The 55,510-nt window shown below is 66.0% G+C and carries 57 protein-coding genes (2 of these 57 only partly in view); 24 read left to right on the top strand and 33 right to left on the bottom strand.

Annotation, left to right across the window (positions count from 1 at the left end):
- The 10 genes from AC56LK_RS05825 to AC56LK_RS05780 all read left to right on the top strand — a co-directional run.
- A protein-coding gene (locus tag AC56LK_RS05825) for a glucokinase (RefSeq protein ID WP_497183626.1) crosses the window boundary here: on the top strand, window positions 1-502 show its 3' portion. It extends 509 nt beyond the left edge of the window; only the last 502 of its 1,011 coding nucleotides appear in the window; its start codon lies beyond the left edge, outside the window; it ends in the stop codon at window positions 500-502.
- 359 nt (window positions 503-861) lie between these two features.
- Window positions 862-1,608, top strand: coding sequence for an SMC-Scp complex subunit ScpB (scpB, locus tag AC56LK_RS05820; RefSeq protein ID WP_497183625.1), 747 nt, complete (start codon window positions 862-864; stop codon window positions 1,606-1,608).
- The gene (rluB, locus tag AC56LK_RS05815) at window positions 1,595-3,457 is read left to right on the top strand and encodes a 23S rRNA pseudouridine(2605) synthase RluB (RefSeq protein ID WP_497183624.1); all 1,863 of its coding nucleotides are present in this window, start codon (window positions 1,595-1,597) and stop codon (window positions 3,455-3,457) included. Before scpB ends, rluB begins: the two co-directional genes overlap by 14 nt.
- A 332-nt stretch (window positions 3,458-3,789) precedes the next feature.
- On the top strand, window positions 3,790-4,278 hold the full coding sequence (gene rimP, locus AC56LK_RS05810) for a ribosome maturation factor RimP (RefSeq protein ID WP_497183623.1): 489 nt from the start codon (window positions 3,790-3,792) through the stop codon (window positions 4,276-4,278).
- Window positions 4,275-5,840, top strand: a complete 1,566-nt coding sequence (gene nusA / locus AC56LK_RS05805) for a transcription termination factor NusA (protein ID WP_497183622.1) — start codon at window positions 4,275-4,277, stop codon at window positions 5,838-5,840. The genes rimP and nusA overlap by 4 nt, the downstream gene beginning before the upstream one ends.
- A 46-nt stretch (window positions 5,841-5,886) precedes the next feature.
- Window positions 5,887-8,739: a translation initiation factor IF-2 gene (gene infB / locus AC56LK_RS05800; protein WP_497183621.1), complete on the top strand. Its 2,853-nt coding sequence runs from the start codon at window positions 5,887-5,889 to the stop codon at window positions 8,737-8,739.
- 111 nt (window positions 8,740-8,850) lie between these two features.
- The gene (rbfA, locus tag AC56LK_RS05795) at window positions 8,851-9,258 is read left to right on the top strand and encodes a 30S ribosome-binding factor RbfA (RefSeq protein ID WP_436107223.1); all 408 of its coding nucleotides are present in this window, start codon (window positions 8,851-8,853) and stop codon (window positions 9,256-9,258) included.
- Window positions 9,255-10,175: a tRNA pseudouridine(55) synthase TruB gene (gene truB, locus AC56LK_RS05790; protein WP_497183620.1), complete on the top strand. Its 921-nt coding sequence runs from the start codon at window positions 9,255-9,257 to the stop codon at window positions 10,173-10,175. Before rbfA ends, truB begins: the two co-directional genes overlap by 4 nt.
- 285 nt (window positions 10,176-10,460) lie before the next feature.
- Complete coding sequence (typA, locus tag AC56LK_RS05785; protein WP_497183619.1) at window positions 10,461-12,293, top strand: translational GTPase TypA; 1,833 nt, start codon at window positions 10,461-10,463, stop codon at window positions 12,291-12,293.
- Window positions 12,294-12,548: 255 nt separating this feature from the next.
- Window positions 12,549-13,067 carry a porin family protein gene (locus AC56LK_RS05780; RefSeq protein ID WP_497183618.1) on the top strand — a complete coding sequence of 173 codons (519 nt, stop codon included), beginning with the start codon at window positions 12,549-12,551 and terminating at the stop codon, window positions 13,065-13,067.
- 65 nt (window positions 13,068-13,132) lie between these two features.
- Here AC56LK_RS05780 and AC56LK_RS05775 read toward each other — a convergent pair whose 3' ends face one another.
- From AC56LK_RS05775 to flgB, 12 genes are all read right to left on the bottom strand, one after another.
- Complete coding sequence (locus AC56LK_RS05775; RefSeq protein WP_497183617.1) at window positions 13,133-14,158, bottom strand: hypothetical protein; 1,026 nt, start codon at window positions 14,156-14,158, stop codon at window positions 13,133-13,135.
- A 6-nt stretch (window positions 14,159-14,164) separates the two neighbouring features.
- Window positions 14,165-15,076: a flagellar hook-associated protein FlgL gene (gene flgL, locus AC56LK_RS05770; RefSeq protein WP_497183616.1), complete on the bottom strand. Its 912-nt coding sequence runs from the start codon at window positions 15,074-15,076 to the stop codon at window positions 14,165-14,167.
- Between the two features lie 10 nt (window positions 15,077-15,086).
- Window positions 15,087-16,460, bottom strand: coding sequence for a flagellar hook-associated protein FlgK (gene flgK / locus AC56LK_RS05765; RefSeq protein ID WP_497183615.1), 1,374 nt, complete (start codon window positions 16,458-16,460; stop codon window positions 15,087-15,089).
- Between the two features lie 61 nt (window positions 16,461-16,521).
- Window positions 16,522-16,878, bottom strand: coding sequence for a rod-binding protein (locus AC56LK_RS05760; protein WP_497183614.1), 357 nt, complete (start codon window positions 16,876-16,878; stop codon window positions 16,522-16,524).
- On the bottom strand, window positions 16,878-18,002 hold the full coding sequence (locus AC56LK_RS05755) for a flagellar basal body P-ring protein FlgI (protein ID WP_497183613.1): 1,125 nt from the start codon (window positions 18,000-18,002) through the stop codon (window positions 16,878-16,880). The genes AC56LK_RS05760 and AC56LK_RS05755 overlap by 1 nt, the downstream gene beginning before the upstream one ends.
- A 7-nt stretch (window positions 18,003-18,009) precedes the next feature.
- A complete protein-coding gene (gene flgH / locus AC56LK_RS05750) occupies window positions 18,010-18,663 on the bottom strand; it encodes a flagellar basal body L-ring protein FlgH (protein WP_497183612.1) in 654 nt (217 codons plus the stop codon).
- A gap of 3 nt (window positions 18,664-18,666) precedes the next feature.
- Window positions 18,667-19,452, bottom strand: a complete 786-nt coding sequence (gene flgG, locus AC56LK_RS05745) for a flagellar basal-body rod protein FlgG (protein ID WP_436107213.1) — start codon at window positions 19,450-19,452, stop codon at window positions 18,667-18,669.
- Between the two features lie 27 nt (window positions 19,453-19,479).
- Window positions 19,480-20,208, bottom strand: coding sequence for a flagellar basal body rod protein FlgF (locus tag AC56LK_RS05740; RefSeq protein ID WP_497183611.1), 729 nt, complete (start codon window positions 20,206-20,208; stop codon window positions 19,480-19,482).
- An 8-nt stretch (window positions 20,209-20,216) separates the two neighbouring features.
- The gene (locus tag AC56LK_RS05735; protein ID WP_497183610.1) at window positions 20,217-21,404 is read right to left on the bottom strand and encodes a flagellar hook-basal body complex protein; all 1,188 of its coding nucleotides are present in this window, start codon (window positions 21,402-21,404) and stop codon (window positions 20,217-20,219) included.
- An 11-nt stretch (window positions 21,405-21,415) separates the two neighbouring features.
- Window positions 21,416-22,135, bottom strand: coding sequence for a flagellar hook capping FlgD N-terminal domain-containing protein (locus tag AC56LK_RS05730; RefSeq protein ID WP_497183609.1), 720 nt, complete (start codon window positions 22,133-22,135; stop codon window positions 21,416-21,418).
- Window positions 22,136-22,139: 4 nt separating this feature from the next.
- Entirely contained in the window at window positions 22,140-22,544 is a 405-nt protein-coding gene (gene flgC / locus AC56LK_RS05725; protein ID WP_497183608.1) for a flagellar basal body rod protein FlgC, read from the bottom strand.
- Between the two features lie 14 nt (window positions 22,545-22,558).
- Window positions 22,559-22,918, bottom strand: coding sequence for a flagellar basal body rod protein FlgB (gene flgB, locus AC56LK_RS05720; RefSeq protein ID WP_497183607.1), 360 nt, complete (start codon window positions 22,916-22,918; stop codon window positions 22,559-22,561).
- Window positions 22,919-23,136: 218 nt separating this feature from the next.
- Between flgB and flgA the strand changes: the two genes are divergently transcribed.
- Window positions 23,137-23,718: a flagellar basal body P-ring formation chaperone FlgA gene (gene flgA / locus AC56LK_RS05715; RefSeq protein WP_497183606.1), complete on the top strand. Its 582-nt coding sequence runs from the start codon at window positions 23,137-23,139 to the stop codon at window positions 23,716-23,718.
- Here flgA and AC56LK_RS05710 read toward each other — a convergent pair.
- The 17 genes from AC56LK_RS05710 to fliE are packed head-to-tail and all read right to left on the bottom strand — an operon-like array spanning window position 23,715 to window position 37,196.
- Window positions 23,715-24,470, bottom strand: coding sequence for a glycoside hydrolase family 73 protein (locus AC56LK_RS05710; protein ID WP_497183605.1), 756 nt, complete (start codon window positions 24,468-24,470; stop codon window positions 23,715-23,717). The two genes, flgA and AC56LK_RS05710, sit on opposite strands and share 4 nt — an antisense overlap.
- Window positions 24,457-24,885, bottom strand: coding sequence for a flagellar export chaperone FlgN (gene flgN / locus AC56LK_RS05705; RefSeq protein ID WP_497183604.1), 429 nt, complete (start codon window positions 24,883-24,885; stop codon window positions 24,457-24,459). Before flgN ends, AC56LK_RS05710 begins: the two co-directional genes overlap by 14 nt.
- A complete protein-coding gene (flgM, locus tag AC56LK_RS05700) occupies window positions 24,882-25,157 on the bottom strand; it encodes a flagellar biosynthesis anti-sigma factor FlgM (RefSeq protein WP_497183603.1) in 276 nt (91 codons plus the stop codon). The genes flgN and flgM overlap by 4 nt, the downstream gene beginning before the upstream one ends.
- A 40-nt stretch (window positions 25,158-25,197) precedes the next feature.
- A complete protein-coding gene (locus tag AC56LK_RS05695; protein ID WP_497183602.1) occupies window positions 25,198-26,139 on the bottom strand; it encodes a flagellar motor protein MotB in 942 nt (313 codons plus the stop codon).
- Between the two features lie 2 nt (window positions 26,140-26,141).
- The gene (motA, locus tag AC56LK_RS05690; protein WP_497183601.1) at window positions 26,142-27,053 is read right to left on the bottom strand and encodes a flagellar motor stator protein MotA; all 912 of its coding nucleotides are present in this window, start codon (window positions 27,051-27,053) and stop codon (window positions 26,142-26,144) included.
- Between the two features lie 35 nt (window positions 27,054-27,088).
- Entirely contained in the window at window positions 27,089-27,829 is a 741-nt protein-coding gene (locus AC56LK_RS05685; RefSeq protein ID WP_497183600.1) for a FliA/WhiG family RNA polymerase sigma factor, read from the bottom strand.
- A gap of 21 nt (window positions 27,830-27,850) precedes the next feature.
- A complete protein-coding gene (locus tag AC56LK_RS05680; RefSeq protein ID WP_497183599.1) occupies window positions 27,851-28,333 on the bottom strand; it encodes a flagellar basal body-associated FliL family protein in 483 nt (160 codons plus the stop codon).
- Window positions 28,334-28,343: 10 nt separating this feature from the next.
- Window positions 28,344-29,501 (bottom strand): flagellar hook-length control protein FliK, encoded by a 1,158-nt coding sequence (locus tag AC56LK_RS05675; RefSeq protein ID WP_497183598.1) that lies wholly within the window; start codon window positions 29,499-29,501, stop codon window positions 28,344-28,346.
- 8 nt (window positions 29,502-29,509) lie between these two features.
- Window positions 29,510-29,827: a hypothetical protein gene (locus AC56LK_RS05670; protein ID WP_497183597.1), complete on the bottom strand. Its 318-nt coding sequence runs from the start codon at window positions 29,825-29,827 to the stop codon at window positions 29,510-29,512.
- A complete protein-coding gene (gene fliS / locus AC56LK_RS05665) occupies window positions 29,820-30,209 on the bottom strand; it encodes a flagellar export chaperone FliS (protein ID WP_497183596.1) in 390 nt (129 codons plus the stop codon). Before fliS ends, AC56LK_RS05670 begins: the two co-directional genes overlap by 8 nt.
- 23 nt (window positions 30,210-30,232) lie before the next feature.
- On the bottom strand, window positions 30,233-31,633 hold the full coding sequence (gene fliD / locus AC56LK_RS05660; RefSeq protein WP_497183595.1) for a flagellar filament capping protein FliD: 1,401 nt from the start codon (window positions 31,631-31,633) through the stop codon (window positions 30,233-30,235).
- A 19-nt stretch (window positions 31,634-31,652) separates the two neighbouring features.
- Window positions 31,653-32,093 (bottom strand): flagellar FliJ family protein, encoded by a 441-nt coding sequence (locus tag AC56LK_RS05655; RefSeq protein WP_497183594.1) that lies wholly within the window; start codon window positions 32,091-32,093, stop codon window positions 31,653-31,655.
- Window positions 32,090-33,406, bottom strand: coding sequence for a flagellar protein export ATPase FliI (gene fliI, locus AC56LK_RS05650; protein ID WP_497183593.1), 1,317 nt, complete (start codon window positions 33,404-33,406; stop codon window positions 32,090-32,092). Before fliI ends, AC56LK_RS05655 begins: the two co-directional genes overlap by 4 nt.
- The gene (gene fliH / locus AC56LK_RS05645; RefSeq protein WP_497183592.1) at window positions 33,403-34,086 is read right to left on the bottom strand and encodes a flagellar assembly protein FliH; all 684 of its coding nucleotides are present in this window, start codon (window positions 34,084-34,086) and stop codon (window positions 33,403-33,405) included. Before fliH ends, fliI begins: the two co-directional genes overlap by 4 nt.
- A complete protein-coding gene (locus AC56LK_RS05640; RefSeq protein ID WP_497183591.1) occupies window positions 34,083-35,105 on the bottom strand; it encodes a FliG C-terminal domain-containing protein in 1,023 nt (340 codons plus the stop codon). Before AC56LK_RS05640 ends, fliH begins: the two co-directional genes overlap by 4 nt.
- The gene (fliF, locus tag AC56LK_RS05635) at window positions 35,089-36,816 is read right to left on the bottom strand and encodes a flagellar basal-body MS-ring/collar protein FliF (RefSeq protein ID WP_497183590.1); all 1,728 of its coding nucleotides are present in this window, start codon (window positions 36,814-36,816) and stop codon (window positions 35,089-35,091) included. Before fliF ends, AC56LK_RS05640 begins: the two co-directional genes overlap by 17 nt.
- Window positions 36,817-36,848: 32 nt before the next feature.
- On the bottom strand, window positions 36,849-37,196 hold the full coding sequence (gene fliE, locus AC56LK_RS05630) for a flagellar hook-basal body complex protein FliE (RefSeq protein WP_497183589.1): 348 nt from the start codon (window positions 37,194-37,196) through the stop codon (window positions 36,849-36,851).
- A 336-nt stretch (window positions 37,197-37,532) separates the two neighbouring features.
- Here fliE and AC56LK_RS05625 point away from each other — a divergent pair, with 336 nt between their 5' ends.
- From AC56LK_RS05625 to AC56LK_RS05585, 9 genes are read left to right on the top strand one after another with little or no spacing between them, the layout of a single operon-like run.
- Window positions 37,533-38,447 carry a hypothetical protein gene (locus AC56LK_RS05625; protein WP_497183588.1) on the top strand — a complete coding sequence of 305 codons (915 nt, stop codon included), beginning with the start codon at window positions 37,533-37,535 and terminating at the stop codon, window positions 38,445-38,447.
- 6 nt (window positions 38,448-38,453) lie between these two features.
- On the top strand, window positions 38,454-38,804 hold the full coding sequence (locus AC56LK_RS05620) for a FliM/FliN family flagellar motor switch protein (RefSeq protein ID WP_497183587.1): 351 nt from the start codon (window positions 38,454-38,456) through the stop codon (window positions 38,802-38,804).
- Window positions 38,801-39,559, top strand: coding sequence for a flagellar type III secretion system pore protein FliP (fliP, locus tag AC56LK_RS05615; protein WP_497183586.1), 759 nt, complete (start codon window positions 38,801-38,803; stop codon window positions 39,557-39,559). The genes AC56LK_RS05620 and fliP overlap by 4 nt, the downstream gene beginning before the upstream one ends.
- 20 nt (window positions 39,560-39,579) lie before the next feature.
- On the top strand, window positions 39,580-39,849 hold the full coding sequence (fliQ, locus tag AC56LK_RS05610; protein WP_497177666.1) for a flagellar biosynthesis protein FliQ: 270 nt from the start codon (window positions 39,580-39,582) through the stop codon (window positions 39,847-39,849).
- Window positions 39,850-39,865: 16 nt separating this feature from the next.
- On the top strand, window positions 39,866-40,651 hold the full coding sequence (gene fliR, locus AC56LK_RS05605; protein WP_497183585.1) for a flagellar biosynthetic protein FliR: 786 nt from the start codon (window positions 39,866-39,868) through the stop codon (window positions 40,649-40,651).
- On the top strand, window positions 40,641-41,780 hold the full coding sequence (flhB, locus tag AC56LK_RS05600) for a flagellar type III secretion system protein FlhB (RefSeq protein WP_497183584.1): 1,140 nt from the start codon (window positions 40,641-40,643) through the stop codon (window positions 41,778-41,780). The genes fliR and flhB overlap by 11 nt, the downstream gene beginning before the upstream one ends.
- Window positions 41,777-43,870 carry a flagellar biosynthesis protein FlhA gene (locus tag AC56LK_RS05595; RefSeq protein ID WP_497183583.1) on the top strand — a complete coding sequence of 698 codons (2,094 nt, stop codon included), beginning with the start codon at window positions 41,777-41,779 and terminating at the stop codon, window positions 43,868-43,870. Before flhB ends, AC56LK_RS05595 begins: the two co-directional genes overlap by 4 nt.
- A gap of 18 nt (window positions 43,871-43,888) precedes the next feature.
- Window positions 43,889-45,007 carry a DegT/DnrJ/EryC1/StrS family aminotransferase gene (locus AC56LK_RS05590; protein WP_497183582.1) on the top strand — a complete coding sequence of 373 codons (1,119 nt, stop codon included), beginning with the start codon at window positions 43,889-43,891 and terminating at the stop codon, window positions 45,005-45,007.
- Entirely contained in the window at window positions 45,004-45,669 is a 666-nt protein-coding gene (locus AC56LK_RS05585; RefSeq protein ID WP_497183581.1) for an acetyltransferase, read from the top strand. The genes AC56LK_RS05590 and AC56LK_RS05585 overlap by 4 nt, the downstream gene beginning before the upstream one ends.
- Here the strand turns inward: AC56LK_RS05585 and AC56LK_RS05580 are convergent.
- The 3 genes from AC56LK_RS05580 to AC56LK_RS05570 form a co-directional block, all read right to left on the bottom strand.
- Complete coding sequence (locus AC56LK_RS05580; protein WP_497183580.1) at window positions 45,666-46,562, bottom strand: hypothetical protein; 897 nt, start codon at window positions 46,560-46,562, stop codon at window positions 45,666-45,668. The two genes, AC56LK_RS05585 and AC56LK_RS05580, sit on opposite strands and share 4 nt — an antisense overlap.
- A gap of 98 nt (window positions 46,563-46,660) precedes the next feature.
- Window positions 46,661-47,530: a flagellin N-terminal helical domain-containing protein gene (locus AC56LK_RS05575; RefSeq protein WP_497183579.1), complete on the bottom strand. Its 870-nt coding sequence runs from the start codon at window positions 47,528-47,530 to the stop codon at window positions 46,661-46,663.
- Window positions 47,531-47,790: 260 nt separating this feature from the next.
- Entirely contained in the window at window positions 47,791-49,971 is a 2,181-nt protein-coding gene (locus AC56LK_RS05570) for an O-linked N-acetylglucosamine transferase, SPINDLY family protein (protein ID WP_497183578.1), read from the bottom strand.
- A 294-nt stretch (window positions 49,972-50,265) separates the two neighbouring features.
- Here AC56LK_RS05570 and dusA point away from each other — a divergent pair, with 294 nt between their 5' ends.
- The 4 genes from dusA (at window position 50,266) to AC56LK_RS05550 (ending at window position 54,469) form a co-directional block, all read left to right on the top strand.
- Window positions 50,266-51,288: a tRNA dihydrouridine(20/20a) synthase DusA gene (gene dusA, locus AC56LK_RS05565; RefSeq protein ID WP_497183577.1), complete on the top strand. Its 1,023-nt coding sequence runs from the start codon at window positions 50,266-50,268 to the stop codon at window positions 51,286-51,288.
- A 351-nt stretch (window positions 51,289-51,639) separates the two neighbouring features.
- Window positions 51,640-53,430 (top strand): methyl-accepting chemotaxis protein, encoded by a 1,791-nt coding sequence (locus tag AC56LK_RS05560; RefSeq protein WP_497183576.1) that lies wholly within the window; start codon window positions 51,640-51,642, stop codon window positions 53,428-53,430.
- Between the two features lie 75 nt (window positions 53,431-53,505).
- Window positions 53,506-53,850: an energy transducer TonB gene (locus tag AC56LK_RS05555; RefSeq protein WP_436107175.1), complete on the top strand. Its 345-nt coding sequence runs from the start codon at window positions 53,506-53,508 to the stop codon at window positions 53,848-53,850.
- A gap of 175 nt (window positions 53,851-54,025) precedes the next feature.
- Window positions 54,026-54,469, top strand: a complete 444-nt coding sequence (locus AC56LK_RS05550) for a YXWGXW repeat-containing protein (RefSeq protein ID WP_497183575.1) — start codon at window positions 54,026-54,028, stop codon at window positions 54,467-54,469.
- 33 nt (window positions 54,470-54,502) lie between these two features.
- Here AC56LK_RS05550 and AC56LK_RS05545 read toward each other — a convergent pair whose 3' ends face one another.
- Window positions 54,503-55,510 carry the 3' portion of a sensor domain-containing diguanylate cyclase gene (locus tag AC56LK_RS05545; protein ID WP_497183574.1) on the bottom strand. 582 nt of this gene lie beyond the right edge of the window, so the window shows 1,008 of its 1,590 coding nt (coding positions 583-1,590); its start codon lies off the right edge, out of view; the stop codon is at window positions 54,503-54,505.

Here is a 55,510-nt window from a genome sequence, read left to right as displayed (position 1 = left end):
GCTGCGCAGCGAAGGCGGGCACGTCAGCTTCTCGCCGGTCAACGATACCGAAATCGCCATCCTCCAGTACGCCTGGCGCGAATTCGAGCACGTCTCCAGCGAGCGCCTGTTGTCCGGCGCCGGCGTGGAACTGATCTACCGCGCATTGAGCGACCGTGCCGGCCGTCCCGGCAGCCTGACCGCGCCCGAGATCTCGCGCCGCGCGCTGGACGGCGAGTGCGCGCTCTGCGACGAGGTGCTGGAAGTCTTCTGCGGCATGCTCGGCACTGCCGCCGGCAACCTGGCCATCACCCTCGGCGCCCAGGGCGGCGTCTACATCGGCGGCGGCATCGTGCCGCGCCTGGGCGAACGTTTCGTCAACTCGTCGTTCCGCCGCCGCTTCGAGCAGAAGGGACGTTTCAGCGCCTACCTGGCCCAGGTCCCGACCTATGTGATCACGGCCGACTACCCGGCCTTCCTCGGCGTGTCGGCGATTCTGTCGGAAAAACTGTCCGCCGCTTGATCGAACCGGCCATTTGTGCGCGGCTGCTGCCGTCGCCTTGTCCGTTCCCGGGTTTTATCGGTTACAATGGCCCTTAGTTGTCAGGAACGCTGACCTTATTCGTTCGGCTCCCGTAGTCCACGAGCCCCGCGTTTCACCTGAAAGACCAACAGCTACCGCCCGCCTGGCACGCGGGCAGCCGTGACGGGCGCCTAGCCTGTCACCTTTGTCAGCCCGGCGCATTCCGGCCCGGGCCACGGATTCCAGAATCTTGCGCAGCATCTCGCACCGCGGCCGGTATCGGCTCCGTGGCTGGCATCCGCCAAATCGGTTTTGTTTTGATTTCTTGCATACGATTCGAAGCGTGACGACACCGCGACATGAATACTGACGAGGCCAAGCGCGTCCTCGAGACCGCCTTGCTGTGCGCGCGCGAGCCGATGACGATCCACGGCATGAAGAAACTCTTCGCCGAGGTCGACGCCAGCGGACGCCAGCTGAATGCCGGCGTCGGTAGCGACACGATCAAGATCTTGCTGGAAGAATTGCGCCAGGACTGGCAGGGGCGCGGCATCGAAATCGTCAGCCTGGCGTCCGGCTGGCGCTTCCAGAGCCGGCCCGAGATGAAGCCCTATCTCGACCGCCTGTCGCCCGAGAAGCCGCCGAAGTATTCGCGCGCGACGCTGGAAACGCTGGCCATCATCGCCTACCGCCAGCCGGTCACGCGTGGCGACATCGAGGAAATCCGCGGCGTCGCCGTGAACTCGCAGACGATCAAGCTGCTGGAAGACCGCGGCTGGATCGACGTGGTCGGCCACCGCGAAGTGGTGGGACGCCCGGCGCTGCTGGGCACCACCAAGCAATTCCTCGACGACCTGGGCCTGGCGTCGCTGTCGCAACTGCCGCCGCTGCAGGCGGTCAGCGACGGGCCGGACAGCCGCAGCCTCGAGGCGCTGGAAGCGGCGCTGAACGACAACTTTGACAGGGCGGACGCCGCGGCGCACGCCACCGAGACAGATACCGAGACGGACTTCACGTCCGTCGACGTCCCCATTCTTGACCAGGAGACGGCAATCGCCGCTGGGCCGGGTCAGCACAATAAAGATACGAACGATGAACCCAACTGAACCGAACGAGAAGCCCGTCGAGGCTGAAGGCGCTCCCGCCAAACCGAAGCGCACCCGCAAGCCGGCCGCCGCCGCAGCCGCACCGGATGCCGCGCCCGTGAGCGCGGAGCCGGCAGCCGCCGCCAAACCGAAGCGCACCCGCAAGCCTGCCGCCGCTGCCGCCGAGGCGCCGGCAGCCGCAGCCGAACCTGCAGCCAAGCCGGCGCGCAAGCCGCGCGCACCCAAGGCCGCCCCGGTGGAAGCCGCAGCAGCCGCCGCCGACGCGCCGGCCGCACAAGCCGCCGCGCCGGAAGCCGAGCAGCGCAAGCCGCGCGGCCCGCGCCAGATGCGCGAGAAGCGCCAGGTGCGTGAAGCCCTCCAGCAGGAGCAGGCGGCCGCCCAGGCACCCGCGGAGGCAGCGCCGGTCGAGGCTCCGGCCCAGGCCGGCGGCGAGCAGCCGCAGCCTGAAGCCAGGCGCGAAGGGCGTGGCCGCAACCAGCCGCGCAACAAGCAGAACCCGCACGGCCTGCAGAGCCAGCGTCCCCAGCAGGGCCAGCCGGTCAAGGGCGCCAAGCAGCAGGGCAAGCACGGCAAGCCTCAGCAGGGCAAGCAGCAGCAGGGCGGCAAGGGCAGCGACGCCGACGCCGTGTTCTCCTTCGTGACCTCGGACGACTACGACGCCAGCGAGGGCGGCCGCGGCAAGGCGCAAGCCAAGCCGGTGCGCCGCGACCTGACGGCCGACGACGACGCGCCGAAGCTGCACAAGGTGCTGGCCGAGGCCGGCCTGGGTTCGCGCCGCGACATGGAAGACCTGATCGTCGCCGGCCGCGTGTCGGTGAACGGCGAGCCGGCCCATATCGGCCAGCGCATCCTGCCGACCGATGCGGTGCGCATCAACGGCAAGCTGATCCAGCGTAGGGTGAACAACAGCAAGCCGCCGCGCGTGCTGGTGTACCACAAGCCGGCCGGCGAGATCGTCAGCCACGACGATCCCGAAGGCCGTCCGTCCGTGTTCGACCGCCTGCCGACCATGAAGACCGGCAAGTGGCTGGCCGTGGGCCGCCTCGACTTCAACACCGAGGGCCTGCTGCTGTTCACGACCTCGGGCGACCTGGCCAACCGCCTGATGCACCCGCGTTACAACATCGACCGCGAATACGCGGTGCGCACCCTGGGCGAGCTGGAAGAAGGCATGCGCCAGAAGCTGCTGGCCGGCGTCGAGCTGGACGACGGCCTGGCCTCGTTCTCGAAGGTCCAGGACGGCGGCGGCGAAGGCATCAACAAGTGGTACCGCGTGGTCATCGGCGAAGGCCGCAACCGCGAGGTGCGCCGCATGTTCGAGGCGGTCGGCCTGACCGTCTCGCGCCTGATCCGTACCCGCTACGGCGCCATGACCCTGCCGACCGGCCTCAAGCGCGGCCGCTGGGAAGAACTGGAAGAAAACGACGTGCGGTCCCTGATGGCCGCCTTCGGCGTCGAGAAGAAGGGCGGCGACGCACCCAAGGGCAAGGGCGGCAAGCCGCAGCGCGACGACAAGCTGCGCACCGACGGCAACCGCATCGACCGCGCCGACGCCAACCGCAATGTCAACCCCTACGGGCCGCCGGTGGTGCGTGCCGGCGTCCCGCGCCAGGGCGGCCAGGGCCAGGGCGGCTTCGCCGGCGGCCGTCCGCAGGGGCAGGGCGCCAAGGGTGCTGCGGGCGGCAAGGCGCGGGGCGGCAACAACGCCGGCGGCGGCAGCAGCCGTCCGAAGCAGCCTGACCCGCTGCAGACCACGTTCGGTTTCGCCGGCACTGGCGGCGGACGCCGCGGCGGCCAGGGACCGCGCGGTTCCGAGCACGGCCTGCCGCGCCGCGGACGTCGGGGCTGATCCTGCCTGGTGCAGTGGCCGGCACTGCCGGCCACTGCATCGACTAAAAATTCCGAGTCGCCGGGCACGGGATGCTGCAATACCGTAGAATGCAGCCCATGCCCCGTTATGGTCATCCTGCCAACTGTTGCTTTTTGCTCTAGTCACCGTCCATTTTTGGCCCGGTGATTGCGGGAGAAGCAGGATCACTGTATAATTTGCAGCCTAATCAAAGTTCTTCCCAGTATTTTCTTGGTGCAAGTGCTTTCATCTGGTTGGGTTGTGAATACAAAAAGATGGGCAGATGCCCATTTTTTTTTTGGTAAATCGATTTCGAGTCCTGGAGAAGTGCCGTGCAGCAGTTTGAACTCATCGCCAAAACAGTCAGTGGCCTCGGCTACGAACTCGTGGACGTCGAACGGGGCGAGCGCGGCATCCTGCGCGTGTATATCGATTTCCCCGCTGACGTCGTGGAAGAGAAGGGCCTGATCACGGTTGAAGACTGCGCCACGGTCAGCCACCAGTTGACGCACGTGTTCACCGTCGAGAATGTGGATTACGAACGGCTGGAAGTATCGTCGCCGGGCCTCGATCGCCCGGTGCGGACCCTGGCCGACTTTGCGCGTTTTGCCGGACATGAATGCACGGTGAAACTGCGGGTCGCCATGCCGGGCAGTGCGAACCGGAAAACCTTTACCGGTATCCTGCGCGGCGTCGAGGGCGACAAGGTCGGTCTGGAATTTGATAATAAAGATGGCGCAGCGTTGTTGGAATTTACGCTGGCCGAATTGGACAAGGCACGTTTGGTGCCACAGGTGGATTTTAGGAGTCGCAAAGCATGAGTCGCGAAATTTTATTGCTGGTGGATGCGCTCGCGCGCGAAAAGAACGTCGATAAGGAAGTGGTCTTCGGAGCGCTCGAGTTCGCGCTCGCGCAAGCCACCAAAAAACGCTATGAAGGCGAGGTCGACATTCGCGTGAGCATCGACCGCGACACCGGCGAGTTCGAGACCTTCCGCCGCTGGCACGTCGTTCCCGACGAAGCCGGCCTGCAGCTGCCCGACCAGGAAATCCTGCACTTCGAAGCCAAGGAACAGATCCCGGACATCGAAGTCGACGAATACATCGAAGACCCGATCGAATCGGTCGAATTCGGCCGTCGCTTCGCCCAGGACACCAAGCAGGTCGTGCTGCAGCGCGTGCGCGATGCCGAGCGCGAACAGATCCTGCAAGACTTCCTCGAGCGCGGCGATTCGCTGGTCACCGGCACCATCAAGCGCATGGAGCGCGGCGATGCCATCGTGGAATCGGGCAAGATCGAAGCGCGCCTGCCGCGCGACCAGATGATCCCGAAGGAAAACCTGCGCATCGGCGACCGCGTCCGTGCCTACATCCTGCGCGTGGACCGCAATATGCGCGGCCCGCAGGTGATCCTGTCGCGCACCGCGCCGGAGTTCATCATGAAGCTGTTTGAACTCGAAGTACCCGAGATCGAACAGGGCCTGCTGCAGATCAAATCGGCTGCCCGTGACGCCGGCGTGCGCGCCAAGATCGCGGTGTTCACCGCCGACAAGCGCATCGACCCGATCGGCACCTGCGTCGGCATGCGCGGTTCGCGCGTGCAGGCCGTGACCGGCGAGCTGGGCGGCGAGCGCGTCGACATCGTGCTGTGGTCGGACGATCCGGCCCAGTTCGTCATCGGCGCCCTGGCGCCGGCGAATGTCTCCTCGATCATGGTCGATGAAGACAAGCACGCCATGGACGTGGTGGTCGACGAAGAGAACCTGGCGATCGCGATCGGCCGTTCGGGCCAGAACGTGCGCCTGGCCTCGGAACTGACCGGCTGGAAGATCAACATCATGACGGCCGAAGAATCGGCCAACAAGGTGGCCCAGGAAACCGCCGCGATCCGCGTGCTGTTCATGGAAAAGCTGGACGTCGACCAGGAAGTGGCCGACATCCTGGTGGATGAAGGCTTCTCGAGCCTTGAAGAAATCGCCTACGTCCCGATCTCCGAAATGCTGGAAATCGAGTCGTTCGACGAAGACACCGTCAACGAGCTGCGTACCCGCGCCCGTGACGCGCTGGTGACCGAAGCGATCGCTTCCGAAGAAGGCCTCGAAGGGATGGAAGAAGCCCTCGTGACCCTGGAAGGCATGGACCGCACCACCGCCGGCAAGCTCGGCCTGGCTGGGATCAAGACGGTCGAAGCCTTCGCGGGCCTCGCCTATGACGAATTCGGCGCCATCCTGGCCCTGTCGTCGGACCGTGCCCGCGACCTGATCAAGAACGAATTTAATGATGTGACCGACGAAGAGATGAAGCTGGTCGACAGCAAATACGATGACCGCGCCAAGGCGCTGCAGGCGAAAGCCTGGAGCCTGGCAGAAACGGCCAAGGCGTAATTTGCAAATCTTTATCATCTCAGCGACACATAGAAAAGAGGACTGAATGGCGAGTAACAACGTAGCCCAATTTGCCACCGAACTGAAGATGCCTGCAGACCTGCTGCTGACACAGCTGCGCTCGGCCGGCGTCGAAAAAAGTTCGACGTCAGATCCCTTGTCGAAAGATGATAAGGACAAGCTGCTGAACCATCTGCGCCGTACCCACGGCGCCGCCGAAACCGGCGAGAAGAAGAAGATCACGGTCACCCGCAAGGAAACCACCGAGATCAAGCAGGCCGACGCCAGCGGCAAATCGCGCACCATCCAGGTCGAAGTCCGCAAGAAGCGCACCTTCGTGCAGCGCGACGACCTGGTCACCACCCCGAAGGCCGAAGCTGCGCCCGTGATCGACGCTGCCGAGCAGGCGCGCCGCGAGGAAGAATCGCGCCGCCAGGCCGAGCTGATCGCCCGCCAGGAAGCGGACCTGCGTGAAAAGCAGGAACGCCTGGCCAAGCTCGAGGCGGAAGAGGCTGCACAGGCCAAGGCTGCCGAAGAGCAGGCCAAGCGTGACGCCGCCGACAAAGCCAAGCGCGAAGCGGCCGAAGCTGCTGCCGCGGCCAAGGCTGCGGCCGCTGCCCAGGCGCCTGCGTCGCCGGCGTCGGCTGCTGCCGAAGAAGCCGCCCAGAGCGCCGCTGCCGAAGCCAAGAAGCGTGCGGAAGAAGCCGCCAAGGAAGCGGCCGAACGTGCTGCCGCTACCGAGCGCGCACGCAAGGCCGTGGCCGACGAAGTGGCCCAGATCAAGCTCATGATGAGCCAGCCGCGCCGCGTCATCAAGGCGCCGGAACCGGTCGCGAAGCCGGCGGCTCCGGCCGCTCCGGCCGGCACCCTGCACAAGCCTGCCGCCAGCGCCGACAAGAAGCCGGCGGATGCGAAAGCGGGCGACAAGAAGCCGGGCGACAAGAAGTCGATCAAGTCGGCCAATGTCTCCTCGACCTGGTCGGACGACGCCAAGAAGCGTGGCGCGCCGAGCGGCCCGAAAGGCCGTGGCGGCCCGGGCGCGAGCACCGGCCGTGACGGCTGGCGCAGCGGTGGCCGCAGTGGCGGACGCCGTTCGCACGGCGATGACCGCGAAACCAATTTCCAGGCCCCGACCGAGGCGATCGTCAAGGACGTCCACGTGCCGGAAACCATCACCGTGGCCGAACTGGCCCACAAGATGTCGGTGAAGGCGTCGGAAGTCATCAAGCAGCTGATGAAGCTGGGCCAGATGTGCACCATCAACCAGGTGCTGGACCAGGAAACCGCGATGATCCTGGTGGAAGAGATGGGCCACAAGGCCTTCGCTGCTGCCGAGGACGATCCGGAAGCGCTGCTGGCCGACCAGGGCGAACACGCCGAGTTCGAAGCGACCTCGCGCGCCCCGGTGGTCACCGTCATGGGTCACGTCGACCACGGCAAGACCTCGCTGCTGGACTACATCCGCCGCGCGAAAGTGGCTGCTGGCGAAGCCGGCGGCATTACCCAGCACATCGGTGCATACCACGTGGACACCCCGCGCGGCATGATCACCTTCCTGGATACCCCGGGTCACGAAGCCTTCACGGCAATGCGTGCCCGCGGCGCGAAAGCGACCGACATCGTCATCCTGGTGGTGGCGGCGGACGACGGCGTGATGCCGCAGACCAAGGAAGCGATTGCCCACGCGAAAGCCGCCGGCGTGCCGCTGGTGGTGGCGATCAACAAGATCGACAAGCCGGGCGCCAACACCGACCGCGTCACCCAGGAACTGGTGGCCGAGGGTGTGGTGCCGGAAGAATACGGTGGCGATTCGCCATTCGTGCCGGTATCGGCCAAGATCGGTACCGGTATCGACGACCTGCTGGAGCAAGTCCTGCTGCAGGCCGAGGTGCTGGAACTGACCGCACCGGCCGAAGCACCGGCGCGTGGCCTGGTGGTCGAGGCGCGCCTCGACAAGGGCCGCGGTCCGGTGGCGACCATCCTGGTGCAGTCGGGTACCCTGAAGCGCGGCGACGTCGTGCTGGCGGGCTCCTCCTTCGGCCGCGTCCGTGCGATGCTCGATGAAAACGGCAAGCCGGTCAGCACCGCGGGTCCGTCGATTCCGGTCGAGATCCAGGGCCTGACCGAAGTGCCGAGCGCCGGTGAAGAAGTCATGGTCATGGCCGACGAGCGCAAGGCGCGTGAAATCGCCCTGTTCCGTCAAGGCAAGTTCCGCGACGTCAAACTGGCGAAGCAGCAGGCCGCCAAGCTGGAGAACATGTTCGACCAGATGGCCGAAGGCGAAGTCAAGAACCTGCCGCTCATCGTCAAGACCGACGTGCAGGGTTCGCAGGAAGCGCTGGTCGGTTCGCTGCAGAAGTTGTCGACTTCGGAAGTGCGTGTCCAGATCGTCCACGCGGCGGTCGGCGGCATCACCGAATCGGACGTCAACCTGGCGGTCGCGTCGAAGGCAGTCATCATCGGCTTCAACGCCCGTGCCGACGCCCAGGCGCGCAAGCTGGCCGAAGCCAACGGCGTCGACATCCGTTACTACAGCATCATTTACGATGCGATCGACGAGATCAAGACGGCACTGTCGGGCATGCTGGCGCCGGAGAAGCGCGAGACCATCACCGGCCAGGTCGAGATTCGCCAGGTCATCCTGGTGTCGAAGGTCGGCGCGATCGCGGGCTGTCTGGTCACCGACGGCGTGGTCAAGCGTACCTCCTCGGTCCGCCTGCTGCGCAACAACATCGTCGTGTGGACCGGCGAGATCGACTCGCTCAAGCGCTTCAAGGACGATGCGAAGGAAGTCCGTGCCGGCCTCGAGTGCGGCCTGTCGCTGAAGAATATGAACGAAATCCAGGTCGGCGACGTCCTGGAAGTGTTCGAAGTCACGGAAGTGGCGCGTACGCTGTAATTTCGACATTGGGCGTACCATGAGGGCCAGGACGCTTCGCGGCAATGCCGCGAGGGGCCTGGCCCTTGTTTTTGGCCTTCGGACCTCACAAGAAAAAATACTAGCAACATCATGGCAAAACACAGCAAAAGCATCCCCCAGCGCGGCCTGCGCGTCGCCGACCAGATCCAGAAAGACCTGTCGGAACTGATCGCCTTCGAACTCAAGGATCCGCGCGTCGGCATGGTCACCATCAGCGAAGTCAAGCTGACGCCCGACTACGCCCACGCCAAGGTCTACTTCACCCTGCTGAAGGACAGCCCGGAAGAGGTCAAGCAGACCCTCGAAGGCCTGTCGAAAGCGGCCGGCTACCTGCGCAACCTGCTCGGCAAGCGCCTGCACATCCATACGCTGCCGCAGCTGCACTTCGTGCACGACACCTCGACCACCCGCGGCCTAGCCATGTCGGCCCTGATCGACCAGGCCAATGCGGTACGCGCCGCCGATTTCGGCCAGGACGAAGATTCGGATTCCGAGTGAACGCACGTCCGCCCAAGAAGCCGCGCGACCCGGTCGATGGCGTCCTCCTGCTCGACAAGCCGGTCGGCCTGTCCTCGAACGACGCCCTGCTCAAGGCCAAGCGCGTACTGAACGCCAAGAAGGCCGGCCACACCGGCACCCTCGATCCCTTTGCCACCGGCCTGCTGCCGCTGTGCTTCGGCGAGGCGACCAAGTTCTCACAGGACCTGCTGGAAGCCGACAAGACCTATGAGGCCACGGTCCACCTCGGCATCATGACCAACACCGGCGACACCGAAGGGGAGGTGGTCGAGCAGCGCGAGGTCGATGTCACGCGCGAGCAGATCGAAGCCGCGCTGGCGCGCTTCCGCGGCCCCATCCTCCAGGTCCCGCCCATGTATTCCGCGCTCAAGCGCGACGGCAAGGCGCTGTACGAGTATGCGCGCGAAGGCATCGTGCTCGAGCGCGAAGCGCGCCCGGTGACGATCCACGGCCTGTCGCTGGTCGACTACACGGCGCCGTATCTGAAGATCCTGGTGACCTGCAGCAAGGGTACTTATGTGCGCGTGCTGGGCGAGGACATCGGCGCCGCGCTCGGCTGCGGCGCGCACCTGAATGCGCTGCGCCGCGTGCAGGTGGGAGCGCTCTCGACCGAGCGCATGATCTCGCTGGAAGACCTGCAGGCCCATGCCGACCCGTTCTCGCTGCTGGCCCCGGTCGACGCCCTGCTGTCGAGCTTCCCGTCGGTCGAGCTCACGCCCGAGCTGGCGAAGCGCTTCCTGAACGGCCAGCGCCTGGCGCTCGGCAAGGAAACCGTGCAGGTGCCGGTCGAGTTGGGCCGGGTGCGGGTCTACCATGAGGGCAAGCTGCTCGGCACGGCGAACCTGCAGGAATACGCCATTCTGGCGCCGGAGCGCCTGATCGCTGCCCAGCAATAAACAATCGCTTCCACCGGCCTTGAAAACCCGCGGAGCGTCCCCATCTCGCCTGGGTCCGGAAGTGGCAGCCACTGGCTGCCCGGCGGCGTCCGGACCGTCATCAACCTTCAATATTCCGCCGCTATACTGGGCGCGCCCGGCTGTTCGTCGAAATACCTGGCCTTTCCCTCCCGCTGCAGCGCAGCAAGGGCGATAACCGTGCTATAGTAGCGGGTTACGGAAATCGGCAAGTTCAATCGACCTCGCTGCCTTCATCCATCACGCAACATTCACTGTTGAAAATACATGTCAGACACCAAACGCGCGATTCGTAATATCGCAATCATCGCCCACGTTGACCACGGCAAGACCACCCTGGTGGACCAGCTGCTGCGCCAATCCGGCACCTTCCGTGAAAACCAGGCGGTGGACACCCGCGTGATGGACTCGAACGACCTCGAAAAAGAACGTGGCATCACGATTCTGTCGAAGAACTGCGCGGTCGAGTACGAAGGCACCCACATCAACATCGTCGACACCCCGGGCCACGCCGACTTCGGCGGTGAGGTCGAGCGCGTGCTGTCGATGGTGGACTCGGTGCTGCTGCTGGTCGATGCCCAGGAAGGCCCGATGCCGCAGACCCGCTTCGTGACCCGCAAGGCGCTGGCCCTGGGCCTGAAGCCGATCGTCGTGGTCAACAAGGTCGACCGTCCGGGCGCGCGCCCGGACTGGGCGATCAACCAGACCTTCGAACTGTTCGACAAGCTCGGTGCGAACGACGAGCAGCTGGACTTCCCGATCGTCTACGCCTCGGGCCTGAACGGCTATGCCGGCATGGACGAGAGCGTGCGCAGTGGCGACATGAAGCCACTGTTCGATGCCATCCTGAAATACGTGCCGGTTCGTGACGACAACCCGGACGGCCCGCTGCAGATGCAGATCACCTCGCTGGACTACTCGTCCTACGTGGGCAAGATCGGCATTGGCCGCGTTAACCGCGGCCGCGTCAAGACCGGCCAGGACGTCGTGATCCTGAACGGCCCTGATTCGACCCCGATCAAGGGCCGCATCAACCAGGTGCTGAACTTCAAGGGCCTGGAGCGCGTGCTGGTCGACGAAGCCGTCGCCGGCGACATCTGCCTGATCAACGGTATCGAAGACATCGGCATCGGTTCGACCGTCTGCGCCGTGGATACCCCGGAAGCCCTGCCGATGCTGACCGTCGACGAGCCGACCCTGACCATGAACTTCATGGTCAACAGCTCGCCGCTGGCCGGCCGCGAAGGCAAGTTCGTCACCAGCCGCCAGCTGCGCGAGCGTCTCGAGCGCGAGCTGAAGGCCAACGTGGCGCTGCGCGTCTCGCCGACCGACGACGACACCGTGTTCGAAGTGTCGGGCCGCGGCGAGCTGCACCTAACCATCCTGCTGGAAAATATGCGCAGGGAGGGCTTTGAGCTCGCGGTGTCGCGTCCGCGCGTCGTGTACAAGATGGTCGATGGCGTGCGCCATGAGCCCTACGAGAACCTCACCGTCGACGTCGAAGAAGTCAACCAGGGCGGTGTCATGGAAGAGCTGGGCCGCCGCCGCGGCGACCTGCAGAACATGGAATCGGACGGCAAGGGCCGCGTGCGCCTCGAGTACCTGATCCCGGCGCGTGGCCTGATCGGCTTCCAGGGCGAATTCATGACCCTGACCCGCGGTACCGGCCTGATGAGCCACGTGTTCCATGAATACGCACCGGTCGACAACAGCAAGGGTGAAATGGCCGGCCGCCGCAACGGCGTGCTGATCTCGCAGGACGACGGCGCCGCCGTGGCCTACGCGATCTGGAAGCTGCAGGACCGCGGCCGCATGTTCGTGTCGCACAACGACCCCGTGTACGAAGGCATGATCATCGGCATCCACTCGCGCGACAACGACCTGGTCGTCAACCCGATCAAGGGCAAGCAGCTGACCAACGTGCGTTCGTCGGGTACCGACGAAGCCGTGCGCCTGGTGCCGCCGATCCAGATGTCGCTGGAATACGCCGTCGAATTCATCGAGGACGACGAGCTGGTCGAGATCACGCCGAAGTCGATCCGCCTGCGCAAGCGCTTCCTGAAGGAACACGAGCGCAAGAAGGCATCGCGCGAAGCGTAATCGCTTCATGAGGGGGCGAAAAACCCGCTGCTTGCAGCGGGTTTTTTTATTTCCGGAAGTATCGTTGCGCCCGTCACACTCTTGCCTATCGTCGGTCATCTGGCGAACATAAGTGCAGATCTGGTCTTCATTTTGCATCTTGTTACAGTTCTTACCAGGTTTCCACTGGGATCGACCGGCAAGGTTTGCTATTGTGACTACATCGCGATTCGTTGTGAATTGCGGGCCAGATGAAGATTATTGAAGGGAGTTCGCATGAAAAAGCTGATGATTGCACTGATCGCCACCGCCGCCGTTGCAGGCACCGCCCAAGCCCAGACCGCCGGTCGCGGCTATGTCGGCGCCGCCGCCGTGAGCGCGAAGAACACGACCGTCGACGCCCACAAGGCTGACGGCAAGCTGTTCGCCGGCTACCAGTTCGACGAGCGGGTCGGTGTCGAGGCCGGCTGGACCAACCACCACAAGACCGATTTCGGCGTGCGCGGCAGCACCGAAGGCTATGGCACCTATGTAGCCGCCAAGTACACGCTGCCGATCAACGAGCAGGTGTCGGCCTACGGCAAGGTGGGTCTGTCGCACAACGAGCGCAAGCTCAGCAACGACCTGGGCCAGCGCTTCAAGGATGACGATACCGGCGGCTACGGCGGCGTGGGCGTCGAGTACAAGCTGAACCAGAATGTGGCGCTGCAGGCGGAGTATGAGCGCTACGGCAAGAGCAAGGCCTATGGCGCCAAGCCGGACGTCGTCAGCGTGGGTCTGAAATACGGCTTCTAAACCGCACACGCAATAAAAAAGCTCCCACCGCGCACGGCGCGGTGGGAGCTTTTTTCATGAAGGGATCAGCGCAGCCCGAGCAGGGCCTGCACGCGGTCGCGGCTGACGCCGACCAGTGCCGAGGTGATGGCCAGCAGGGATTGATAGTCGTGGCCGGCAGCCGTGGAGGCGAAGTCGCCGGTGACGACTGCCAGTTCTGCTTCCGGCAGCGGTGCGTCCGGCGTACGCACCATGGCGGCGCTCAGCGCGGCACTGGCCGCTTCCTGCGCGCGGCGCACGCGGGCCAGGGCCTGCACCACTTCGCGCAGGCTCTGGCGCAGGGCGTCAGGGTTACCGATATTCCATTGTTCAGGCGCAAGGCCGGCCGGTTCTTCCACGACGTCCACGCGGCCGCGGCCCGAGATCGCGATGGCATCCTTCATGCCGGTCCACTCGGCTTCCGGCGCGCTGAACACCAGTTGCTGCTGGTTATCGAGCGCGACGCGGACTTTCACCGGCGATAAGGTTCGGTCGAGGCGCGCGGCGATTTCTTCCGGCGTCATGCCCGCTTCGATGGTGGCGGTCAGCTGCGGTCCGCCGCTGCTGCCGACCGAGAAGGCATAGGTCTGCTGGCCTGCGGACTGCAGCGCGGCCAGGTCGAAACCGCGGATGCGGAAGCGCGTCATGGCCGGCTGGCCGTCGCTGAAGCCGAGTTGGGCATCGACGCCGCCGCCGGACTGCTTGCGGCGCGCTTCCAGTGTGCTGGCGAGTTGCTGCGAACGGGCTTCGATCTGGCGCGCCGGGTCGCTGCGGCCGGTGATCTTGGCGCTCAGGTCGGCCTTCAGCGCTTCGAGTTGCGAGGCGACGCGTTCCAGGTAGTCGATCGCCTGTTGTGCACGTGCGACATCACCCTGCAGGCGGGTGTCCCACTTGATGCCGCGCTGGAGCGGGGCGGTAGCGGGGGCGACCTGGGTGACGACGCGGCTGTCGGGGTCGAGCGGCTTGACCGCGGTGGCGCGCGCTGTGGCGGTCGAGGCCGCAGCAGCGGCATTGCCGACCGAGGAATTGGCCGGCGAGGCCGACGAGTTGTTCAAACGAAGGGCTGCGTCCATAAGGAATTACAACACAGAGAACAGGGACAGGGTGCCGATGCGGCTGTAGGCTTTGTACGTGGCCTGCAGGGCGGTCGAATACCCGTTGAGCGAGGTCGCCGCTTCGCCGACGTCGAGGGTGCCGATGTCGGTGATCGCCATCTTGTTGGACAGGCTGACGTTGGCATGGTTGGCGTCCAGGGTCTTCATGATGTTCTGCGAGCCGCCCAGCGTCGCTACCTTGCTGGTCACCAGGTTCAGTGCGTCGTCGAAGCCGCCCAGGGCGCTCGTCAGCACCGAACGCACGGCCGGATCGTTCGCCGACACGCCGGGCGTCTTCAGGGTCGTGATGGCCTGCTCGAGGTGGTTCAGCAGTTTTTCGATGCCTTGCAGGTTCTGGTTGCCGGCCTGGGTGATGCCATTGCCGATGACCACATTCTGCGAATTCGTGTTGCCGACGTAAGTGTAGCGCGAACCGAGGGCGGCGAGCGGGTTATACGCGATCGGCGCGGTCTTGGTCAGCGTCCCCGAGAAATTGTAGTTGCCTTCGGTGTCGATCGAGTTGGCGTTGTACAGCAGACTATCGCGTAGCGCCTCGAGCGGCGTGATCATCGCCTTCAGGTCGTCCGGCGCGTTACCGCCGTCCAGCGCCCAGACCAGCAGGTCGCGGCCCGGGATGATTTCGTCCGACATATTCTGCAGGTAACCTTCGGCCTTGGTCAGGCGGATCTTGATCGAGCCGATGTTGTCGCGGTACTGCTGCACGGTCGCTTCCTCGCGCGCCAGGCGTGCCAGGCGCACGCTGTCGACCGGGTCGTCCGACGGCACCAGGATGCGCTTGTTGGCCGCCATCTGCTGGGTCAGGTGGGTGATGCGCTCCTGGTTGTTCTGGAGCGACTGGTTCATTGTCGATTGGTACTGGGTGGTTGCGATACGCATGGTGATTCCTTTAGCCCATCATCGCCAACGTGGCGTCGAACAGCTGGTTGGCGACAGCAATCACTTTCATGTTCGCCTGGTACATGTTCTGGTACTCGACCAGGTTGACCGCTTCCTCGTCCTGGTTCACGCCGCTGGTCGACTGCCAGTCGTCCACCGACTGGGTGCGCACGGTCTGGGTGGTCTTCAGGGCGGCCTTGTTGAGTGCACTGTCGACGCCGAGCTTGCCGACGATCTGGGCGTCGGCATCGCTCAGCAGCACGTTGCCGATGGTGCCGACCGTGATCGGCTGGCTCTTGATGGCGACCAGTTTTTGCAGGTTGCCGGTATCGCCCGGGGCGCCGTCGGCGGAGAACGCCAGGTCGCCGGCCACGAAACCGGTGCTGAGCTTGAGCATGTCGGCATTGCTGCCCGGCGTGTAGACGAACAGCGGGGTGCCGGCCGTGCCGTCCGGCTTGAAGCCGAGTGACAGCTGGCTATTGACCTTGCTTGCAATCTGCGAGGCGATGTCGGCGATGTCCTTTTGCAGCGGCACCAGCTTTTCGGTTTCGTATCGAGTGAGGCCGCCCAGCTGGCCGCCGAGCTTGCCGGCGTCGAGGACGTAGGTGGTGCCGGCGAAGCTCAGCGAGAATTCCTGCGGCGAGGTCGCGGTCGGCGCCGCCTTGAGCGTGCCGTGCATGCTGCCCAGTACCAGCGACTGGCCGGTCTTGAGCGAGACGTCGCGGGTGCCGTCGGCATTGTCCGAGACTTCCAGCGCCATCTTGTTGGCCAGGTCGTCGATGGCCTGGTCGCGCGCGTCGATCATGGCCGATGCGCTCAGGCCGCCGGCCTGGGCTTCGCTGATCTGCTGGTTGAGCTTGGCGATGGAGGCGATCTGGGCGTTGGCCGAATCGACGATCGCGCCGCGCTGGTTGCGCACCGACTGCAGCTGGGAATTGAACACGTTGTTCAGGCCGTTGAAACGTTCCGACATCAGGCCGGCCGAGGTCAGCACCTGCTGGCGCAGCGGGGTCGAGCCCGGGTCGCCGGCGACCGCGTTGAGGGCGCCGAAGAACTGGTCGATGCCGGCCGACAGGCTGGCGGTGTCGTCGCCCATCACGTTCTCGAGCTGGCTCAGGTAGGGTTGGGTCTGCGAATGCGCACCCAGGTCCGAGGCGGCGCGCCACATGGCCTGGCTCTTGTAGCCGTCCGAGAAGCGCAGCAGGGCCGAGACCTGCACGCCGTGGCCGCTCGACTGCGGATTCCCCTGCGGGCCGACAGCCGCGAGCAGGGCGGCCTGGCGGGTATAGCCCTTGGTCTGCAGGTTGGCGATGTTCTGGCTGCTTGCGGTCAGCGCCACCTGAGCGGCAAGCGCGCCCGACAGTGCGTTATTGATGATGGCCATGGTGCGGATTCTTCCTCGAGCGGGGGTACACCTTGATAAGGCGACCGTTTATTGCTGCTTATTAAGCTTTTTCTTCAGGCTTAAGGGCGGGCCTGGCGGCGGGGACCAGCTGGCGCAAAATCGCGTCGGCGATGCCGAAGGCGCGGTTGCCGGCCATGTTCCCGGCCAGCAAGTCGTCGGCCATGTCCTGCATGTCCTGGTTGACGCGGTTGTTGAAGACGCTGTCCTCGGTGGCCATGGCGCGGGTCGAGGAGCGCATTTCCTTCAGCATGTGCGAAATGAAGAAGCGTTCGAACTCGACCGCGGCCTTGGTGGCCTTGGCGACGTAAACCGGGTCCGGCTGGTCCGCGGCAGGCGCCACGGCCGGGGCCTCGGTGCCGGCCGACAGCGGGATCGGCTGGTTCTGGTCGATCTTCATCAGATCACCACCAGTTCGCCTTCGATCGCGCCGGCCTGGTCGAGCGCCTGCAGGATCGCCATGATGTCGTCGGGCGAGGCGCCCAGGCTGTTGACCACGTCGATGATGGTCTGCAGTTTGGCACCGGCCGGCCAGTTGAACATCTGGCCCGAGCCCTGGTCCACCGACAGCTTCGATTCCGGCGTCACCGCGGTCTGGCCGCGCGAGAACGGGCCCGGCTGCGAAACGCGCGCGCTTTCCGAAATGACCACCTTGAGCGAGCCGTGGGTGACGGCGGCGGCCTTCACGCGCAGGCCGTCGGCGATGACCACGGTGCCGGTGCGCGAGTTGAACACCACCTTCGGGACCTCGACGCCGGCTTCGATGCGCAGGTTGTTCAGCTTGGCCATGAAGGCCACGCGCTCGGTCGGGTTGCTCGGGGCGACCACTTCGACGCTGGTACCGTCGGCGGTGGTGGCGATCGGGCCGTACTGCTTGTTGATCGCGTTGACCACGTTGGTGGCGGTCTCGAAGTGCGGCTGGCGCAGGCGCAGCATGACTTGCGGACGGGTCGCGAAGTCGGTGGCGATCTCGCGCTCGACCATGGCGCCGTTCGGGATGCGCCCGGTGGTCGGGGTGTTGACCGTCACCGAGGAACCGCTTTTACCCGTCGCGTTCAGGCCGCCGACCACCAGGTTGCCCTGGGCCAGCGCATAGATTTCATTGTCGGCCGCGCGCAATTGCGTCAGCAGCAGGGTGCCGCCGCGCAGGCTTTTCGCGTCGCCCAGCGACGAGACGGTGACGTCGATCGCCTGGCCGCGGCGGTAGCCCGGCGGGAACACCGCCGACACCATGACGGCGGCGACGTTCTTGTTCTTGGCGTCTTCGCCTTCCGGCAGGCGCACGCCGAACTGCTTGAGCATGTTGACCACCGACTGGCTGGCGTACTTGACCTGGGTCGAGTCGCCGCTGCCGTTCAGGCCGACGACGAGGCCGTAGCCGACCAGCGGGTTTTCACGCACGCCTTCGACGCTGACCAGGTTGCGCAGCGCCTGCGCCGCATGGGCGGGAAGGGCGCCGGCGCCGAGCACGGCGGCGCACAACATGATTCGAAAAGCGCGCGAGGCGCGGAAAATTTGAATCATGTTGTCCTCAGAACGGCATCAGGGGGCTGTTGAAGAAGCGGGTCAGCCAGCCGGGCTGGTTGGCATCGGCCAGGGCGCCCTTGCCCGAATAGGCGATGCGGGCGTTGGCCACGCGCAGCGAGGACACCTGGTTGTCGTTGTCGATGTCCTGGGCGCGGATGAAGCCCTTCAGGCGCACGAATTCCTCGCCCTGGTTCAGGGTCAGGTTCTTTTCGCCGGCCACGCGCAGCAAGCCGTTCGGCAGGACTTCCTGCACGATCACGGTCAGCGCGCCCGACAGGGCGTTCTGCTGGGTGCTGGTGGCGTCGCCTTCGAACTCGCGGTCGGCCGAGATGTCGATCGCGGTCTTGCCGAAGGTCTTGCCGAGGGCCGCGATCGGCGACACGCCGGCCGAGGAGCTCTTCGAGAAGCTGGTGCCGGCGCGCTTGCTGGCCTGGGTGGTTTCCTGGAGGATTACGGTGACCGCGTCGCCCACGCGGTAGGCACGGCTGTCCGAGGTCAGCGACACGGCTTCACCCGTGAAGACGCCGCCCGAGACGCCGCGCGACGCCGTGCGTGCCATCGGCACGAAATCGTCGTCGTCGTTCATGACCTGGCGCGGCGGCGCGGACGCGCAGCCGGTCAGGACGATGGCGCACAGCGCCGCGGTAACAAGTTTCATTATTTAGCGTGCCGCCTGTGCCAGGTACTGGAGCATGTTGTCGGCAGCCGACAGCACCTTGGTGTTCATTTCGTAGGTGCGCTGTGCGGCGATCATGTCGACCATTTCTTCGACCACCTGCACGTTCGAGCCTTCCAGCGCGCCCTGCTTGAGCTTGCCGAAAGCGCCGTCGCCCGGACGGCCTTCGTTGGCGGTGCCCGAGGCGGCGGTTTCCTGGAACAGGTTCTCGCCCAGTGCCAGCAGGCCGGCCGGGTTGACGAAGCTGGTGAGCGTGAGCTGGCCGAGTTCGGTCGGGGTGGTGGAACCGGCGACGGTGGCCGAGACCATGCCGTTCTCGCCGATGGTGATCGCGGTGGCGTTCTGCGGCACGGTGATCTGCGGCACCAGCGGCAGGCCCTGGGCATTGGTCAGGGTGCCGTTCGAATCCACCTGCAGCTGGCCGGCGCGGGTGAAGGCCGGTTCGCCGTTCGGGCGGCGCACCTGCAGGAAGCCGGCGCCGTTGATGGCGACGTCCAGCGGCTGGCTGGTGGTCTGCATGCTGCCGTTGGTGAAGACCTTCTGGGTGCCGACGATGCGGGTACCGTTGCCGAGCTGGACGCCGTTGGAGACGGTGTTGTCCGCGCTCTGGGCGCCCGGCTGGGCGTCGACCTGGTAGAACAGGTCTTCGAACACGACGCGGTCGCGCTTGAAGCCGACGGTGTTGACGTTGGCCAGGTTGTTGGCGATCGCCTGCAGCTTCGCATCCTGTGCCTGCACGCCGGTCTTGCTGATCCACATTGCTGGATTCATGGGTACTCCTTAAATGTTTGGCAGCGCTTATGCGCCGATCAGGCGGTTGCCCACTTCATTCATGCTGTCGCTGGCCTTGAACAGCTTCATCTGGATCTCGAAGCTGCGGTTCAGGCTCATCACGGCGACCATCTCTTCCACCGCCGACACGTTGCTGCCCTCGAGGGCGCGGCCGCGCACGGTGACGTTCGGGTCCGCCTCGAGCGGATCGCCGGCACGCGACACGATCAGGCCGGCTTCGTTCTTGGTCAGTTCCGCGCCTTCGGCGTTCACCAGGCGCAGCTTGTCGACCGCCTGCATGGTGGTCGCGCCTTCGGTCAGCACGGAAATGGTGCCGTCGGTGCCGATCTCGACCGCCTGGTGCGGCGGCAGCACGATCGCCCCGCCTTCGCCCATCAGCGGGTGGCCGTGCACCGACAGGGCGCCGTTGGCGTCGATGTCGATGGCGCCGGCGCGGGTATAGGCTTCGCCGTCGCCGTACTGGACCGCCAGGTAGCCGTTGCCGTTGATGGCGACGTCGAGCGGGCGGCCGGTCTCGCGTACCGCGCCGGCGCGGGTCGAGATGGTGTCGGCCTCGGTTTTGGCCAGGTGCGCGCTGTCGTAGCCGTAGCCGTTCTGCAAGGCCTGGGTCGCGGCCACTTCGAGGTTGGCGCGGAAGCCCGCGGTCTCGATGTTGGCCAGGTTGTTGGCGTGCACCTGTTGCGCACGCATGCTGCGCTCGGCGCCGCTGACGGCGGTGAAGATCAGTTTATCCATGGCTCAGCTTACAGGGCCTGCATCAGGGCCTGCATCATCTGGTTCTCGGCGGTGATCACCTTCGAGTTGGCCTGGTAGTTGCGCTGCGAGGTCATCAGGCCGACCAGTTCCGAGGTGATGTCCACGTTCGAGCCTTCCAGGGTGCCCTTGGACAGCTTGCCCGCCAGGCCCACGCCCGGGGTGCTGTACAGCGGCGCGCCGGAGCCGTTGTTGGCGGCCCAGCTGGTGTCGCTGGTCTGCACCAGGCTGCCTTCGTCCGGGAAGGTGGCGATCGCCAGGGTGCCGACCACCTGCTGCTGTTCGTTGCTGTACTTGGCCACGACCGAGCCGTCTTCGGCCAGTTCCACGCCCACGAAGGCGCCCGAGGCATAGCCGTCGCTGCGGTTGGTGGTGGTGGTGGCTTCGCCGGCGAACTGGGTGGAGCCGGTGTAGTCGATGACGAAGTCGAGCGCGTCGGCGCCGCCGGTGGCCGGCAGGGTCAGGGTGCCGCTCTTGGTGGCCGGGGGCAGCTGGCCGGCGCTGTTGAAGCTCAGGGCGGTGGCGGTCGCGATCGGCGCGCCGCCGTCGAAGGCGTAGCGCACGCTCACGGCGTTTGCGCCGGTCTTGATGAAGTACTGCGACACGGTGTGCTGGGTGCCGAGCGAGTCGTACAGCACCGATTGCTTGACCATGTTGTAGCTGGTGGCGTCGGCCGGATTGAAGGTGGTCGTGGTCGGCACGGTCCAGTCGGCGGACAGGTTGCCCACGAAGGCGACGCCGGTGCTTTCCTTGGCCGGGATCTGGCCGGTCGGGATCTTGATGTCGCCCATCACGCCGAGGGTGCCGCCCACGCTCGGGCCGTAGCCCTGCACGTTACGGCCGGCGGCGTCGACCAGGTAGCCTTCCTTGTTGGCATTGAAGATGCCGACGCGGGTGTACTGCATCACGCCTTGCGCATCGCGGCTGGTGAAGAAGCCGCGGCCCTGGAGGGCGGCGTCGAGGTTGCGGCCGGTGGTGACCAGGCTGCCGTTCTGGCCGATGTTCTGGGTCAGCGAACCGATTTCGACGCCGTTGGCCTGCTCGCCGGCATACACCGAGGCGAAGTTGGCGCGGCTGCTCTTGAAGCCATAGGTGCCGGAGTTGGCGATGTTGTTCGAAACGGCTTCCAGCTGCTCGTTGATGGCCTGGATGCCGGACAGTGCGATATTGAAGCTCATGAGAATTCCTTTCAGTTATCCGTGGCGGCCAGGGCCTGTGCCTTGCCGTTGAAGCCGCTGCCGTTAAAGCCGACTATGCTCGATGGATCGACTTCGCCGATGCCCGCGACCTGCAGCAGGATGCCGCCGGTGGCCGACATGCGTACGCTGTCGAGGCGGCCCGTGACTTCGACCGCGGGTTTGGTGCCGTCCGATGCTTCGGCACTGATGCTGTAGTTGCCCGGCGCCAGGCCGAGGGCGGCCGGGTCGATCGTGAAGGGCAGGGCGCCGGCGCCGTGCGGGGGCAGGCTGATGCGGTGCTGCTGGCCGTCGACCCCGGTCAGGACGAGGTTGGTGGCGCTGTTGGCGCCGGTGAGCTGCACGTTGCCGCGGATCTTGTCGTCGCCGAGGCGTACGCGGCCGGTCTCGACCGAGACTTCGCTGCCGACCTGGGCACCCATCGCCAGGACCTGCAGGCTTTGCAGCACGCTGGCGCTGGCGCTGGTGGTCTGGGCCAGCTGCTGCAGCGCCTCGGTCTGCGACAGCTGCGACAGCTGGTTGACGAACTGGCTCGGGTCCGAGGGCGCGAGCGGGTCCTGGTTGCGGATCTGGGCGACCAGCAGCTTGGTGAACATGTCCTTGTTCTGGCTGGTGGTGACGCCGGTCGAGTTGGTGGCAACTGAGTTGTCGCTGGCCGGGGTGCTGGAAGCCGGGAAGCCGAAGCCGTTGCCGGTAGAGGTGGTCGTGGTCATCGGATCAGCCTTCGCCCATCTTCAGCAGCGACTGCTGCATGTTCTTGATACGGCCCATGACTTCGACATTGGTCTCGAAGGCGCGCGAGGCGGCCATCATGTCGGCCATCTCGGCCACTTCGTTGACGTTGGCGTAATAGACCATGCCGTCGGCGTCCGCCACCGGATTGTCGGGTTCGTACATCTTGCGCAACGGCTCGCTCGACTGGACCACGTCCAGCACCTGCACGCGGGCGCCGCCGTCTTCACCCATCACCGAGGCGAACACCGGCTTGCGGGCGCGGTAGCCTTCGGCTTCGGAGCCGGACACGGCATTGGCATTGGCCAGGTTGCTGGCGATCGTGTTCAGGCGCACGGTCTGGGCCGCCATGGCCGAACCGGCGATATTCGAAATGTCTTTGAAACCCATGTCTTGGCGTCCTGTTATTGACCGTTGATTGCTTTGGCCAGGCCGCGCAACTTCATATTGATGAAGGTCAGGCTGGTCTGGAAGTCGGAAGCGTTCTGCGAGAACGCGGCCTGCTCGACGCCGATCTCGACGGTGTTGCCGTCGGCACTGGGGTGGAAGGGCACGCGGTACAGCGGGCCGTCGGAGGACAGGGTGGCTTCCCCGGCCTCGGCATCGATCTGCTCCTGCAGGGCCGATGCGAAGTCGATGTCGCGCGCGGTGTAGCCGGGCGTGCTTTCATTGGCGATATTGGCGGCGAGCACGCGGGTGCGCTCCGCGCGTACCTGCAGCGCGTCGGCATGCACGCCGAGGGCGTCCTTGAAATTAATCGTCATTTCGATCCTCTGTCGGTGACCTGCAATTGTTTCTGTACAATGGCCGCTTACTTGTTTCAATCGCGACCCTCTATTTAACAATGATTGCTTTCCGTAGGGCAACCATCGTCATTGTATCCTGTCTTTTCTGCGCCACAAGCGCGGCGGCGCAATCTATTTCTTTAAAGATTGAACAAGCTGCGCGTGGACAGATCGACAAGCAACTGCTAAGCAGCGGCTTGTCGGAACCGGAAGTCGCGCTCACCGTCGTCTCCACCCGTCCGGCGCCGCCCTGCAATGCGCCGGTCGAGATCGAGGCCCTCGATACCCGCCAGTACGCCCGCATGCGCTTCGTTGCCCGCTGTCCCGACGCCAGGGGCTGGCGCCACGACTTCGTGGTGCGCGCCCGCGTGACGGCCCAGGTTGCCGTCACCGCCATGCCGCTCAAGGCTGGCGAGGCGCTGACCGAGGAACACATCACGCTCGAACGCCGCGACGTCACCCTGATCGGCGACGCCATCGGTGCGCCCGAGCTGGCCATCGGCCAGACCAGCCGGCGCAGCCTGCGCGCCGGCGAAGTGCTGCGCAGCGGCGGCTTGAGCGCGCCGCTCATGGTCAAGCGCGGCGACCAGGTCCTGATGGTGGCGCGCCATGAAGGCATCGAGGTGAGCATGGCGGGCGAGGCGCTGGACGCCGGCGCCCAGGGCGCCGTGGTCCGGGTGCGCAATACCGGGAGCGGGCAGGTGGTGCGGATGCGCGTGGCCGGCGCCGGCACCGTCGAGCCGATCGATCTTCCCCAAGGAGTCAGCCGCCGGCATTAGCCTTCGGTGCGCTGTAACTTGGTCGCCAGGCGCTCCAGCTTGGCCGCATAGGACGGATCGGTCGCATAGCCGCCCCGGGCCAGGCCCTGGGCGAAGGCGCGCGCGTCGCTGCCGACGCCCAGCGCACCCTTGTAGCGCGGGTTTTCGACCAGCATCCGGGCATAGTCCTTGAACGCGGCGCCGGCGTCCGGGTAGGAACGGAAGCGCTCGCGGGTCTTGATCGCCGCGCCGCCCACGTATTCGGTGGTCGCCGATTCGCTCACGGCGCCATCCCAGCCGCCCCCGGCCTTGATGCCGAACAGGTTGTGGCTCGAGGCGCCGTTGGCATTCTTCAAGGGGCGCTGGCCCCAGCCCGATTCCAGCGCGGCATGGGCCGACACCAGTTCCGGCGCCACGCCCAGCTGCTGCGCGGCCTGCTGCGCCCAGGGCGCGATACTCTCCAGGAAGGCCTGTTGCTCGGGCGTGCCGGCGGCATTGGTGGCGCCGACGCCATCCGGGCCGTCGACCTCGGTTTCGCCGCTGATCAAGCCCGCGGCACGGGCGCGCCAGATGGCGCCCTCGGCGCTCAGGGCGGCGCCGCCGCCGCTGGCCTCTCCCAGGTCGCCGTTCTGGATGTAGGTGGCCACTTCGCCCTGCACTTCGCTGAACATGTTGCCGAAGCCGGAACCGCCGCCGATGGCGGCAGTCGGGCGGGTGCCGGCGGTCGGCGCCGTCGGCGCCAGGGCAGGGGTCGAGAAATCAGCGTGGCGCATAGGTGTCGTCTTCGCCGTGCAGCACGCGCTGCATCACGGTGTACTGTTCGGCCAGCAGGCCGCCGTTGCGGTTGGTCGCCGCCTTGCAGGCCTGCACGGTGCTTTCCAGGTCGGACCAGGCCGCCGCCAGGGCGCCGCGCGCGGGCTCGGCCAGGCTGGCGATGAAGTCCGCCATGCTTGCGCCTTCGCCCAGCAGGGCGCGCACCAGCGACACGCGCTGCTGGCGCCGTGCTTCCATGGCGTCGAGCAGGGGCGTGAGTTGTTCGGCAAGCTGGGTCAGCTCGCTGCTGCGGTGGCGCAGCGCGGCATCGAACTGGCGTTCGAGCAGGGCCAGCACTTCGGCGCTGTCGCGCACGTCGGCCTGGACGCCGTCGGCAAGCAGGAGGTTGGCCTGCTGGCGAGTAAGGCGGCTCATCCGCGCCCTCCGCCGTGGAAGCGCTGGATCAGGCCGGCCAGGCGGCCCGCATCGAAGGGCAGTTCGCCCTTGGCGAGCTGGTCGCGCAGCTCGGCCACGCGGGCGGCGTCGAAGTCGGGCATGGCGCGCAGGGCCGCTGCGGCCGGCTGCAGCACGTCGGATTGCAGGGCCGGCGCGGCGGCATTCGGCGCCGCGGTTTCAGCAGGCACCTGCACGGTCACGCGTTGCGTGCCGATGCTGACGGTGGAAGTGATCGCGCCGGAAATCTTCATGCGGGGTCCTCGTTTCGATTGGATACTCATGACATTCGCCTTACTTCGTCAGCTGGCCGCGCAGCTTTTCGAGGGCGGCGTCGTCCGCCATTTCGATCGACGCCTCCTTCCCTAGCGGGATGGTGGTGCCGGGCTTGCCGAACATCGCTGCGACCAGGCGCGACTGCGTGCTCGTCAGGATCAGCAGTTCGATGCGGCGGTTCACGCCGGCCAGCGGCTGCTGCGCCTCGATCGGACCGCGATCGGCCATGCCCACCACCTGCAGCACGCTCTCGCTGCGCATGCCGCCGCCCAGCAGCTCGGCCCTGGCGGACAGCGCGCGGTCGGTCGACAGCGCCCAGTTCGAATAGCCGCCCTTGTCGGGACCGGCGAAGCGCGAGGCGTCGGTATGGCCGACGATCAGCATCTGGTTTTCCATCTGCGCGAACAGCGGGCCCATCTTGCGAAGCAGCTTCACGAAACGGCCGGTGGGCAGGGCGCTGCCGCGCATGAACATGCCCTGGTTATCGGTATCGTGCAGCATCACGCGCAGGCCCTGGGGTGTCACCACGGTGTCGAGGTTGGCGGCAAGGCCGGCTTCCCGGCTCATCTCGCCCAGCGCCTTCGACAGCGCGGCCAGTTCGGACGGCGATTCGTAGGCCACCCGCGGCTGGCTCGGCGCGCCCGGATCGTTGCTGCCCTTGCTGCCGGCGGTCGGCAGCTGGAAGCGCTCGATCATGCTGCCGCTCGGCTCGGCCGCGATCGCGGGCTTGTGGCCCATGCCCTCGAGCATACCGCTGTCGGTGGCGTCGCGCACGATTTTCTTGAGATTCTGTTGTTCGCGGGAAGCAATCAGCCACAGGACTAGAAAGAGTGCCATCAAGGCCAGGCAGAAGTCGGCAAACGCGACCTTCCAGGCGCCGCCATGCTCGTCGTGCGCATGCTTGCCGCCACCGCGCTTGACGATGGTGGCTTCGTGGTGCTTGTCTTTTTGGCTCGACACGTTTACCCCGCCATGCGGTCGCTGCCGCGGCGCCGCTTGTTCTGCGATTCATCTTCGCCGCCCATGGCATTGATCCACTGTTCAAGCTGGGCGAAGCTGGGCTTGGTGTTCAGCTGGATCAGGCGGCGGCCGGCATCGATCGCCAGCAGGGCCGGCTTGCCTGCCACGTGGGTGCACAGCACCACCTTGACGGTTTCCATGGTCGAGGCCTCGGAATTCACCGACTGCTTCATCAGGTTGGCCAGAGGTTCCAGCAGGCCGTAGCAGAAGAAGATACCGATGAAGGTGCCGACCATCGCCGCGCCGATCTTCTCGGCGATCTCGCCCGAATCCGCACCGCCCGACACCGAGAACATCGCCATCACGATGCCCAGCACCGCGGCCAGGATGCCGAAGCCCGGCATCGCTTCCGCGATCTTCTGCAGCGACTTGGCCGGCTGCGTCAGTTCTTCGTGGATGGCTTCCAGCTCCTGCTCCAGCACGCCTTCCAGCTCGTGGGCGTTGATCTTGCCCATCGCCATCAGGCGGAAGTTGTCGACGATGAAAGCCAGCAGCTTCGGTTCTTCCAGGATGCGCGGGTAGCGCTGAAACAGCGGGCTTTCCGACGGCGCCTCGACGTGGGCATCGAGGGCCTTCAGGCCGCCGGCGGCGGTCTGCAGCAGTTCGTACATCAGGAGCAGCAGCTGGCGCTGGAATTCCGAATCGTGCTTCTTGCGCGCCGCGACCTTCTTCAGCTGGTGCCCCATCTCGCCCAGCACGTGCCTCGGGTTGCCGAGCACCAGCGCGCCGAAGGCAGCCCCGCCGATGATCAGCAGTTCGATCGGGTGGAAGATCGAGGCGAAGGTGCCGCCCATCAGGGAGAAGCCCCCGAACACGGCCCCGAGCACGATCGCGATTCCGAGTAATTGCTGCATGACGTAAGCCTTTCTTGTTGCTTATTTAATGTTGGTCAGGCGCGCTGCAGCGCGGCCTTCATTTTCGCGAGGGCGCTCTTGTTGAGCTGGCAGACGCGGGCGTCCGACAGGTCCAGCACGGCAGCGATTTCCTTGTAGCTCAGCTCGAACTCGTAGATCATCTGGATCACGCGCTGTTCTTTTTCGTTCAGGCTGCCCAGCACCTGCTCCAGGCTACGGCGCACCAGGAAGGCTTCTTCCGGGCTCGGCGTGCTGTGCGCATGGTCGGTGGCTTCCTGCAGCACCTCGTCGAAGCTGAGCATCTCTTCGGCGCAGTCGTCCAGCACGTGCTGGCGGAATTCCTCGGCACTGACGCCGAGCGCGGCGGCGGCTTCCTTCTCGGTCGGCTCGCGCCCCAGCTTGCGGGTCAGCTCGCGCAGCGCATCGCGCACGCGGTGGCTGTCCTGGCGCACGGCGCGCGGACGCCAGTCCTGGCGCCGCAGTTCGTCCAGGATGGCGCCGCGCACCCGCAGGCTCGCGTAGCTGCCGAAGCCGTTGTCGGGCGTGCCGTAGCGGCGCAGGGCTTCCAGCAGTCCCATCAGGCCGATCTGTTCCATGTCCTCGCGCGACACCGCGCCGGACACCTGCGAGTTCAGCTGGCGCACGATGCGCTTGACCAGCGGCGCATAGGCCAGCAGGTGGCGCTGCTCCTCGCCCGGCGTCATCCCGGCGTTGGCAGGCGCATCGCCGTACAGGGCGGCGCCATTGGTATCGGCATAGTCGGCTAGATAGGCCACGAGGTCCCCGCTGTCCTTGACTTACTCAATGATCAGCTTGCCGATCATGACTTCGGAAAACGGACGGTCGTGGTTTTCCTTTTCATAACTGGCGTTGAAGGTCTTGTTCAGCAGCGTCGCGTACTGGTCCACGGTCATGGCGTTGGCCTCGGCCAGCGTATGGGCCGACAGCGACGACACGACGATGCTGCGCAGCAGCGGCAGGTGTTCCTTGGTTTCCTTTTCGCGCTCGGCGGTGGTGGCCAGCACCAGGTCGACCGACAGGTAGTGCGCCGCCGCCTCGTTCGGGACGCGGCGCAGCATCACGATCACCTTGTCGAGAGTGACGTACTTGGTCGGCTTCTTTTCCGGTTCCTTCTTCGGCGTCGGGGCTCCCGGCTCTTCCGCCTTGGCGCCGGCCGCATGCTGGGCGGGCGCCAGGTACCACATCGCACCGCCGGCGGCGCCGGCGGCGAGGAGGGCAACGCCGAGGAAGGCGGCGATCAGTTTGGCTTTGCTGTTCATGGCTCTATGCTCAAGCGCGTCCGTTGAGGGAGAACGCGGTAGTGGATTGGTTGGCTTCGGCCAGGGCCGCGCCCGGGGCGCGCTCGTCCTGGTCCTGGTCCTGCTGGCGGCCGCGGCCCTGGGCATCGGCGCCGAAGGCGCCGGCCTGTGCGCCGGCCTGTGCACGCGGAGTAGCCTGGCTGACGTTGACCGAGACGTCGGTGTACTGGCGCTGTGCCAGGTCGTTGCGCAGGTTGTCGCTCACGGTGTTCAGCTGGCGCAGCACTTCGCCGTGGGTGGCGGTGATGTTCACTTCCAGGCTGCCGGCCGCATGGCGGATCGAGATCTCGACCCGGCCCAGCATCGGCGGCTCGAGGCGGATCACGGCCTGCTCGGCGTTCTTGCCGAGCTGGAGGTTCAGGCGCTCGCCCAGGGCTTCCTGCAGGCTCTGGCGCCATGCGGTCGGCGGGCCGGACAGGGTCAGGGCGGCGCCGTCACGCGCGGCGCTGGCCGGTGCGGACTGGGCGGCGATGCCGAAACCGGTACTGGTGCCGCCGCTGTCGCCGGCAGGGGCCGCGGCCTGGATCTCGGTGGCGGCGCCTTCACGCGCCGGGCCTGCAGCGGCTTGCGCCACGGCGGCCGGCTGGGTCGGCTGGCTTGCCTGTGCCGCAGCACGCAGCTGCACGGCGGCGCCCTCGCTGGCCTGGACCGGCAGCGCGCCGCCTGGCAGGGCGGCCGATGCCGTGGCCTCGACCGGCAGCTCGGCGGCCGCAGTGGCTGCAGTGCTTGCGGCTGCGGTCGCGCGCTCCTGGCGTTCCGGCATGCCGGCGGCAAGGCGCATGACGGCGGGCAGGGCAGCCGGCATCGCCATCATCGACGGCATCAGCGGCATGCTCATGGCGGCCAGCAGCGGCTGACCCGCTTCAGGGGCGGCCTCGGTCTCGTCTTCCTGCGCGGCGGCGGGGGCCGGCACGGCGGCCTCGGGCGCCTCGCCCGGGACGCCGGCCAGTTCCGGCTGCGGCAGCGGCTCGGCGGGCAGCGCGGCGTCCATCTGCATGAACTGCAGGAAGGCCAGCGGCGCCTGCGCGCCCGCCTGGGCGGCGGCCAGTGCCGGATCGAGCGGCAGGCCGTCGGCGGCTGCGGCGCCGGCGACGGCGTCGCCGGAAGCCGGCAGGGATACGCTATTCATCGTGATGTTCATCGTTCGGTGTTACCAGTGTCGGGTTCGCCCGTGAGGGCATAAGCCATCCAGCCTTCCTTGTTGGCGGCCATGTCGTCCATGCGCGCCTGCAGCTGCGCGCTGGCGCTCGCGACGGCCCCGGCCGCGCCGGCGTGGGCGCCGCGCAAGCGCTCCAGCGCGGCGCGCTCGCCGGCGTTCCAGGGACCGCCGGCGGCCAGCGCCTGCAGCTGGGAGCCGAGCTCGCGCACCGCGCGGCCCAGCAGATCCCAGTCGGCGCGCGCGCCGGCGTCCTGCAGGACCCCGGCGAGGCGGTCGATGACGGGCGTCCTATCCATTGCGTTCCTGGACACCCTTCCATCCCTGGCGGATGGTGGTCAGGATGCGCACCACTTCGTCGACCATGCCCGTGTCCATCTTGATGCCGGCGCCGTGCAGGTGCTGGGCGCAGAAATCGTAGATGCGCGCCAGGTTGGCGACGGTCTCGCCGCCCTGCTCGAAATCGAGGGAGCTGGACAAGCCGTTGATGATCTCGACGCATTTTTCGATGCTGGCGGCCTTCTGTTCGTAGCGGCGCGCGCTGATGTGGGCGCGGGCGCGCGCCAGTTCGTCGAGCAGGCCGTCGGTGAGCAGCAGAACCAGCTCGACCGGCGAGGCGCGCGAGGTCTGCGCATCCAGGTTGACGGCGTGGTAGCTGCCGTAGGCTTCTTGATAGGACATGGTGGATCCCGTTGGGTGCGTGTTCAGTCGTTGTCGTTGCTGAAGATGGCATCGAACATCGACGAGTTATTGTTCATGACGCCCTGCATCGAGGCCAGGGCCGTGAATTGCTTCAGGTAGCGGTTGTAGGCCGCTTCGTGCTGCTTGTCGAGGAAGGCCTGGCGGTCGGCGAGCATGTCCTGCTTGTCGGCCGTGGCGTCCTTGCGCTTCTTGAGCTGGCCGTCGGCGCTGCTGCTCCAGCCCTTGAGGAAGGTGTCGAGCGCGCCGGCGATGCCGGTCGACGCCGGAGCGCTGCCGATGATGGTGTCGAGGCCGGTCGGCTTGAGCGCCAGCTGGCGTGTCAGGCGGTCGCTGTTCAGTTCGAGCGTGCCGTCCTTGGTCGCGATGATGCCGTACGAGGCCAGGGTGTCGCCGGTGGTCGCCGGGCGCAACAGCGACACCAGGCGGCCGTTGAGGGCGCGGATGCTGCCGTCGTGGGCAAAGGCGCCGCCGGCCGCGCTGGTGGACGGGTCGCCCGGATCGGTCAGCCTGTTCAGCACGGCCTTGAGCTTGTTGTAGGCGTCGACGAAGGCCTGCACGTTGGCGGTGGTGCCGGCATTGTCGGCACCGACCGTGATCGTCAGGGGCGCACTGCCGGTGGTGTGGGCCTTGGTGAAGCTCATCTTCACGCCGTCGATGTTGGTGAAGGTATTGGAGGCCTGGATGATCGGGGTGCCGTTCTCGGCGCCGACGTGGATCTCGGCATCCTGCGCCGCCACCAGGGTGCGTACCCGCAGCGGGTCGGCGTTGGCATCCTTGATGCTGGCCGGTCCGGTCACACCTGTCGTATCGATCGTGATCTTGGTATTGACGCCGGTGTTCTTCGCGGTCAGTACCAGTTCGCTGCTGGCGCCGGTGGTGACGATCGAGGCGGTGACCAGCGAGGTGTTGCCGGTGGCGCCGTTGATCGCCGCCGCCAGTTCGCGCGTGGACAGGGTGCCGTTGGCATCGGTGTCGGCCGAGCCGAGGTTGACGTCGATGGAGGTGACGCCGCCGGTGGGGACCGTGCCGAGGTTGACCTTCAGGGTGCCGCCCACGCCCGCGTTGTCGGTCAGGCCGGTGTAGGACACCTGGCTGGCGGTGGCCAGCTTCTTGACGAAGAAGGAGTAGGTGCCGGCGGCCGCGCTGGCGCTGGCGGTGGCGCTGCCGTAGCTGGTGTCGCTGAAGGTGGCCGCCTGCGCGTACACGCTCTTGGTCGCGCCGGTGAGGGTGGTGAGGCTGCTCTGGAATGCCAGCATCGCCGAGCTGAGCTCGTTCAGGCCCTTCAGGGTCGCCGTGGCCTGTGCGCCCTGGGCGTCGAGGATCTTCTGGCGCGCCATGACGTACTTGTCCGCCAGCGAATTCGCCGTGTTGACCGGATCATAGGTTGGTGCCGTGATTGCCATGCTGTTCTCCTTGCTGTTGTTATGCCGCGGGGCGGCCTGCCATCCACGATTGCGTGGCGATGTCGTCTTCGCGCTTGCGCAGCGCGCGCTCCCTGTCGAGCGCATGCGCGGTCTCGTGCTGCTCGAGCACCTTGCCCAGCAGTTCGCGTTTGGTATAGGCGTCGGTCAGCTTGCGCTGCGCCACCGCCATGTCCGCCTCATGCAGGGCCAGGTCGACCCGGTGCAGGTCGGCCATCGCCATCACGTTCTGCTTGTAGGCGCCGCAATTCAGCGCCAGCGCCAGGGGAAGGGCGCCGGACGCCCCGCTGCCCGTGGCCAGCGCATCCATGCGCGCCAGGTTGTTCTGGTAGCGCGCGCGGGTCGCTTCCTGGCTGGCCAGGTCGGCCTGCAGGCGATCCACGGCGATGCTGCGCAGCTGCACCAGGGTGCCGAGGCTGGCAATGGTCTGTTCACGCTTCATGCCATCATCGCTTTCAATTGTTCGACGCAGCCGGCCATCGGCGCTTCTTCGCGCGTACCCTGGCACAGGAAGGCTTCGATATGCGGATGCAGGCGCACCGCCTTGTCGGTTTCCGGGTCGGCGCCCGGCACATAGGCGCCGAGCGGGATCAGGTCGCGCACGCGGGCATGCTTGGCCAGCGCCGCCTTCAGCTTGCGCGCGGCGAGGGCGTGCTCGTGGCCGACCACCTGCGCCATGCAGCGCGAGATCGACTGGGCGACGTCGATCGCCGGGTAGTGGCCGCGTTCGGCCAGTTCGCGGGTCAGCACGATGTGGCCGTCCAGGATCGCGCGCGCCGAGTCGACCACCGGGTCTTGCTGGTCGTCGCCTTCGGCCAGGACCGTATAGATCGCGCTCATGCTGCCCTTCGGGTTCTCGCCGTTGCCGGCCGATTCCACCAGCTGCGGCATGTTCGAGAACACCGAAGGCGGGTAGCCGCGCGTGGCCGGCGGCTCGCCCAGCGAGAGCGCGACTTCGCGCAGCGCCATCGCGTAGCGGGTCAGCGAATCGCACAGCAGCAGCACGTTCTGGCCGCGGTCGCGGAAGTGGGCCGCGATCGAATGGCACATCTCGGTGGCCATGACGCGCATCAGGGGCGATTCATCCGCTGGAGCCACCACCAGCACAGATCGACGCAAACCCTCCATGCCGAGCGACTTCTCGACGAATTCACGTACCTCGCGGTTACGCTCGCCGATCAGGCCGACCACGATCACGTCGGCCACGGTCTGGCGCGTGATCAGGCCGAGCAGCACCGATTTGCCGACGCCGGAACCGGCCATCAGGCCGACCCGTTGGCCCTTGCCGATCGTGAGCATCGAATTGATCGCGCGCACGCCGACGTCCAGCGGTTCTTCCACCGGGGTCTTTCTCAGCGGATTGACCTTGGGCGGGGTGGTCGACAGCGGCTGGTCGCCGCCGAGTTTGCCGAGGCCGTCGATCGGCTCGCCCAGGCCGTTGACCATGCGGCCCATCCAGGACGGGCCGATCATCAGGTCCTGCTGGACCGGGGTGGGCAGCACGCGTGCGCCGGTCGCCAGGCCGGTCGCCTTCTTGAATGGCATCAGGTAGGAGATTTTTTCCTTGAAGCCGACCACCTGCGCGTCGAGCCAGCCGCCGTCGACGGTCTCGATGCGGCAGCGCTGGCCGGTGTGCAGCGGGCAGCCGACCGATTCCAGCAGCAGGCCCTGGGCGCCGACCAGGCGCCCGGTGGGGGTGGCGACCGGCACCGCCCCCAGTTCGACCGCGCGCAGGCGCGCCGCGAGGGCCGTCATTCCTCGTCCTCCGCGTCGAGCAGCTGGTCGCGCACCTGGTCCATCACGGCCGACAGGCGGCCCTGGCAGCCGGCGTCGACTTCATTGTCGCCGGAGCGCACCCGGCATTCGCCCGGCTCGAGGGCCGGGTCGGGCAGCAGGGTCCACTTCTTGGCGCGCTTCGGATCGAGCTCGAGCACGCGGCGCAATTCTTCCGGATTCAGGAACACCTCGACCTGGTCGCGCGAAGGCGGCATCACGCTCAGGGCTTCTTCCACCAGGGCGAGCAGCTGCACCGGCTGCAGCGCCAGTTCGGCGCGGATCACCTGGCGCGCGATCTTGCCGACCAGGTCCACGACTTCCTTGCGCTGGGCGGCGCGCATGTCGGTCTTGAGTTTCTTCAGGCCCTTGAGCATGGCGTCGACCGGCTTGGACAGCTGTTCGAACTCGCCGAGGGCCATCGCGCGGCCTTCCTCGATGCCCTGCTGCAGGCCTTCGCTCTGGCCGACCGGGAAGCCGTCGGCACGGCCCTGGTCCAGGCCTGCCTCGTAGCCTTCGCGCTGGCCCTGGCGGTAGCCGTCGGACAGCGCGGCCTGCCATTCCTCGGCCGAGCCGGCGCCGTTGCCGGCAGTCGCACCTTTCGGCAGGGCGCTGGTGAGCTGGTACAGCGGCGGGAAGTGATAAGGCCGGAACTGCTTCATTCGGCGGTCGCCTCGGCAAACAGTGCGATGTCGATTTCGCCGGCGTCGGCCAGGCCCTTGACGGTGGCCATGATCTCGCGGCGGGTCTGCTCGATGCGCGACATCGGCACCGGGCCGGAACGGCGCATCAGGTCTTCGAAGCTCTGGGCCTGGCGCTTCGGCATCGCGCCCAGGATCGCGTCGCGCAGCGCCGGTTCGGCGCCCTTGAGCGCGATCGCCCACTGCTCGAGCGGCACTTCGTCGAGCAGGCGGGTGATGACCTGCTCGGTCTGGCGCGACAGGATGAAGAAGTCGTACATCGACATCTCGATCTGCGACACCACTTCCGGATCGTGGGCGCGCAGCAGCTCCACCATGCCGGCGCGGTTGTCCTGCAGGCGGTTGAGGATCTCGGCGACCTGGCGCACGCCTTCCACGCTGGCGCTCTGGGTGTCGAGCGCGGACAGGCAGCGGTTCACCAGTTCTTCCAGCTCATGCAGCACGTCGCGCTCGATCTCGTCGAGGTGGGCCATGTTCAGCAACACCAGTTCGCGGCCGTCGGCCGGCAGCGCTTCCAGGATCTGGGAAGCGTGCGCCGGCGGCAGGAAGGCCAGGAACACGGCCTGCATCTGCACGTGCTCGGTCGCGATGAACTCGGCCAGCCACTTGGGCGAGGCGTACTGCAGGCGCGCCATCATTGGGCGGATCTCATCGCCGTAGATGGTGTTCAGCACGCTGTTGGCGATGTCGCTGCCGAGCGCCAGGTCGAGCGAGCGCTTCAGGTAGCCGCGCGATGCGGCGTGCAGGCCACTCTGCTGGCGATAGTCGTCGAAGAAGTTCTGGACCGCCGATTTCACGGAGTCGACCTTGATGCCGCTCATGCGCGACATCACCTGGGTCAGTTCCAGCAGCTCTTCACGCTCGAGGCAGCGCAGCACGGCGGCCGCGCCTTCTTCGCCGATCGAGAGCAGCACGATGGCAGCCTGCTCGACCGGGGTGAGGACGCCTTCCATGCCTTCAGCGTTATTCAGTTCGGCCATGTTTTTTCTGTACCCATTGTTTGACGACTTCGGCAACGCGCTCAGGCTCTTTGCCGGCGAGGACTTTCAGATGGTCGATCATCACGTCGACCGGCGAACCGGCTGGCGGAAGATCGTAGTTTTCGAGCAGCGGCACCACCGGCATCACGCCCGGGGCGGCAGCGGCAGCCGGCGCGCCCAGCGCGGCGGTACTGCCGGCCGGCAGGGCGGCGAGGGCGCCATCCGCGGCGCTTGCAGAACCCGGCGCACCCGGCAGGGCCGGCACGGCAGGCATCAGCGGCGGCTGCGGCGCCAGGCGCGAGGTGATTGCGCGCAGCAGCGGGCGGGCCAGCAGGAAGTAGGCGAGCAGTGCGCCGAGAGCATACATACCGTAGCTCGTCATGTCGACCACGTTGTCGCGTTCCTGCCACCATTCCTGGGCCACCGGCGCGGCCGGGAAGGTCAGGCTGGACACGGTCAGCACGTCGCCGCGGGTGGCGTCGATGCCCAGGCCGCCCTTCAGGATCTTTTCGATGTTCGCCAGTTCGGCCGGGGTGTAGCCGAGCTTCGGGTTGGCGGCACTGGCATTGTTCAGCACCACCGCCACCGACAGCTTCTTCAGGCGGCCGCGCGCGCGCTTGATCTGGGTGATCGCGCGGTCGTAGGCGTACTGGCGGGTGGTGGCGTTCTTGCGCGCGCTGCCATCGTCCGGCTTGGCGGCGGCGTCCGGGTTCTGCGCGTCTGCCTGGGCCGCGGCCGGATCGGCCACCTGCGGCGGACGGTTCGACAGGGTGCCCGGCACGCCCAGCGCCATGCGGCTGCGTTCCATCTCCTCGCGCATCGCTTCGCTGGTGACCTTCGGGGCTTCGCCGTACTTTTCCTGGGTTTCCTCGATCTTGTCGTTGTCGACGTCGGCAGTGACGCTGAGCTTGAAGTTGTTCGCACCCAGCACCGGGCCAAGGAGTTCGTTGACGTTCTTGCGTACGTCGTCGGTGTAATGCTTGGAAGCCGTATCGCCCTGGACCTGGCCGTCGAAGCCATCCGTCAGGTCGACGCGCGAGGACAGGTAGTTGCCGGCCTGGTCGACCAGCGACACGCGCGCCGGGTTCAGGTTGGCGACGCTGCTCGACACCATGTTGACGATCGCGGCGATCTGCTCGTTCGACAGCGAGCGGCCCGGCTTGACCGCGACCACCACCGAGGCCGAGGACTGGTCGCCGGCACCGGCAACGAAAGAGCTCGTCTTGGCGATCGCCAGGTGCACGCGCGCCGAGGCGATCGCGTCCATGGTCAGGATGCTCTGCGCCAGCTCGCCCTCGAGGCCGCGGCGGAAGCGCACGTCCTGCACGAAGGACGACACGCCGAGCGGGTCGTTGCGGTCCATCAGCTCGAGGCCGGCCGGCAGCTGGGCGGTCACGCCCTTGGCGGCCAGCAGCATGCGCACCTTGCCCAGTTCGCCGGACGGCACCATCACCTGGCCGCTGTCCGGGTGGATGCGGTAGGGGATCTGCTCGGCCTCGAGCACGCTCATCATGTCGCTGGCGGCGACCTTCTCGCGCGCGCCGAACACCGGCTTGTAGTTGGACTGGTCCTGCCACAGGAACAGCATGACGGCGGCCGTGATGGCCACGGCCAGACCGATCAGCAGGGTCAGGTTGTTGCGCAGCGCCGGCGGCATGCCCGGCAGCGCCAGCTTCTTGTCGCCAAAGGCGGCCTTGAGTGTCGAAATCACGAGTGGTTCTCTTCGCTTCTCTGCAATAGGGGTCAGACCGGCAGCTTGATCAGTTCGTCGACGGCGCCCATGACTTTATTGCGCACTTGCATGAGCATCGAGAACGACAGGCTGGCCTGCTGGCTGGCCAGCATGGCGCCGACCAGGTCATCGCTCTTGCCGGCATCGACGGCGGCCATGCGCTCGCCGGCGGCGCGGTCTTCCTGGTCCACGCTGGCAAGGGCGTCCTTCATGGTCTGGGTAAACGAAAAAGTGCCAGGCGAATTGTTAAATGCGGCGCCTGCCGACGGCTCATTGGCAGGTGCGATCGCCAAACGCTGGGCATCGTTTGTCAGTGCGGCAAGGTCAGCTTTGATCAGACCGGCAAGTTCAGTTCCCATGCTTCGTTCCAGTGCTAAAAGATTTGGTGCGCTTGTTGTGGAGAGGCGACAAAATGTGTCTTCTTTTGCCGACAAAAATCCCGTCGAGGAGCTTCAATTGTTAAATCGATGTCTACGAACGGCCGTTTTATTCTTGACCCTTTTACTGGGTTTCCCTCTGTACGTACTGGGAAGAGGCCGGGTGCTGCAATGCGACAGGAGAGATATTACCGTAGGGCAAGTGGGAAATCAAAGGCGAATGTCAAAGTCTTCGGCGTAAATCTCCATGTATAATAGTTTCCTTGGAGAATGAAAAAAAGTTATTCGCCGTTTCTCAGTGACCAATAAATAATGCCGATGAATCCACTCGACCGATCGCGCACCGACCAGGCCGCCCATTCCGGTACCTACCAGGGTAATTACCAGGTGCTCGATCCGAGCCTGCTGGGACGGCCGGTTCACCTGTTGCCGAAGTTCGCGCGCCGTTTCGCCGATGCCCTGGGCACGTCGATGGGCGGGCCGGGCGGACGCCGCTACTGGGGTGCTTACCGGCTGGTGAACCTGGCCTTCGAGCGCGCACCCGACGAGGAAGGCCTGCGCTGGCTGGCAGTGGCCGGCCCGCTCGGTACTGCCGCGGTGGCGTTCGAGCGCAGCCTGCTATTGAGCCTCCTGGAAGGCCGCTACGGCCGCAAAAATATGCCGAAAGGCGCCGCACCGAGCGCACCGCCCGACCCGGCCACCGAAAGGGTGACCGCGACCGAGGAGCGCCTGGCTGCGACCCTGACCGCGCAACTGGCCGAACAGCTGCATGCGCGCGTGGCCGAAGGGCTGGCGATGGTGGGCGTGGAAGTCCCGGGTGCGGATGCCGCGGTGGTGGAAGCGCCGGCGCCGGCCAGCGCGCCGGGCAAGGCCGGCTGGGTCATCCGCGTGACGCTGTCGGCCCAGGGTGAGCAGCAGAGTCACTGCTGGATCGGCCTGGACCAGGAGCTGATGTCCCACGTGCTGCAGGGCCTGAAGGAAGAGCGCAGCAGCGTGCGCACGGCGCGCGCCGGCAACGACGGCCTGTCCTCCGGCCTGTTCGTGAAGCTCGACGGGCGCCTGGTCAGCAAGGAAACCACGCTAGGCGCGCTGTTCGAGCTGAAAGTCGGCGACGTCATTCCCGTGTCGGTCGGGCGCGCCGACGTGCTGCTGGACGAATCGCGCCTGTTCACGGCCGCCGTGGCCGAACACAAAGGAAAACTCTGTTTAACCTCTTTTGAAGATGCCGAGTAAATAGCTATGAACCTGAACGATCAACTGACTGGTGACGTCATCATCGACGACCTCGACGGCGTCGAAGCGGCGACCGCGCTGGCCGGCAAGAATGCCGCGCGCCAGCTGCCGCAGATGATGCGCCGCATCCCGGTGACCCTGACGCTGGAAGTGGGCTCGGCCCGCATCTCGCTGCAGGAACTGATGGCGATCGGCCCGTCCTCGGTGGTGCCGCTCGACGCCCTGGCCGGCGAGCCGCTGGTCATCAAGGTCAATGGCGCGCCGATCGGCCGCGCTGAAGTCGTCGTCGCCGGCGAACAGTACGGCCTGAAGGTCATCGACCTCGATGGCCTGAACCTGGACGCACTGACCTCATGATGCAGGCTGTCCGCGGCGCGCTGGCCGTGGCCGGCGTGCTGGCATTGCTGTTTGCGCTGCCTGCCGCGGCCCAGGACCAGGCACCGAGCATCCTGCCCGGGGTGATCCCCGGCTCGACCCAGGGAATGACGGTCAAGTCGCAGATCCTGGTCCTGATGACCCTGCTCGGGTTGCTGCCCGTCATGGTCATGATGATGACCAGCTTCACCCGCTTCGTGATCGTGCTGTCGCTGCTGCGCCAGGCCCTCGGCCTGCAGCAGGGCCTGCCGAACCGGATCATCACCGGCATCGCGCTGATCCTGACCCTGCTGGTCATGCGCCCGGTCGGCGAAGCGGTGTGGCGCGACGCCTTCCTCCCCTACGACAAGGACAAGATCGGCCTCGAGCAGGCGCTGAAGATCGCCGAGGTGCCGGTGACGCGCTTCATGCTGGCCCAGACCAGCAAGACTTCGCTGGCCCAGGTCGCGCACCTGGCGGGTGAGCCGGCCAACCTGGCGCCCGAGAAGCGCGGCTTCACGGTCAAGCTGGCGGCCTTCGTGCTGTCGGAGCTGAAGACGGCTTTCCAGATCGGCGCGATGCTGTTCATTCCCTTCCTGATCATCGACCTGGTGGTGGCGTCGGTGCTGATGGCGATGGGCATGATGATGCTGTCGCCGCTGGTGATCTCGCTGCCCTTCAAGCTGCTGCTGTTCGTGCTGGTGGATGGCTGGACCCTGACCGTGAACACGCTGGTCGGCAGTATCCACGGCTATTAGCTTCCAAACGAGAGAGTGAGATGAGTCCTGATATCGCTGTCGACCTGGTGGTCGAAGCCCTGCAGGTCGTGATGCTGCTGGTCCTGGTGCTGGTGGTGCCCGGCCTGGTCATGGGCCTGATCGTGGCGCTGTTCCAGGCCGCGACCCAGATCAACGAGCAGACCCTGAGCTTCCTGCCGCGTCTCCTGGTGACGCTGGCCGCGGTGATCCTGGCCGGCCACTGGATGACGTCCACGCTGATGGATTACTGCGTGTCGGTGTTCCAGCGCGCGGCCACGCTCGCAAGCTGACGGAACCCGGGGACGAATGGAGCTGGTCGGCTTCCTGCTGCCGCTGATGAATGCCTTGTGGTGGCCGTTCTGCCGCATCATGGCGATGCTCTCGACCGCCCCGGTGCTGGGCGAGGGCATGGTGTCGGTGCCGGTGCGCGCACTGTTGTCGGTGGCGCTGTCGTTCATGATGCTTCCCCTGACCATGCAGCACGCCGGCGCGCTGCCCGATCCGTTCTCGCTGGCCGGGGTGGTGGCGATGGTGGAGCAGGCCGTGATCGGCGGCGTGATCGGGCTGGCGCTGCAGTTCGCGATGGCCGTCATCGCGATGCTCGGCTTCCTGGCATCCAGCCAGATCGGCTTCTCGATGGCGCAGATGAACGACCCGATGAACGGGCAGGCCTCGGACGTGGTGTCCGGCCTGCTGTCGCTGCTGGCGATCCTGGTGTTCTTCGGGATCGACGGCCACCTGGTCCTGATGGGCGTGGTGGGCCAGAGCTTCAAGGCCTGGCCGGTCGGCGCCGGCTACGCGCCGCTGCTCTTGGCGTCGGTGGCGCTGAACGTGGCCTGGATATTTTCCGCGGCGGTGCTGCTGGCGCTGCCGATCGTGTTTTCGACAATGGTGGTGCAGGTCGGGTTCGGTTTCCTGAACCGGGTTGCGCCGAGTTTGAACCTGTTTTCGCTGGGCTTCTCGCTGGTGACGATCTTCGGTCTCCTGATGCTGGTGCAGGTGGTGCGTTTCATCCCCGAGCATTACGTCGCGATGACCAACCAGATACTGGAGATGCTGCAGGAGCAGATGAGGATAGCGCATGGCCGATAACGGCACCGGTGGCGACAAGACCGAAAAGCCCTCAGCGCAGAAGCTCAAGAAGGCGCGCGAGGAGGGCCAGGTCGTCCGCTCGAAAGACCTGGCCACGGCGGTCGGCATCCTGTGCGCCCTGAAGCTGCTGGCCATGCTGCTGCCGGGCTACCTCGAGTCCTTCCGTTCGCTGTTCCGGCTGGTGTTCGTGCCGCTGGGCGAAGCCGGCGCGATCGAGAACGCGATGTCGGTGGTGTTCACCGGCGCCTTGCTGCTGCTGGTCAAGATGGTAATGCCGCTGGCGGTGGTGCCGGCGGTGATCGTGGCCGCCAGCGTCTTCCCGGGCGGCTGGGTGGTCTCCAGCAAGAACATGGCGCCCAAGTTCAGCCGCATGAGCCCCATCACCAACCTGGGCAACCTGTTCTCGCAAAAGCACTGGATCGGCTTTGCGACCTCCGCCGCCAAGGCGATCGTGCTGGGTGTCGTGCTGTGGCACGTGGTCGGCTCGGGCATGAAGGCTTATGTCGAGCTGCAGCGCATGCCGCTCAGCGATGCGCTGGGCGGGGGCGCCGCCCTGATGCTGGACGGCCTGATGGCCATGGTGGCGGTGTTCGTCGTGTTCGCGCTGATCGACGTGCCGGTGCAGTCCTTCCTGTTCACCAAAAACCAGCGCATGAGCAAGCAGGACCTGAAAGAAGAACACAAGAGCAACGAGGGCCGGCCCGAGGTGAAGCAGCGCATCCGCCAGCTGCAGCGCCAGCTGGCCCAGCGCAGCGTGCGCAAGAGCGTGCCGACCGCCGACGTCGTGATCGTCAACCCGGAACACTACGCGGTGGCCCTGAAGTACGACACCGACCGCGCCGAAGCGCCGTTCGTGGTGGCCAAGGGCGTCGACGAGATGGCGCTGTACATCCGCCGCGTGGCGCGCGAGCACGACATCGAGACCGTGTCGCTGCCGCCGCTGGCGCGCGCGATCTACAACACCAGCCAGGTGCAGCAGCAGATCCCTGCGCAGCTGTACCAGGCCGTATCGCAGGTACTGAACTATGTCCTGCAACTGAACGCGTTCCGTGCAGGCCGGCGCCAGGCGCCCCCACGGTTCCCCAACGAGGTGGTGGTTCCATCTCATTTGAGTGAGGTTTCCGCATGAATTCCATCAACGCTTTTGTCTCCGAGCTGAAGCGCCAGAAGTTCGCCGGGCCGGTCTTCCTGATCGCGCTGCTGGCGATGATCATGTTGCCGCTGCCGCCGGTGCTGCTGGACGTGCTGTTCACGTTCAACATCGTGCTGGCGCTGATCGTGATCCTGGTGTCGGTGACGGCCAAGCGTCCGCTCGACTTCTCGGTATTCCCGACCGTGATCCTCGGCACCACCCTGATGCGCCTGGCGCTGAACGTGGCCTCGACCCGCGTGGTGCTGCTGAACGGCCACACCGGCCCGGATGCCGCGGGCCACGTGATCGAATCCTTCGCCAATGTCGTCATCGGCGGTAACTTCGTGGTCGGCCTGGTGGTGTTCGTGATCCTCATGATCATCAACTTCATCGTCGTCACCAAGGGCGCCGAGCGCATCTCGGAAGTGTCGGCGCGCTTCACCCTGGACGCGCTGCCGGGCAAGCAGATGGCGATCGACGCCGACCTGAACGCGGGCCTGATTAACCAGGAACAGGCCAACCAGCGCCGCAAGGACGTGGCGGCCGAAGCCGACTTCTACGGCGCAATGGACGGCGCCTCCAAGTTCGTGCGCGGCGATGCCGTCGCCTCGATCCTGATCCTGATCATCAACCTGGTCGGCGGTATCGCGATCGGCGCCCTGATGTACGACCTGCCGCTGGGCGAAGCCGCCAAGGTGTATGCGCTGCTGACCATCGGTGACGGCCTGGTGGCCCAGATCCCGGCGCTGCTGCTGTCGGCGGCGGCCGCGATCCTGGTGACCCGCATCGGCGAATCGGGCGACCTCGAGAAGCAGGTGGGCGGCCAGCTGCTGGCCCAGCCGGCGGTGCTGTTCTCGGCGGCCGGCGTGATGATCGTCCTCGGCCTGGTGCCGGGCATGCCGACCTTTATCTTCTTCGTGTTCGCCGGCGTGGTGGGCTACGTCGGCTGGAAGCTGAGCAAGCGCGTCAAGGCGCCCGACGACGCCGGCGTGGCGGCGATCGAGGCCGCGCTGCGCGACGAGCGCGCGCCCGACCTCGACTGGCAGGCGCTGCCGGTGGTGCAGCCGGTGACGGTGGCGGTGGGCTACAAGCTGGTGGGCATGATCGACCAGGCCCAGGGCGAGCCGCTGACCAAGCGCATCAAGGGCGTGCGCCAGAGCCTGTCGGAGCAGATGGGCATGCTGCTGCCCGCCATCGGCGTGCGCGACGACCTGGCGCTGCGTCCCTCGCAGTATGCGATCAGCCTGTCGGGCACGGTCGTGGCCGAGGCCGAAGTGATGCCGGACCACCTGATGGCGATCCCGTCGCCCAACGTCTACGGCGAGCTGGATGGCATCCCGGGCATCGAGCCGGCTTTCGGCATGGCGATCACCTGGATCGCGCCGGAGCAGAAGGCCGACGCGCTGGGCCTGGGCTACCAGGTGGTCGAGGTGTCGAGCGCGATCGCCACCCACACCTCGAAGGTGGTGCGTGAATACCTGCACGAGCTGTTCCGTCACGAAGACGTGCCGGCGATCCTGGAGCGCCTGACCGCGCTGTCGCCGAAGCTGGCCGGGGCGCTGGAGAAGGCGCTGACCCACACCCAGCTGCTGCGCGTGTTCCGCGTGCTGCTGGCCGAGGGCGTGTCGCTGAAGGACATCGTGGTGGTCGCAACCACGCTGCTGGACAGCTCGGAGACCACCAAGGACCCGATCCTGCTGGCGGCCGAAGTACGCTGCGCATTGCGGCGCCAGATCGTGTCCGGCCTGTTCGGCAAGAAGAAGGACATGCCGGCCTTTAACCTCTCGGCCGAGCTGGAAAACATGCTGCTCGGTTCCCTGAACCAGGCGCGCCAGAACGGCGGCGGCAAGGTCGCGCTGGACAACTACCCGATCGACCCGCAACTGCTGTCCCAGCTGCAGATCAACATGCCGGTGGCGCGCGAGCAGATGAAGCAGCAGCATACCCCGCCGCTGCTGCTGGTACTGCCGCAGGTGCGCCCACTGCTGGCGCGCTACGCGCGCCTGTTCGCGCCGGGCCTGCACGTCCTGTCGTATAACGAAATTCCCGAGAACCGCGACGTGTCGATCGTCGGCACGGTGGGTTGATCAACAGCGAGGCCAATCATGAGCGACCGAAAACCGATCTACGTCACCCAGCCGGAGCTGCCGCCCCTGGAAGAGTTCACTTCCTACCTCGAGCAGATCTGGAGCAACCGCACCCTGACGAACGGCGGCCCGTTCCACCAGCAACTCGAGCAGGAGCTGTGCCGCTACCTCGGTGTCGAGCACATCAGCCTGTTCGCCAACGGCACCCTGGCCCTGCTGACCGCGCTGCAGGCGCTGCGCATCACCGGCGAGGTGATCACCACCCCGTACTCCTTCGTCGCGACCTCGCACTCGCTGTTGTGGAACGGGATCACGCCGGTATTCGTCGACATCGATCCGGTCAGCCTGAACCTCGATCCGGCCAGGATCGAGTCGGCGATCACGCCGCGCACGACCGCCATCATGCCGGTGCACTGCTATGGCGAGCCGTGTGACACCGAGGCCATCCAGGCCATCGCCGACAACTACAACCTGAAGGTCATCTACGACGCGGCGCATGCCTTCGGCGTGCAGAAGAATGGATCGAGCGTCCTCAACTGCGGCGACCTGTCGGTGCTGAGCTTCCACGCGACCAAGGTATTCAATACCTTCGAAGGGGGCGCGATCGTCAGCCCGGACGCGCGCACCAAGCAGCGCATCGACCGCCTGAAGAATTTCGGCTTCGTGGACGAGACCACCGTGGTCGCCGCCGGCATCAACGGCAAGATGAGCGAGATCAATGCGGCCTTCGGCCTGCTGCAGCTCAAGGGCATCGACGCCGCGATGGCGGCCCGGCGCGCGGTTGCGCGCAAGTACACCGAGGCTTTCGCGAACGTGGCCGGGATCACCTGTGTGCGCCCCGCCGACGTGGGCAGCACCAACCATTCCTATTTCCCGGTCCTGGTGGGACCCGGGTACCCGCTCAGCCGCGATGCCCTGTACGACCGGCTGAAGCAGCATGGCATCGTGGCGCGCCGCTACTTCTTTCCCCTGATCTCGAGCTTCCCGATGTACCGCGGCATGCTGTCGGCGGCGCCGGAGAACCTGCCGGTGGCCGGCCGCGCCGCCGACCAGGTGCTGTGCCTGCCGATCTACCCTGCGCTGGGCGACGAAGACCTTGCCCGGATCATCGGCGTGGTGCGGGAGGCGCAGGGATGACGGGGCGCATCGCGATCGTCGGCGCGGGCGGGCATGGCCGCGAGATCCTGCAGCTGATTCGCGACATCAATGCAGTGTCGCCCACATGGACCTGTGCCGGCTTCCTGGTCGAGGCCGGTTTCGACACGCCGCCGGCGGTGGCGGGCCTGCCGGTGCTGGGCGACCTGGACTGGCTAGCCGCCAATCCGGACGCTGCCGTGGTCGTGGCGGTAGGGCCGTCGGCGGCGCGCCGGCGGCTGGTGCGCCGCATCCAGTCACGCTACGCCAACACCTTCCCGGTGCTGGTGCACCCGCGCGCATGGCTCGGCGCCGGCGTTGAACTCGGCGCCGGCACCGTGGTGTGTGCCGGGGCCATGCTCACTACCGACATCCGGCTGGGCGAGCACGTGCACGTGAACGTGGGCTGCACACTGGCCCATGACGACGTGCTGGAAGATTTCGTCACGCTTGCGCCCGGCGTGCACCTGGCCGGCAATGTGATGTTGCGCGAAGGAGCGGAACTGGGCACCGGGAGCGTCGTGATTCCGCGGGCAGGGGTCGGGACCTGGTCGGTCGTGGGAGCGGGTGCGGTCGTGACGGCGGACGTCGATCCCGACTGCACCGTGGTCGGCGCGCCGGCCCGTGTCGTGAAGCGGCGCCCGGCCGGCTGGCAGGACGCCTAGTCGGCCAGCCAGGGAGCGCCCGGCAGCAGCAGGGCCAGTTCGGCCAGCGCACGGAACACCGGCAGGTTCAGCGCGCTGGACGCCGCCTCGACCGGCAAGGCGGCATGGATGCTTCCCGCGGGCAGCTTGTCGTGGAAGCCCCAGCGCAGCACCTGCAGTCCGGCGCGGGCGAGCACGCGCTCGAGCTCCGGCTGCAGCGCGCGCAGGTGCTCGGCCTGCGCGGCGTCGGGGGCGCACAGGTCGAGCGCCAGGCCATCAAGCAAGGGTTCCACCTGGACCACGACGATGCTGCCGTCCGCGAGGCGCAGTTCGAGCCGCAGCGCGGCGCGTGCACGGCGCCGTTCCCGCTGCGGCCGGGGAGCGTCGTCGTCTTCGTCGGCGAGCACTTGCAGGACATGTGGCCGGCCGCTGCCGGCATGTACCGTGAAGCGCCAGGCGTCGGCCAGCAGGCCAAGCTGGTCGGCCGGACGCGGAACGTGGCCTTCACGGGCCGCCGCCAGCACCGCCGGCGCCAGGCGCGCGGCGCGCGCCTGTGACTCGCGTTCCGACGCCAGCATCCCGTAAGTCCTTACCATCGACTGCCAGCCCGCGGCCAGCGCCGCCCCCGACATGCTCGGATAGGCCAGCTGGCGCGCCGCCAGTACCTGGTCCGGGCGCATTGCCGGTCCATTCAGCAGTGCCTGCGGATCGTCCGCGGAATTCCCATTCCCGGGCAGCGGCTTCGACTCGGGCAGGGCAGGTGCCTGTGCGGCCTCCTGCGCGGCGCCGGCGGCCAGCTGCAGGGCCACCGTGATCGGCGCGGCAGGGCCGACGCCGCCGACGGGCGCGACCGGAGCGGGCAGCGAACCGGCAAGCGGGAAAGGGAGCGGCGTTGAGGTGATCGAAATGGCCATCTGGAGACAGTCCGGCAGGCAGGCGCAAATAAAAAAATGGCCAACCTGGAGAGGTCGGCCATTGGCGGACCCGGACGTTCAGTCCGGGGATCAGGCCATTACTGCAGGAGCGACATGACCATCGAGGACATGCTGTTCGACTGCTTCAGCATCGCGGTGCCGGCTTGCAGCAGCATCTGGTTCGAGGTCATGTTCGCGCTTTCGGTCGCGAAGTCGACGTCCATCACCAGGCCGATTGCAGCCTTGCTGTTGGTGCTGATGTTTGCCAGGTTGTTGTACACGTGCTCGAGGCGGTTGGCTGCAGCGCCCAGGCCCGAACGCAGGTCGCCGACCTTGGTCAGGGCGGTTTCCAGGGTGGTGATGGTGGCGTTGGCGCTGGCGGTCAGTTCGGTGGCGCCGGTCGAGGCTGCGGCGTAGTTGGCGGTGGCGGCGCTGACGGCGGTGGTCACTGCCGACATTGCGGCGCTCAGGTCGACCGACATGGTTTCGCTCGACGACGCGCCGATCTGGAAGGTCATCGCGGCGTTACGCAGGGTACCGTTGCTGGAGGTGCCTTCGAGCAGGGTGGTGCCGCCGAAAGTGGTGTTCTTCAGCACGTTGGACAATTCACGGCCCAGTGCGTTGTATTCCGACTGCATGGCAGTCTTGTCGGAGGCAGTCGACGACGCGTCGGCAGCCTGGGTTGCCAGATCCTTCATGCGAACCAGCATGTTGCTGACTTCGTCCAGGGCGCCTTCGGCGGTCTGCAGCATGGCGGTCGAGCGCTGGGTGTTACGCATTGCCACTTCCATGCCCGAGGTCTGGGCCTTCAGGCGCGAAGCGATCTGCAGGCCGGCGGCGTCGTCCATTGCCGAGTTGATGCGGTAGCCGGTCGACAGGCGGGTCATCGAAGTCGACAGCGAGCTCTGGGTGCGGGTGATCGAATTTTGTGCGGACAGTGCAGCGTTGTTGGTGTGAAGGCTCAGCATGGTAGCTCCTGATTGATTAGTCTGTTACGAGCGGCTTTCACCGCGTTTCCGAGTGCGTCACTCGCTCTCATGAGTACAAGGCGACAGGTTTCACCAACTCATTAAGTTCCACATGGAAATTTTTTTGTTTTTTCGTGATCGAGGAAATTTCTCGTTGCAGCAGCCTGGATTTCCCATCGTTCGCATTGGAGAGCCATAATGAAAAACGGACCCACGTTGACCGTGGATCCGTCTTGGCTCTACCTGACTGCCGGCAGGCTTCAGGCCTGTTCCTGTTCCGGTACCAGATCGGAAAGGCGCACCCGGATCGGCGCTGCCGCCTCGCCGGCGCACCAGCGTTGCCACATCTCGCGCAGGCCGAGTTCCATCGCGGCGGCCGTCACCCCCGGGTAGCCCAGGAGGGAGTCGAGGAAGCGGTCGCGCATGGTCGCGCGCATGGCCGCCAGTGCGCCCACGTTCTGCGACAGGAACACCCCCAGCTTGACATAGGTCTCTTCGTCCTCGGTGAAGAAGCTGTTGAGGCCGAGGTGGGTCAGGAAGGGCCCCGGGCTGTGGCTCGGGTTGGTCGCGCCGACGGTCGCCAGCGTCGGCACACCCATCCACAAGGCGTGGCCGATGGTGGTCGAGCCGCCATACGGGAAGGGGCAGAGACAGATATCGACGTCGTCGTGCTGTTTCAGGTAGTCGTACAGGGGAGCGCGCGGACGCAGCAGGAGACGCTCGCGCGCGATGCCTTCCTGTTCGAACCAGCCGACCACCACGTCGTCGATGCCGGCCTGCATGGCGCCGAGGAGCATCCGGGATTCGGGAATCGCATGCAGCAGTTTCGCCCACTGGGCGATGACGTGCGGGCTCAGCTTGCTCGCTCGATGGAAACTGCCGAAGGTCAGATAGCCATTGCGTTGCGCAGGCGAGGGGCTGACCGGCGGCGCACCGAGCTCGGGCATGAAGGGCGTACCGAGGGGCAGCCGAACGATCTGTTCCGTGAACTGGTCGTCGTAGCGGCCTTCCGGCACCAGGAACTGGTCGCACAGGATGTAATCCATGCCTTGCAAGCCGGTCGTCCCGGCATAGCCGATCCAGGTGGCTTGCACCGGCGCCGGGCGGCGCGCGAACAGGGGCAGGCGGTTCAGGGCGGAGTGGCCCGACAGGTCGATCAGGATGTCGATGCCGTCCTCGCGGATCAGGCGCTCGGCCGCGTCGTCGTCGAGCGCGAAGATATTGCGCCATGCGACAGTGCAGGCGCGCAGGCGATCGCTGACCGGATCTTCCACTACATAGTTGTGGTAGGCATACAGTTCGAGCTGGGTGCTGTCCTTGAGCACTTCGAAGATCGGCATGATGAACGAGGCGACAGCATGGTTGCGCAGGTCTGCCGACACGAAGCCGATCTTCAAGGGGCGCAACGGGTCGCGCAGGTTGGCGTGGGGCTGGCGCAAGGCAAGCAGCGGGGTTTCCCAGCGGCTGCCGTAGGCGACATGCTCGCGGGTGAGCTCTTCCGGGTCCAAAGTGCAATGGCTCAGAATAAACAGGTACGCGCTGTGGGTATCCGGACTCGGATCCGTCTCGTACACCCTCCGCGCCATCTGCAGGGCTTTTTCCCATTCCCCGATCGAGAAGCAGGTATGGAGCAGTCCGCGCACGACGGCCGGGTCGTCGGGTGCGAGCGCTTCGGCGCGCCGCAAGGCCGCCAGCGATGCGCCCAGCTCGTGGGCGCTGCGCAGGGCGTGCGACAGGTTAACCAGGGTGTTCGTGTCCTCCGGCGTTGTCGCGAGGACCCGTTCGAAGCAAGCGGCTGCCTCCTTGTGGCGCTTAAGGTTATCGTAGCAAATGCCGAGTCCGCTCAATGCCTTGATGCTGTCGGGCTGCGCCGCCAGCACGGCTTCGTAGTGTCTGGAGGCTTCCTCGTAGCGCTTCAGGCGCTCCAGCAGCACGCCCAGGTCCAGGTGCGTATCCGGCCGCCGCGGCTCCAGGACAAGCGCCTGGTCCAGCACTGCAGCGGCGTCCTCGAGCTTGTCCTGGGCGTGCAATGCCGAGGCCAGGCTGAGCACGAAACGCGGCGTGTCGGGGGCCAGCTCGACCGCGCGGCGGGCGCTCGCTTCCGCCTCTTCCTTGTGGCCGGCACGCAGGAGGGCGATGCTCAGGTCGTGGTGCAGATCCGGACTGTCCTGGTGGCTCAGGGCGGCACGGTAGGCCTCGGCCGATTCCTCGTGGCGCCCCAGGTCCAGCAGCGCCGGCGCCAGCACCGCATGCAAGTCGCGGATGCCGCGGTTCAGGCGCAGGGCGCGTTGCAGGCTGGCGACGCCTTCCTCGAGTTGCTGCTGCCGGAGCAGTGCCAAGCCCAGCAGGGCGTGCGCCGTGGCGTCGTTCGGGTTGCGGCGCACAGCAAGCCGTTTCTCGTCCAAGGCGCCCGATGCGGCGGGGAAGGTCTTGGTGTTCATGTGTTCACCTCGTAGGTGGCGCCGGCAGTAGTGCGAGGCTTGATATCGGAAAGGATGGGCATGAAGTGAAAGTCTGGCGCAGGGGCGCGACGGAATATTTCTGCGTGGGAATAATAGCTTGGATTTTAGCGCCAGATGCTTGGCCGTAAGCAGGTTTTGTTGTAGACGACGCCGAAAATTTCGCTGTATTGGCAAAGCGCCAGCAGTTGTGCGGCGCCGCCGGCTTCGCCGAGGGCGGTTTTCGCTTATCATGTCGGGCTTCCCGCGCATCCGCACGCGCACTTCACATTTCACATGTCGCCTTCCACCACGTCTCCCGCCGCCGTCTCCCTGCCGTCCCGCCGCCTGTCGGTTGCCCCCATGATGGACTGGACCGATCGCCACTGCCGCGTCTTCCACCGCCAGATCACCCGTCACACCTGGCTGTATACCGAGATGGTCACCACCGGCGCGCTGGTCTACGGCGACGTCGAGCGCCACCTGCGCTACGACGAGGCAGAGCATCCCATTGCGCTGCAGCTGGGCGGCAGCGACCCGGCCGACCTGGCGAAAAGCGCCAAGCTGGGCGAGCAGTGGGGCTATGACGAGATCAACCTGAACTGCGGTTGCCCGTCCGAGCGCGTGCAGAAGGGGGCCTTCGGCGCTTGCCTGATGCAGGAACCCCAGCTGGTGGCAGACTGCGTCAAGGCGATGCGCGACGCGGTGTCGATCGACGTCACGGTCAAGCACCGGATCGGCATCGACTACAACGAGGAATACGGCTTCGTGCGTGACTTCATCGGCACGATAGCCGACGCCGGGTGCCAGACCTTCATTGTTCACGCCCGTAATGCCGTGCTCAAGGGGCTCTCGCCGAAGGAAAACCGCGAGATCCCGCCGCTGCGCTATGAAGTGGCCTACCAGCTCAAGCGCGAGTTCCCGGCGCTGGAAATCATCATCAACGGCGGCATCAAGACGGATGAAGAGATCGCCCTGCACCTGCAGCACGTGGACGGCGTCATGCTGGGCCGCGAGGCATACCACAACCCCTGGATCATGGCGACCTGGGACCGCCTGTTCTACGGCGATACGAGCACGCCCATGAAGACCCGGACACAGGTCCTGGAAGCGATGCTTCCGTATATCGCCGAACAGCTGCGCCTGTACGGCCAGCACGGACTCAAGCTGAACAGCATCACCCGCCACATGCTGGGCATCATGACCGGTTTACCGGGGGCGCGCGCCTTCCGTCAGATGCTGTCCGACCCGAAAAAGCTGGCCGGTGCCGATCCCATGCTGTTGCTGGAGGCGGCCGGGCGCATGCCTGCCGCTGCCTGAACGGCGCCCCGCGTCGTTCTCCCTCTAAAGGCGTACTTCGGTACGCCATTTTAGTTTCTTGTCGGCAAATTGATACATTTTCTTGTCGGAATTGTATAGTCATCTTCTGTAATGCTTGCCGGACGGCAAGTCTGCACGCATAATTTCTCCCGCTACCTCACACATTGAAACGCATCAACACTGTTGTTGAGCTGAAACAGTTCAACCGCGGCGGTCGATTTCGACTTTCCGGTCGGAATTTTGATTTATCCTGTCGGAAATACTCATAGCTCATGACGATCTATGAAAAACGCGTCGCACGGCGCCAGGATCCGGGCGAATTCGATCAATAAGATACAGGGATGAACAGGAATGGCTTTTTTGAATAACTTGAAGGTCGGTACCCGCCTCGCACTCGGTTTTGCACTGGTGCTGGTGTTGCTGGTGGTCGTGACCGTGGTCGGCATCCTGCGCATGGCGCAGATCCAGGACCGCCTCGACAAGGTAGTGAGCGTCAGCAATGTCTCGACCGCCCTCGTGACCGACATGCGTAACAACGTCGGCGATCGCGTCGCCTCGTTGCGCGTCCTGACCCTGATGACCGACCCGGCCGACATGGAGCCGGAAATGGTCAAGTTCAAGGAACAGACCCGCAAGTACGACGAAGCCCAGAAGAAACTGTCTTCGCTGTTCGCCGCCCATGCCACCGACAAGGAAAAGGCATTGCTGGCCCAGGTCAAGGAATTCGAAGGCGCCGCCATGCCGGCCATTGCCAAGGCATCGGAACTGTACCTGGCCAACAACGCGATGGACGCCACCCGCGTCATGATCCGCGAAGTGCGTCCGGTGCAGAAGAAATGGACCGAGGCACTGGACCAGCTGGCCGTGCTGGAAGAGAAGCAGAACGCCCAGAGCAAGGCCGACGCCCAGTCGGAATTCGAAAACGCCCGTAACTTCATGATCGTCCTGCTGCTGGCAGCCGTCGCCATGGGTGTGGTCGCAGCCTGGCTGATCTCGCGCAGCCTGCGCAAGCAGCTCGGCGGCGAGCCGGCCTACACCGCCAAGATTGCAGGCAGCATCGCCCACGGCGACCTGTCGATCGCGATCGAAACCGAAGAGTCGGACCGCGGCAGCCTGCTGGTGGAAATGAAAGAAATGCGCAACAGCCTGGTCGGCATCGTCGAACAGGTGCGCCGCGGCACCGAGACCATCGGCACCGCGTCGCGTGAAATCGCCGCCGGCAACATCGACCTGTCCTCGCGTACCGAACTGCAGGCCAGCTCGCTGGAGAAGACCGCATCGGCCATGGAAGAACTGACCTCGACCGTCAAGCAGAACGCCGACAACGCCCGCCAGGCCAACGCCCTCGCCGCAACTGCGTCGGACGTGGCCCGCAAGGGTGGTGAAGTGGTGTCGCAGGTGGTCGGCACGATGGGCGAGATCAACAGCTCGGCCAGCAAGATCTCCGACATCATCGGCGTGATCGACGGCATCGCCTTCCAGACCAACATCCTGGCGCTGAACGCCGCGGTGGAAGCCGCCCGTGCCGGCGAGCAGGGCCGCGGCTTCGCGGTCGTGGCATCGGAAGTGCGCAACCTGGCCCAGCGTTCGGCTGCGGCGGCGAAAGAGATCAAGACCCTGATCGGCGACTCCGTCGAGAAGGTCGAGCGCGGCAGCAAGCTGGTCGGCCAGGCCGGCGTGACGATGGATGAAGTGGTGACGAGCGTGAAGCGCGTGACCGACATCATGAGCGAAATCGCCAACGCCAGCGCCGAGCAGAGCGCCGGTATCGAACAGGTCAACCTGTCGATCATCGAGATGGACAGCATGACCCAGCAGAACGCTGCCCTCGTGGAAGAGGCCGCTGCCGCCGCGCAGAGCCTGCAAGACCAGGCAGGCGAACTGGCCCGCGTCGTCAGCATCTTCAAGCTGAGCGAGGGCGAGCAGTACCAGGCCGAGGTCTCGGCCCCGGCAGCAACGGGCACCGCCGTCGTGGTGCGCCCGGCCGCCGTCAAGCGTCCGGCCCCGGCCCTCAAGAAGCCGGCGGTGAAGAAACCGGTACCAGGCAAGGCCGCGGCTGCGCAGGATGATGCAGCGGCCCCACCGGCGCCGAAGGCCAGGAAAGCAGCCGCCGTCGCCAGCGACGAGTGGGAAGAATTCTAAGAGAGAAGAACGCCGGCCTGCGGGCCGGCACGCAGTGAGACTGCCAACCTTAAACAAAACCTTATTGGGGAAACCATGAAAAACCTGACCGTGAAACTGATCGCTGCAATGACCCTCGCCACCGCCGCTGGCGCTACCTTCGCCGCTGAAGTGCCGGCGTCGTTCGACCCGAAGAAGTGCGCGGTCGAGTACCCGAAGGCGTCGCTGATGAATGAAGAGCAGGGCACGACCTCGGCATCGTTCCACGTCAGCGCCGACGGCACCGTGACCGAATCGAAGCTGGAAAAGTCGAGCGGTTTCAAGAACCTGGACAAGGCAGCCCTGAAAGGCCTGTCGTCGTGCAAGTTCAAGCCGGGCACCAAGGACGGCGCACCGGCAGCGACCTGGACCAAGGTCGACTACGCCTGGAAGCTGGACTAATCCCCGTTTCTCCGAGTCAAAGCAGCCGGCATCAGCCGGCTGTTTTTTTTGGTAGTTCATGCATTAGTTACATTTTCGTAGCGGCATGTTTCGAATGTAAGAACTCATTTCATTTCTCCCGTGTGCTGTTGAGGCTGGCTATAGTGGTTTCAACACAACCGAAAGGAGAAGTACCATGAAAGCGATTCTTGCCGCTACCGCAGCTGTCCTGATCAGTACCGCCGCCTTCGCGCCGGTCCAGGCGCAAGCCCAGGGCCGCACCGAGGTGATCGTGGTGCGCGAGGCGCCGCCGCCGCTGCGCAGGGAAGCGATCCCTGCCGTCCGCCGCGGCCACGAGTGGGTGCCGGGCTATTGGAGCTGGAACGGCCGCCGCTACGTGTGGGAACGCGGCCACTACGAGCGGGTGCGTGCCGGCTACGTCTACCAGCAGCCGGTGTGGCGCCAGGACCGTAACGGCTGGTACCTGGACCGCGGCGGCTGGATCCGCGACCGCGACCACCGCATGGCGCGCCGCGACCGTGACGGCGACGGCGTCCGCAACAGCCACGACCGCGATCGCGACGGCGACGGTGTCCCGAACCGCCATGACGACCGTCCGAACAATCCGACCCGCTACTAAGCCACCACGAACCGCCTGCATCGCAGGCGGTTTTTACATGGTGGGCGGCGGCGCCGCGTCAGTATTGTCGAGGTCGCTGCAGACGCGGTTGCGGCCGTTTGCCTTGGCACGGTACAGCAGGGTGTCGGCCTGCATGAGGAAGGCTTCCGCCTCCAGCTCCACGCCGGGCGTGGGATGGAAGGTGCAGGCGCCGGCGCTGATGGTGGCCACGCCGGACGGATTGTCGGCATGGCCGATACCGAGCTCCATGATGGCCAGGCGCAGGCGTTCGGCCACGTAGCGGGCGCCGACCCGGCCGGTCGAGGGCAGGATTACCGCGAATTCCTCGCCGCCATAGCGCGCCGCCAGGTCGGTGGGGCGCGCCAGCCCGCCGCGCAGGGCGCGCGCCACCTGGCGCAGGCAGTCGTCGCCGGCCACGTGGCCGTAGCGGTCGTTGTACTTCTTGAAGAAATCGACGTCGAGCAGCACCAGCGACAGCGGCGCGCCGGTGCGCCTGGCGCGCTTGAGTTCGAGGCGCAGGCTGTCTTCGAAATGGCGGCGGTTGGCGAGACCGGTCAGCCCGTCCCTGGTGGCCAGCAAGGTCAGCTCCTGGTTGCGCCCCTGCAGATGTTCCTCGGCGATGCGCAGTTCGGCCTCGAGCTGGTCGCGGATCATGATCTGGCGCACCAGGCGAGCCCCGACGCCGACCAGCAGGAGCACGACGAGCAGGGTGGCGCCCGACAGCAGCAGCGAGGCCTGCTGCCATTCGGCCAGGATTTCCTCCTTGGACTGTGCGGTCGCGACGATCAGGGGCAGCTGGTCCAGGTGGCGGAAGCTGTACAGGCGCACGACGCCGTCGATTCTGGAACGCAGCATCGCGGTGCCGACCGGACCCGTCGCCCGGTAGGTCCGGAACACGGGGCCGTCCGCAATATTGGTGCCGATCAGTGCCTCGCTGAAGGGGCGGCGGTAGATCAGGGTACCGTCGTCGAGCGCCAGGAAGACCACACCCTGCCTGCCCACGTCGAAGCGTTCGTAGAGATCGGCAAAGAACGCGATCTG

The organism is Telluria sp. ZB4P36 (assembly GCF_059685865.1).
The sequence above is the reverse complement of the archived record's forward strand: the minus strand, read 5'-3'. Positions and strand labels throughout refer to the sequence as shown.

Bases quoted from the DNA above. Each gene is read 5' to 3' on its own strand.
- scpB (WP_497183625.1), top strand. From the start codon at position 862: ATGAATACTGACGAGGCCAAGCGCGTCCTCGAGACCGCCTTGCTGTGC.
- rluB (WP_497183624.1), top strand. From the start codon at position 1,595: ATGAACCCAACTGAACCGAACGAGAAGCCCGTCGAGGCTGAAGGCGCT.
- nusA (WP_497183622.1), top strand. From the start codon at position 4,275: ATGAGTCGCGAAATTTTATTGCTGGTGGATGCGCTCGCGCGCGAAAAG.
- infB (WP_497183621.1), top strand. From the start codon at position 5,887: ATGGCGAGTAACAACGTAGCCCAATTTGCCACCGAACTGAAGATGCCT.
- rbfA (WP_436107223.1), top strand. From the start codon at position 8,851: ATGGCAAAACACAGCAAAAGCATCCCCCAGCGCGGCCTGCGCGTCGCC.
- typA (WP_497183619.1), top strand. From the start codon at position 10,461: ATGTCAGACACCAAACGCGCGATTCGTAATATCGCAATCATCGCCCAC.
- AC56LK_RS05780 (WP_497183618.1), top strand. From the start codon at position 12,549: ATGAAAAAGCTGATGATTGCACTGATCGCCACCGCCGCCGTTGCAGGC.
- AC56LK_RS05775 (WP_497183617.1), bottom strand. From the start codon at position 14,158: ATGGACGCAGCCCTTCGTTTGAACAACTCGTCGGCCTCGCCGGCCAAT.
- flgL (WP_497183616.1), bottom strand. From the start codon at position 15,076: ATGCGTATCGCAACCACCCAGTACCAATCGACAATGAACCAGTCGCTC.
- flgK (WP_497183615.1), bottom strand. From the start codon at position 16,460: ATGGCCATCATCAATAACGCACTGTCGGGCGCGCTTGCCGCTCAGGTG.
- AC56LK_RS05760 (WP_497183614.1), bottom strand. From the start codon at position 16,878: ATGAAGATCGACCAGAACCAGCCGATCCCGCTGTCGGCCGGCACCGAG.
- AC56LK_RS05755 (WP_497183613.1), bottom strand. From the start codon at position 18,002: ATGATTCAAATTTTCCGCGCCTCGCGCGCTTTTCGAATCATGTTGTGC.
- flgH (WP_497183612.1), bottom strand. From the start codon at position 18,663: ATGAAACTTGTTACCGCGGCGCTGTGCGCCATCGTCCTGACCGGCTGC.
- flgG (WP_436107213.1), bottom strand. From the start codon at position 19,452: ATGAATCCAGCAATGTGGATCAGCAAGACCGGCGTGCAGGCACAGGAT.
- AC56LK_RS05740 (WP_497183611.1), bottom strand. From the start codon at position 20,208: ATGGATAAACTGATCTTCACCGCCGTCAGCGGCGCCGAGCGCAGCATG.
- AC56LK_RS05735 (WP_497183610.1), bottom strand. From the start codon at position 21,404: ATGAGCTTCAATATCGCACTGTCCGGCATCCAGGCCATCAACGAGCAG.
- AC56LK_RS05730 (WP_497183609.1), bottom strand. From the start codon at position 22,135: ATGACCACGACCACCTCTACCGGCAACGGCTTCGGCTTCCCGGCTTCC.
- flgC (WP_497183608.1), bottom strand. From the start codon at position 22,544: ATGGGTTTCAAAGACATTTCGAATATCGCCGGTTCGGCCATGGCGGCC.
- flgB (WP_497183607.1), bottom strand. From the start codon at position 22,918: ATGACGATTAATTTCAAGGACGCCCTCGGCGTGCATGCCGACGCGCTG.
- AC56LK_RS05710 (WP_497183605.1), bottom strand. From the start codon at position 24,470: ATGCGCCACGCTGATTTCTCGACCCCTGCCCTGGCGCCGACGGCGCCG.
- flgN (WP_497183604.1), bottom strand. From the start codon at position 24,885: ATGAGCCGCCTTACTCGCCAGCAGGCCAACCTCCTGCTTGCCGACGGC.
- flgM (WP_497183603.1), bottom strand. From the start codon at position 25,157: ATGAAGATTTCCGGCGCGATCACTTCCACCGTCAGCATCGGCACGCAA.
- motA (WP_497183601.1), bottom strand. From the start codon at position 27,053: ATGCAGCAATTACTCGGAATCGCGATCGTGCTCGGGGCCGTGTTCGGG.
- AC56LK_RS05680 (WP_497183599.1), bottom strand. From the start codon at position 28,333: ATGAACAGCAAAGCCAAACTGATCGCCGCCTTCCTCGGCGTTGCCCTC.
- AC56LK_RS05675 (WP_497183598.1), bottom strand. From the start codon at position 29,501: ATGAATAGCGTATCCCTGCCGGCTTCCGGCGACGCCGTCGCCGGCGCC.
- AC56LK_RS05670 (WP_497183597.1), bottom strand. From the start codon at position 29,827: ATGGATAGGACGCCCGTCATCGACCGCCTCGCCGGGGTCCTGCAGGAC.
- fliS (WP_497183596.1), bottom strand. From the start codon at position 30,209: ATGTCCTATCAAGAAGCCTACGGCAGCTACCACGCCGTCAACCTGGAT.
- fliD (WP_497183595.1), bottom strand. From the start codon at position 31,633: ATGGCAATCACGGCACCAACCTATGATCCGGTCAACACGGCGAATTCG.
- AC56LK_RS05655 (WP_497183594.1), bottom strand. From the start codon at position 32,093: ATGAAGCGTGAACAGACCATTGCCAGCCTCGGCACCCTGGTGCAGCTG.
- fliI (WP_497183593.1), bottom strand. From the start codon at position 33,406: ATGACGGCCCTCGCGGCGCGCCTGCGCGCGGTCGAACTGGGGGCGGTG.
- fliH (WP_497183592.1), bottom strand. From the start codon at position 34,086: ATGAAGCAGTTCCGGCCTTATCACTTCCCGCCGCTGTACCAGCTCACC.
- AC56LK_RS05640 (WP_497183591.1), bottom strand. From the start codon at position 35,105: ATGGCCGAACTGAATAACGCTGAAGGCATGGAAGGCGTCCTCACCCCG.
- fliE (WP_497183589.1), bottom strand. From the start codon at position 37,196: ATGGGAACTGAACTTGCCGGTCTGATCAAAGCTGACCTTGCCGCACTG.
- AC56LK_RS05625 (WP_497183588.1), top strand. From the start codon at position 37,533: ATGAATCCACTCGACCGATCGCGCACCGACCAGGCCGCCCATTCCGGT.
- AC56LK_RS05620 (WP_497183587.1), top strand. From the start codon at position 38,454: ATGAACCTGAACGATCAACTGACTGGTGACGTCATCATCGACGACCTC.
- fliP (WP_497183586.1), top strand. From the start codon at position 38,801: ATGATGCAGGCTGTCCGCGGCGCGCTGGCCGTGGCCGGCGTGCTGGCA.
- fliQ (WP_497177666.1), top strand. From the start codon at position 39,580: ATGAGTCCTGATATCGCTGTCGACCTGGTGGTCGAAGCCCTGCAGGTC.
- fliR (WP_497183585.1), top strand. From the start codon at position 39,866: ATGGAGCTGGTCGGCTTCCTGCTGCCGCTGATGAATGCCTTGTGGTGG.
- flhB (WP_497183584.1), top strand. From the start codon at position 40,641: ATGGCCGATAACGGCACCGGTGGCGACAAGACCGAAAAGCCCTCAGCG.
- AC56LK_RS05595 (WP_497183583.1), top strand. From the start codon at position 41,777: ATGAATTCCATCAACGCTTTTGTCTCCGAGCTGAAGCGCCAGAAGTTC.
- AC56LK_RS05590 (WP_497183582.1), top strand. From the start codon at position 43,889: ATGAGCGACCGAAAACCGATCTACGTCACCCAGCCGGAGCTGCCGCCC.
- AC56LK_RS05585 (WP_497183581.1), top strand. From the start codon at position 45,004: ATGACGGGGCGCATCGCGATCGTCGGCGCGGGCGGGCATGGCCGCGAG.
- AC56LK_RS05580 (WP_497183580.1), bottom strand. From the start codon at position 46,562: ATGGCCATTTCGATCACCTCAACGCCGCTCCCTTTCCCGCTTGCCGGT.
- AC56LK_RS05575 (WP_497183579.1), bottom strand. From the start codon at position 47,530: ATGCTGAGCCTTCACACCAACAACGCTGCACTGTCCGCACAAAATTCG.
- AC56LK_RS05570 (WP_497183578.1), bottom strand. From the start codon at position 49,971: ATGAACACCAAGACCTTCCCCGCCGCATCGGGCGCCTTGGACGAGAAA.
- dusA (WP_497183577.1), top strand. From the start codon at position 50,266: ATGTCGCCTTCCACCACGTCTCCCGCCGCCGTCTCCCTGCCGTCCCGC.
- AC56LK_RS05560 (WP_497183576.1), top strand. From the start codon at position 51,640: ATGGCTTTTTTGAATAACTTGAAGGTCGGTACCCGCCTCGCACTCGGT.
- AC56LK_RS05555 (WP_436107175.1), top strand. From the start codon at position 53,506: ATGAAAAACCTGACCGTGAAACTGATCGCTGCAATGACCCTCGCCACC.
- AC56LK_RS05550 (WP_497183575.1), top strand. From the start codon at position 54,026: ATGAAAGCGATTCTTGCCGCTACCGCAGCTGTCCTGATCAGTACCGCC.